A 53,988-nucleotide genomic window follows, 5' to 3' on the forward strand; every position below is an offset into this window, starting at 1 on the left:
GACGCTTTTGCCCCAGCGCCAGCCGAAGTACTGGGCGATGGTGTACCCGGCGGACAGGCCGGTTTCCAGCGCGGCGCCGAAGGTCGCGGCGAACACGCCGAGGATGACCACGGCCAGGCCGAGTTTCCCGAGCGCGAGGGCCACCGGCAGGGTGGTCTGCCCGATCGAGTCGACCTGCACGCCGAGCGGGGCGAAGACGGTGGCGGCGCAGGCCATGATCGCCAGCGACAGGATGCCGCCGAGCGGGAAGCCGATGAACACGTTGGTGCGCTCGGTGATCAGGTCCTTGCGGGTCCACTCCTCCTCGACGCCACCGGAGGAGAAGAAGAACACCTCGTACGGGGTCATGGCCGCGGCGAACAACGACACCGCGAAGAACCCGTAGCTGGCCCAGCCTTCCCCGGACGCGGATGCCTGCCCCAGCGCCTGGGACCCCAGTTCGCGCCAGGGCGGGTCGAGGGCGATGAGGGCGACGACGAACACCACGAGCGCGAGTCCGGCGAGGCCGAAGACGCGTTCCATGGTCTCGAACCGCATCCGCCACAGCACGACCCAGATCACGAACGCCGCGATCGGCACCCACAGCAGGTAGTGCACGCTGGTCGCCAACTCGATCGCCAACGCCACACCGCCGATCTCCGCCGCCAGGGTCAACAGCGTCACCAGGTAGGACCCGGCCAGGTTCGCCAACGCCACCTTCGGTCCGAGGCGTTCGCGCACCAGGTCGAACACCGGACGCCCGCTGACCGCCGCGACCCTGCCGGACATCTCGGCGTACACGCAGATGCCGATGACCCCGACCACGACCACCCAGGCCAGGCGCATCCCGAACCGGGCGCCGGTCTCGGAGTTGGCCACCAGGTCGCCGATGTCGACGAACCCGCCGATCGCGGTCAGGATGCCCAGCGTGACCGCCAACGCCCGCTTCACGCGACGGCCCCAACGAGCTCCCGCAGCCCGGCGGCGAGCCGATCGAGCCTGCTCGCGTTCGCGGTCAGCGCAGCCCTGTCGTCGTCCTCGGCGGCGCGGGCGGTGTCGGTGATCGCGACCACCGCCTCGGTCAGCAACGGCATCGCCCGATCCCTGAGCCGGGCGGCGCCGTCGGTCGGGACCTCCACCGCGAACAGTTCGTCCACCGCGTCGGCGGCCCGCTCCCGGGCGTCGTCGAACACCGCCGACCGGTACGGCGCGAGCACCCGCCCGTCCAGCAGCGCGGTCGCGGTCAACCGGGCCGTCCGCACCGCCGACCCGGCGTCCCGACCGCCGGAGGCGACCGCGGACCGCACATCGTCCTCGGTGGCGGGCAGCACCCCCGGCACCACGAACCCGGCCAGCGCCACCGCCACCACCAGCGAGGCCACGACCCCGCGCTTTCCCATGCCCGCGCACTACCCGGTCGGCGAAGACGCCAAACTCCGCCGACCCCCTTCTATGCTGCGGAAATCGACAGTTTGTCCGGTCCGCTCCGCTTGTCCGGGCAGCGAGCACGCCAGGAGGTAGGACCACCCTGCAAGCGGTCTGGTTCGCCTGACTGGGTGGAGGTGACACGATCACCCGATGACGTCCCGCCGGGCGTCGGCAGCGGCGCTCGGAGGAACACCCGTGTCCGAACCGATGACCTCGCGCGGATCGACCGGCCCCGCCGCGGAGATCGACGTGCTGCTGGTCGAGGACGACGAGGGTGACGTGATCATGATCCGCGAGGCGTTCGAGCAACGCCAACCGGGCGCCCGCCTGCACGTGGTCAACGACGGCATCGAGGCCGTCGCGTTCCTCAGACGCGCCGACGGCTACACCGACGCGCCCAGACCGGACCTGATCCTGCTCGACCTCAACATGCCCCGCATGGACGGCCGCGAAGTCCTCGCCGAGGTCGAGACCGACCCGGCGCTCACCGCGATCCCCATCGTCGTGCTCACCACCTCCGGCGCCCCGGAGGACATCGCGCGCAGCTACACCCTCTACGCCAACGCCTACATCACCAAACCCACCGACCTCGACGACTTCATGACCATCGTCGGCAAGATCGACGAGTTCTTCGGCACCACCGTCACCCTGCCCACCTGACCCGGAACCCGCCCCATCTGTGGGGCGGGATGCCGGTGGTGATCATCAGGTCCGGCGGGGGCGGGGGCGTTGATGTCGCCAACGGGGAGGACCACGTGCTCGACAAGTCAGACGAACGAGCGGCTGAACCACGCCAGACCGCGGCGCCACCAGTTTCACGACCGATCGCAGTGGCCACCGCTCGGGGTACCGACCCTCCCAGCGCGCGGTCTCCCCGCGCAATGACCGGCCCCGGGGCTACCGCCGAATAGGAACCGCGGCGTCACTCCGGGTTGCGCGGTCCGGTGACCATGGCGTGCTCGACCGACTCGGCGATCGCGAGAATCCGATCCAAGCGGCTCACCTGCAACGCGCGCCCGGCGACGTTCGAGGAGCCCACGACGAACACCAGGTCGATCCCCTGGTTGCGCGCCTGTTCGTGTGCGCGGGTGAACGCCGTCAACGCGACCGAACCCAGGAACCCGATCCCGTCCAAGTCGGCGATGACCAGCAGCACACCGTCGTCGGCGGCCTGGGCGAGTCCGCCGAACAAACCCGTCTCCAGCACCCCGGCAGTGCCCAAGTCGAACTCACCGCGCATCCGCAGCACCATGACGCCGCCCTGGTGCTCGCGCTCGACCGCTGTCTCCACCGACTGCACACACCCACTCAACCACCATGGCCAGCCGCCTGCCCGGTGACTCGAGAACTGTGCGTCACCGTGCTGCCGCGGGCGCGGTTCGCTGCCGGGTCACCCGGAGGAGTGGAAGTCGACGATGATCGTGATGCTGGGAGCACTCTCCGTACCTGGATCGAGGTCGAAACGAACAGCCAGTGCTCTCAGGATGCCCAGCCCCGGCCGCAGCGGGATGCGATCCGGCGCCCGCCGGATTTGGCGTGCGCCGCCGACCGCGATGCCCCACCCGGACTTGAACGCCTCGACTCCCTGGGCCCATATCGACTGCCTCGGCGGTGCGATCACCGGCCCCGGCTCGGAATCAGCCATCAACGGGTACCGATGGCCGAACAGCAGGACGTGCTCACCCGGAGTCCGGGCACCGTTCCCGCTCCCTGGCCCGCCGGTGCCTAGTACCAGCATCCGCCCTGTCCGCCACGCGAGCTGTCGTCCCGGACACCGCAGGAGTGATTAGGCTGCCCGTCGTGCCCGAGACCCCCGGCGCCACCGACCGCACGCGCGTGTTGGAGGCGATCACCAACGTCGATCTGCGCCACCTCGACCTGGAGGAGTCCCTACGGGTCCTGCTGGAGCGGGTCCGGGACGTCTTCGAGGTCGATACCGCCACCATCCTGCTCTACGACTCCCACACCGAACGCCTGACCGTGCACGCCGCGGCGGGCATCGCGGACGAGGACATCCTCGGCATCACCGTCGACCTCGGCGCCGGGTTCGCCGGCCGTGTCGCCGCCACCCGGGAAGCGGTGATCCTCGACCAGGTCGACCACACCACCGTCGTCAGCTCCATCCTCTGGCGCAAGGGCCTGCGCGAGCTGCTGGGCGTACCCATCCTCGCCCGCGGCACCCTCATCGGCGTCCTGCACATCGGCTCCCGCACACCCCGGCGCTTCACCGACGAGCACACCCAGCTCCTGCTGCTGGTCGCCGACCGCGTCGCGCTCGCCATCCAAGCCGAACTCACCACCGCCGAACGCGCCGCCACCACCGCCCTGCAGCGCAGCCTGCTGCCCACCCGCTTCCCCGCCGTCGACGGCCTGCGCTTCGCCGCCCGCTACGTCCCCGGCGCCACCACCGGCTTCGGCGGCGACTGGTACGACGTCTTCACCCTGCGCGACGGCCGAATCGGCATCGTCATCGGCGACGTCGCCGGGCACGGCCTCGCCGCGTCCATCGTCATGGGGCGCCTCCGCAGCGCCCTGCGCGCCTACGCCATCGAGAACGACTCACCCTCGGTCGTACTGTCCAAACTGCACGGCAAGGTCTCCCACTTCGAGGCCCGCAGCATGGCCACCGTGCTCTACGGCATCATCGACGTACCCCGGGAGAAGATCGTCCTGTCCTCCGCCGGGCACCTCCCATCGGTCCTGGTCGCACCCGGGCACCCAGGCGCGCTCATCCCGGTCCCACCGGACCCACCCGTGGGCCTGCACGTGCCCGAACGACGCCCCCGCCGCGACACCACCATCGACCTCCCCGACGGCGCCGTCCTCGCCTTCTACACCGACGGCCTCATCGAACGCCGCGACCAACCACTCGACCGCTACCTCGACCGCCTCACCACCGCGGTCACCCCCGACGACCCCGCCCTCGTCTGCACCCAAGTCATGGACGCCCTCATCGAACCCACACCCCAAGACGACGTCGCACTCCTGATCGCACAGGTGAGAACGCACCCGTCGCACCGATGACGACCACCGCGGGTCGCCCGGTGCGCGCGTAACGCGCGTCCGTGCGTCGTGGCGCCGAAGGCTGCGAGGCCACGCGGACGTCACGAAGCGGGCCGGTACTTGACCAGTGCGCGGAGGAACGCCCGGGAGAGCGGTTCCAGCGGAAAGTCGAGGTCGCCGGGCAGGGCGCTCTGCTGAACATGCGCGCCTAGGTCGGCGACGGGCGCCCGCCGGTGCGGATGCTGATCCCGGAGAGGCTGACGCCCTCGGTGGGGCCGGTCGCAGAGCCCGTCGCGCAGCACCCGTTCCACAGCCGACGAGGCCGCGTCGACTGCCGACACGCCTGGAGGACACGCCCCTTCCCCCGCCGGGGCGGCCATCAAGCTGGCCCTTGCCACCAGGTCGCCGAGGGCGTTCATCGAGCCGTACGGCGAGGAGATCCGCCAGTGCGCCACGACATTTCCGACCCCGTCGAGCATCCTCGCCCCCAACCGCCGTCCCACTCGCGTTCGCCCACGGTCTCAACCGTGGGCTGCTCCGCTCTGAGACGGAGGGCTGACCATGAACATTCTGGCCTGGTGAGATCGCTATCGCACGCGACGCTGCGCAGTCGATTTGCAACGGTTTACCTGAGTCTACCCGCTTGGGTGTCACCCGAAAGCGTAGACCGCCGCGCGAGAAAACCCGCCCGCGACTAGAACGGGAGTCACGGAAAGGCCAGACGTGAAGGAGAGGACTGAGTGATGCCTGGATTGCTCGACGTCGTGGTCGATCTCATTCAACAGATCGTGGGTGTGGTCGTCGGTTCCTGACCCACGCGGAGTCGGAGGCCCCTCCGGTGCGAGCGGGACGCGCCGCGGGGCCTCCGGCTCGGTGCACCCCGTCCCCGCGATCTGCTTCGCCTCGAGCGGTGGTCGCGTCGTGGTCGAGAACCGCTGTCGATCTCTCCCGCCCTGCCCCTGTCCCCTGACCCATTGAGATGTGCACACGGTGACCGCCGAGAACAACGAACCTGACTTCTCCTTCGATGGACTGAGGGACTTCACCTGGACCGCGGGCGAGGTGGCGCGACGACTGGGTGTCACGGAGTCGACATTGCGCTCCTGGCACCACCGCTACGGGATGGAGCCCTGTTCCGCGCGGGAGGGCGGACAACGGCGCTACGGCACCGAGGACGTCGTCCGGATGTCGCGGATGCGCGAGCTGGTCGAGAGTGGGATGCGCCCCTCGGCCGCCGCCGCGCTGTTGCAGCGGGCGCTCCCGCTCCGGGACGCGCACCAAGCCGTGGTCGCCGCGGGCAAACAGCTCGACACCGGGGCCTGCGCCGATCTGCTCACCCAGGTGATCCGCTCGTGGGGCGTCACCCGCACCTGGAACCGGGTGTGCAGGCCCGCGTTGCGATCGGTGGAACAGGCCCAGCGCGCCGACCCGGACTGCGTCGACCACGAGCACGCCCTGTCCTGGTCGGTGACCGCGGCGCTGCACCGCGTCCACCGGCCCGCGGGCGAGGCGTCGATCCTGCTGGCTTGCGGCCCCGGGGAACAACACAGCCTGCCCGTCGAGGCGCTGGCCGCGGCGTTGGCCGAACACGGCGTCCCCGCCCGCGTCCTGGGCGCGGCCACCCCCACCCCAGCCCTGGTGCGAGCGGTCACCACGACCACGCCGCGCGCCGTGCTGCTGTGGTCGCACCACCCCGACCCCGCTCACCACGCCGCCGCCTCAGCACTAGCCGACCTGCCACCCCGCCTCCTCGTCGCCGGTCCCGGTTGGCGCCACCCGATCCCCTGGGAACAGCCCACATCACTGGTCGACGCGGTATCGCTGCTGAGCGAGCACTGATCCCGCCCTCCAGCCCGTGACGCGATCACCGGCGACGCCATCGCCCTGCGCCTATCGCGGCGCTCGGCAGAAGCGGTCCGTGTCCGAACCGGTGTTCCCGGGGCGGTCCGCCGCCACCCGCGGCCCCTGGTAGCCGGTGATGGTGTTTCGGGCCTGTTGACCGTGGTCGCCACACCCAACCGCCGACTTGTCGTGGGGCTCGGCACGTCCTGTATCGGCCCACCGCCCGCAGGTGAGCGGCGGTGTCGGTGTGCTGAACGCTCTGCAACCGAAATGCAACGCCTTTCCCGTGTTGACGCGGTCGGATGTCACCGGTTGGTGTTGTCTGTCGCGCCACCTCGCCCGGTGTGGTCTAGAACTGGAGTTGGAGTTCCGAACGCGCAGGACACTCGGCGGGGAGCGGTGGGGCCGGGTTGCTGGGCCTCGCGGCCGGGTTCCTGGTTGTTCTCGGGGTTGGCGGTCGGGTCTGACTCCGGGGCGGAGGGGTGCCGCGGCGCGAGGGGCGATCGCGCCGCGGAACCTCCTGACCGCAGCGCCCTGTTGCCAAGTCCGAGTTGGCGCGGTGGTCGTTGGCGCGTCGTGTCGCTTCCGTCTGCGTGGCGCGGTTGACGCGCTGGTGACTGATCCACGGATATGGGCGGGTTCCGCAGGTGCGGAAATCCCGGGCGCCGCGTGCTGTCGGCGGACGTTTTCCTTGCGAAGGAAGTGGTTTCACAGAAGTTGCGGATCGATCTGCGTGTGTCGCTTGATGGTGTGGATTGCGCGGCTGATCGCTTGTTCTCCGCACCGCCGGGTAGCACGTCGCCGACCGGACACTACGAACAATGGAGTGGTGATGAGACGTCTTGCGATCCGCGTGGGTACCCGAGTCGCGGTAGCCGCCGTGGCGATGGCGACCTTGACACCGGTGGCCCATGCCGAACCGTTGCGGTGGGTCGCGTTGGGTGACGCCTACACCGCGGGTGGCATCGACGCCGCCGGTGAACAGATCCTCGTCGGCGGGGTGCGGGACGGGTGCGGCCGGACGAGGGGGTCGTACCCGGAGGTGTTGCGCGCGCGGTGGTCCGGTCGGTACGGGTTGGTCAACGTCAGCTGCGCTGGTGCCTCGGTCGTCAACGTGGCCGGGGAGCCGCAGCGGCCCCCGGGCTACCACATCCCGTTCTTCGAGGTGTACGACCCGGACTTCCCGTTCCCGCTGGTGCCCCCGCAGTTGGACGCGGTCACCGCCGACACCGACCTGGTGACGGTGGGCGTGGGCGGCAACACCCTCGGGTTCTCCGAACTGGTGCTGGCCTGCTTGCAACTGGGGGAGTGGTCCGACCCGGTCACCGACCACCCGTGCGCCGACTACTTCAGCTTCGGTTGGGACGGCGTCCCGACCATCGCCGAACGCCTGGCGCTGGTCGCCGACGAGTACGACGGCCTGCTCACCATGATCCGGCTGGCCGCGCCCGGCGCGACCGTGCTCGCCGTCGGCTACCCCACGATCTTCCCGGCCGACCCGGCCACCTGCGACCGCGGGTTCACCCCGCGGGGCATGCGCAACTTCGCCACGGTCACCTACCCGGACCTGCTCTGGTTGCGCACCGAGGTGGTGGAGCCGTTGAACCGGGTCATCGCCGAGCGGGCGGCCCGGCACGGCGCCCGGTACGTGGACCTCTACACCGCGAGCGAGGGCCACGACGCGTGCCGACCCGACGGCCTCAACTGGGTCGAGGGCGTTGTCGACCGTGTGGGCCGCTGGGCCGTGGTCCGCGCCAACAGCGCCGGGCACACCGCCGCCGCGGACGCGGTGCAAGCCGCCCTGGAGACAACTCCCGGTTCGTGAGCGCAGGCGGGGTTCGGTGGTCGAGGCGTCCATCGCTCCGAGCTGAACCAGTGCGCTGGACCCCACCGCTGATCGAGTCGGTGGGGTCCGTTCCGTTGGCGCCGTCAGGCAGCCGAGAACAGCGGGTACGTGCCAGGGTGAGTGGGTAGGGGCTTCGTAGAGGCTGCCTTCCGGGTCCAGGGCATGAGTCCGCGGCGCTGTCGCGTGATCACGGTGTCGCGGGTGGTCGCTGGTACTGCTGGGTCGCGGTGCGATCTCGTAGCGGGGTACTGCTTTGAGCCCGCGGACTGGGTGGCGCGAACCGGGTGTCGGTGTTCGGTGTGGCGGCGGGGAGGGTGAAGGTGAAGCGGGTGCCGCCGCCGGGGTTGTCGGTGGCGGTGATGGTGCCGCCGTGGCGCTCCGCGATGCGTTTGCAGATGGCCAGGCCGAGGCCGGTGCCGGTGTACGGGCCCCCGGTGTGGGCGCGGTAGAAGGTGTCGAAGATCTTCTCGTGCTGCCCGGCCGGGATGCCGATGCCGTTGTCGGCGATGGTCAGGGTCACGGTGCCGCCGCGGCGGGTGGTGGTGATGGTGATCTCCGGGGTCACGCCCGGGGCGGTGTACTTGACGGCGTTGCCGACGAGGTTGTCGAGGAGTTGGCGCAGCAGGACGTGGTCGGCCTCGACGGGGTCGAGTTCGCCGTGGGTGAACCGGGGGACCGGCGCGCTCGCGACGGTGGCGGTGTCGATGCGGGCGGCGGTGATGTCGGCGACGAGCGCGGTGAGGTCGACCCGTGCGGGTGCGATGCCCGCGTCCCGGGCGGTGGTGTAGGCGAGCAGGTCGTTGATCAACCCCCGCATCCGCCCCGCCGCCCGGGCGACGCGGACCATGGCCATCTCCGCGCGCGCCGCGTCGTTGTCGCGAAGCGCCTCGGTGGCGGCGTCGGTCCAGCCCTCGGCGGCCGCGAGGGGGTTGAGCAGGTCGTGGGCGACGACGCCCGCGAAGGCGGTGAGCTCGTCGTGGTGGCGGCGTTCGGCGGTGACGTCGTTGTAGACCATGACGGTGCTGCGGCCGCCGCCGGGTTCGGGCAGGGCACTGGCGCGCAGGTGCACGATCCGGCCGTCGGGGACGCCCTCGTTTCGGATCAGCACGTCCATGTCCTCGACGACCTCGCCCGCGGCGATGCGCACGTGTGGCATCTCGGCGTCGGTCATGGGCGTGCCGTCGAGGTGGTGCATGCCGTAGTGGGCACTGCTCGCGGCTTGGTCCTCCGGGCTGAGTCTGCCGCCGAGGATGTGCCCGGCGGCGACGTTGCGCAGGGTGATGTTCCCGGTGGAGTCGACAACGGAGACACCGTCGCTCATGGAGTCGATGATGGCGCGCTTGAGCGCGGCCCGGCGCGCGGTGTCCTCCCGACCGACGGCGAGTTCACGCACGAGGTCCGCGCGTTCGTCGCGGCCCAGCGCCAGGGTGAGGCCGACCACGGCGACGACGATGACGAACAACTGGACGACCAGGGCGCGGCCCGCGTGGGAGGACATGACGGCGAATGGCCCGCGATCGTGCAGGGTGAACAACACGGCGATGGCGGCGACCACGGCGGTGTGGGCGGTGACGTACGCCGTCGACAGCCGCACCGCGGACCACACGGTGAGCGCGATGAGGGTCGAGGTGATCGGCAGCCCTTCGGCGTCCGCGAAGCCGACGCCGTAGCAGATCGCCGAGAACACCGAGACGGCCGCGTGCTCGACGAGCCGCCCGCGGTCGACCGGTGGCGGGTTCGGGGCGGTGAGGCGGTTGCGCAGGCCGACGGCGGCGCGGGCGAGGCACAGGCTCGCGGTGCCCACGACGAGGATGCCCGCGAGGTTGCGCGCCAGCCACACCCCGGTGGCCAGCCACGAGTGGCGGCCGGTGACCAGCCAGATCCCGACCGGTCCGACGGCCGCGGCCGCGGCGGTGGCGGTCAAGGCGGCGAGCAGCAGCGCCCAGAGGTCCCGCAACCCGCGCAGACCACCGCTGTCGGCCAGGGACCACATCAACGGGCGCCTGCGCACGATCAGGGTCATGAACAGCCCAGCCTGGATGAGGTTGGCCAGCACGAACACCGCGGACTGGGCCGGGGTCGAGCCCGTGGCCAGGTTCACCACCGCGGTGATCAGTCCCAGTGCGGCCACATCCAGCCAGAGCAGCGGTGAGCGGCGCTGCGCGCACAACCACACCGCCGCGACCCCCGCGGCGGGCCAGACCAGACTCAGGTTCGTCGCGTCGAGCACCGTCAACCGCCCGGCCGCGGTGGCCGCGGCGAACAGCGCGGCGAAGACCGCGCAGCGGACGAGTGCGGTACCCCGGCCCATCACGGCACGCCGGGTTCGGCCGATCCGACCCCGGCCACCAGTCGTCGCACCGCGGCGCACAGTTCGGTGCTGCTGGAGGGCTTGGGTACGTAAACCGCGCTCGCGGCCCGGATCCGCGCCACGTCCGGGGCCGACCACAACACGGTGAACGCGACCGCGGGCAGCTCGCGGTCCCGCTCGCGCAGCCGGGTGAGGAGTTCGAGGCCGTCCATGTCGGGCATCAGGACGTCCACCACCGCGACCTGCGGCCACCCCGGCGCCACCGAGTCCAATGCGAGCGCGCCGCTACCGGTGTCCACCACGTGGTGGCCGTCGACTCGCAGCCATCCCGCCACAAGCTCGCGCAGATCAGTGTCGTCGTCGACCAGCAGTACCCGCACCACCACGTCCCTCCCGCCCCGCCGATTCCCGCTGCTCCCGCACGTGAGTGCACGGTCAGTGGTCCGGCCGCGGTCGACGTCGCCGGTGACTTGGTCGCGCCGCGACCCAATCCTGCTCACCGTTGTAGACCGGCGGGCACTCCCGCGCAGCGCGGCGCCCCGATCGGATGACGCCGCCGCGGGGTTCCCGCCTCGCGCTACCAGCGGACCCGGGTGACCAGCAGCGCCTTTGACGCGGGCGTGGTGTGGCGATGGTGTTCGGCGGGTTCAGCTGTGGTGCCCCATGGTCAGGCGGACGGTGAAGCCGGTGTCGGTGCGGGTCATGGTGACGTGGTGGCAGAGTTGGTGGGCGATCCACAGCCCGTAGCCGCCGCCCTCCGGGCCCGGGGTGGCGACGAGGCCGGCGAACGGGTCGGCAGGGCCGGGGCCCCTGTCGTGGATGGCGACGACCACCTGCCGAGCACCTGCCCACAGGCACAGGGTGGCGGGCGGGGATCCGTGCCTGATGGCGTTGGTGATGATCTCGCTGACGGACACCACGAGATCCCCGAGATCACCAGACGGGAGTGCCCCGGCGCACGCGGCGCTGACGACGTGGCGGGCTTCGCCAGGCGTGGGGTCGGTGAGTTCGACGGTCGGGGGTCGGCGCTGGAGCGGGTGCGGTACCAACGGCGCGGGACGGCCCAGGAAGGAGGGCGGCTCGACGTAGTCGGGGTTGGGCTTCTGGACGCCGCCCGCAGCCACGAGCGAGTGGGTCTGGGCGACGTCGCGCAGGACCGCGGTGGGGGTGGTGCGGGTGTCGTAGGCGCACATGCTCCGCACGGGGAAGTGGTCGTAGGCGTAGTTGACCGCGGCCTCGTACCTCGACCACACGTCCCAGTCGCGCGTCAGGGCGGAGTAGGGGATCTCACCGACGACGCGGATGGCGCTCGCACCACCCTCGACCAAGTTCGCGAACATGTCGCAATAGGACTTGATGGCGACCGCGGGTCGGATGTACTGCGCGTCGGTGCGCAGGATCGTGACGCGCTCCGGGTGCGGCAGTTCGGCGAGCACGAGGTCGGCGCGGTGCCCGTCCAAGGCGATCATCGTCGCCTCGTCGCGGTCGACTCCCTCGGTGAGGAAGGGGACCGAGGCATCCAGAAGTTCGTCGTCGTTCGCGTAATAGAGGGCGATGTGGTCGTAGCCCCGCTCGGCGGGGTGGGTGTGTGAGCTCATGCCACCTGTTCCACGCGCACTCGCCGGATCCCCAGCATGTCCACCAAGCGCGCCGGGCTCGATGCTCGGGTGCGCAGCACGGCGGTGAAACCGTGCCGTTCGGCTTGCTCGGCCAGCCGCAGCAGCCCGTGGTGGTCGGTGAAGGTCAGGCCGCGGGCGTCGACCACGACCTCGCCACGACCCCAGCCTCCCGCGGCGTGGTCGAGCGCCCACGGGAACAGCTCACGAGACCTGGAGTCGAGTTCGCCGTCGAGTGCCACCGCGCCGCTACCGCCCCAGCCGTGCAGGTGGAACGGCACCGTGTCGACATTGGTCCGCGGGTGCATGGCCGCGAGCCGGTCGACGGCGTCCGCCCCGAGGTCCGGCAGGCTGTAGGCGCACATCGCGTCGAAGGTGGAAGCCGCCATGTAGCGGTCCACGGCGTGCTCGTAGCGGGCGAACGCACCCAGTTGGGCGGGCGTGCGCACCAACTCGGTCGCCTCGGCGGCCACCCGGAGCCCGGTGAACCCGTCCGCCACGGCCCGCTCGGTTTCCGCGGTGTAGAAACCGACCTGCTCCTCGGGCTCGACCACGTCGCCATCGCCGTACACGGTGTCCAACGACCGCACCCGCACCGCGCCACGCTCGAGCAGGGCATCGATCCCCGCGATGGGGCGGAGCTCGTCGAGCAGGGACCGATCGGACCCGGGAGCGATGAGGCAGACCTGCTTGCCCGCTGCCAACCCCTCGCTGAGGAACTCCCGGGCGCGGGTGAAGAACTCGCCCGGCTCGGTGAAGGCCCAGCACAGGTGACCACGCCCCTGACGGGGTGCGGTCGCGGGCGGCGCCGAAGATTGGCTCACCACGTCAATGTACGCCCCCACCAGGACAAACGACACCAAGGGAGCGGACGCGGCAGCCCGCTCCGGTGCACCCACTGCCGCGTCGTCGCCGCCACCCCAACGCGAATCGCACATGACCACTGGCGTGCGCATGACGGCGCGATCGGCGGAAGTGGTCACTTTCCCGGTCTTCCCAGGTGGGATCCGGTCCAACCGCTGATTGACCTGGTTTTGTCGGGGCACAACGAGGACTGCGTAGTGAGTTGACCCGCACCGGGCGTACATGGACGTCACCGCAAGCGCGGCCTGGTCCAGACCACTCCGACAGCACGGCGCCAATCTTGGTGACCTGTGTCACGGACCATCGCGCCCGGCTGTTACGAAGACCGCTGGCCCGCTGCGACTGGCCTGGCTCGACTACCAGGGGCGACGTGGACCACATCCAACCGTCGGCCGCAAATCGAGAACACGCTGTTCAGGCGCATGATCATGGCCGGGGAGCAGGTCGTGAGGCGGGACGGGCTCGAAAATGCCGCTGTAGCAACGAAAACGGCCTGACCTCTTCGGTGTGAACCATGTCCGGCATACCGCGTTGACCTGCGAAATCCGGTGTCCGCAGGTCAACACGAGCATGTTCAGAGGTGTCGAATGGGGTTCGGGACCGTCCGAGGCGCATTTGCTGCTCCCGATTTGCTCCCTGCGGTGCTCCCCACCGCGGACGAGAGCGCACCTGTCGACTGGGCGACGGGCACAGTGTTGACCACGGTGCGCCGGGGAGCCGGCTTCTGGTGGCTCGCCGTGCGTGGCACATGCCCGCGGCGACCTGAGCGCAGGTCAGAGCCACCGGGCCGCGTCTTGGACCCAACAGGTGGCCCCGAGCACGTGGCCGACGGCGTTGTGGCGCAACCGCTGGGTCGTGATCGCGGCCGTGCGCTCACGGCAGGCGAGGTAGGACGCCGTGTTCGGTGAGCACCTGCTCGACATCGGTCACGGCTCCCGGCCTGGCCGCGGACCTCAGTATCGTTCGCGCGGTGGTCTCCGGCGTCCACGGTGGCACGACCAACAGGCAACGCCCGCGTTGGTGCGTGCCGGTGACCGACACGGTGTGCGGTTCGACGGCGTCGGAGCCGACGAGCTCGACCGGCCACCCGTCGACCACCGCCCCGCCCTCGGTCGCGTCCCAGTCGTCGACGTGGTAAGTCACCCGGCTCACCGGGCCGACCCACGAGCTCATGGCCAGGACGAGTTCCGGGACCTCCAGCAGGGGCTGGGGAGAACGGGGCCACCAGGCCCCGTCCACTCCCCGCGCGAGCTGCCGCGGCTTCAACCGCAGCCGCACCTCGCTGCGCACGGGCAAGTCGCCGCAGGGGGTGGGGGTGCTGCCCCAGCGGGCCACCCGGTGCCGTTGGTCGGCCGCCGGGAACCGGCGGTGCGGGTGCCCGGTGGCGCTGAGCGGATCATCGCTGAGCCGCGGTCCGGAGGTCATGTGCGCGTCCTGTCGTCAGTGGTCGTGGCCGTGTCTGCGATCGCGGCGGCGCCGCGGCCGTGCGAGAGCTACCGGGCGCGGCGAGTCAGGCGCCGCACCACCAGGAACGTCGCGATCGCGACGGCCAGGGTGGCCCCAGGGCGTTGCCGGACGGCTTTCCCGAACTGCTCGACACCGCGCGCCAAGCCGCGGGCGGGTGTGCCCGCGGCTTCGCCAGGGACTCCCGGCACGGCGGGTTCGACGGGGACTGGGGTGGTCATGGGCGGCCCTTCCTCGACGGGTTCGGCTCCTCGCTGCGGCGGCGGAGCCCTCAACCGGGTATCCGAGCGTTCTGCTCGTGACACCCGAGCGGGCCGGTCGACGCATCGGGCACGCGCACCGGCCGTGATCGTCCAGAGTGGACATTGTGACCGCGGCGGACGCGGTGCGGGACCGCACCGCGACGACCTCACCGGTGACCGAAGTCGAGGCCGCGGCCCCGGCGGTTCACACCAGGCGGACCGAGGTCGCCTGTGGACCCTTCCGGCCGTCGGCGACCACGAACTCCACCGTCTGGTTGTCCGCGAGCCCGTTGTGGTCGTAGCCCAGGATGTCGGTGTGGTGCAGGAACAGGTCGTGCCCGCCCGCGGAGGGGGTGATGAAGCCGAAGCCCTTGGCTCCGTTGAACCACTTGATGGTTCCCTGGGTCATGCGCGTGCTCCTTTGGTTGGTCGGGTGTAAGGCTTCGGTGTCCCGGTGCGCGCCCGAAGGCCCGTCACCGTCGACCACGGATCAGCGCGCACGCCGTGTCGGCGTGGTCTCCACTCCGGTCAGCCCGAGCATGGAGAGCAGTTCCCGGCAGTCGTCCGCGTCGAGCGAGTTGCCCGCCACCAACCGGGTGGCCCGGACCTGCTGGTCGGTTTCCGCCCTCGCGGCCACGGCTTTCATCTCGGCGAACCGGACACCGGTCCCCGGCCCGTGATCCGGGCCGTGCCGGATCGTTCGCGCCGCACTCGCGGTGGGGGCGGGCAACGGCGGGCTGAGCCGTCCGGTGAGGTCGGTCGGCCCCGTCGGCGGCTTGTGGCCGAGGATGTCCTGGGGGGTTGTGGCGAAAGGACTGTAGGGCAACCGTGCTCCCGTTCCCGTGCGGCAAGGCCGATCGGTGTGATCGGACAGGAATCCGCGCCGCTTGGACGCGGGCGGCGCGGTGTCTCGTCTTCGGTGACCGCTACCCCACCGCGAGCGGGCGGGGCGGGTTCGGGACGCGGCCCACCGCCGTTGTGGTCAACGCCGCGCCCCGGTGCCGTGGGGGACAGCGGACCGCGTGGGTGAGCGGCGTCCGCGGTGCGGTGCCGCGTGCGGGTGACCGGTTCCGGCGGCCTGCGCCGGTTCACGCGAGCCACCACCGTCCCCAGGGGCGCCGGGCTGGTGGCGTGCTGTCCACTGCCACCAGCCCGGGACGGAACGTCAGCCGCGTGGGGCCAGGTCGCTCGGCGTTCCCCGAGTGGGCGCCTGCGGCTTCGTCGTCGCGATGACGGTCAGCCGTGACGGCTCGGTGCCCGAAGGGGCACGGTGGGGAACATCCAAGCGGGCAATCCGACACAACGTCGACGCTCCAGTCCCCGACCGAACGACTCCGGCCGGGCCTTGTGCCGAGGACGCCACCAATATGGGAACCGGTGTGCGAGGAACTCTCGACCCGGTCACCATACCCCACATCCACCGTCGCGCGGTGGTAGACGAGTACCGTCGAGACATGACCGGTACGCCGGGCTGATCGCCCTGAGCCGCACAGGCGGCTCGTTCGCGCCCTCGCGGCGCGGACCGCCCGGACCGGGCGGACCACCCCGCGGTGCGGGCGGCCGACTTCCTGCGCTGTCCACAGTGGTTTGGACATCGATTCGGCGTGCGCCTGTACCCGGTCCGGGAGCGCCGAGCGCATCACGTGTGGCGGGCGCGCAGGTCCGGCCCCCCGGCGTCGGCGCGGTGGAGCGGCCGTTCGGGTGTTGCGTTCCCGTGGCAAGGCCCGCTCGGTTCTGCCGCGGGCCGCACCGAGTCGGCGACCACGCGCCGCGGCGGATGTGCCGCGCCGGGCAGGACGACCTTTCCACGTACGGAGAACTCCACGGCGGTGCGCCGCCTCACGACTGCTGGCGCGAACACCGGCCCGCCGGTCGCGCGCGATGCCTACCCGCGCCGAGACACCGATGTCCGGTTCGCCCGCCGCGGGTACCGGAGCGGGTCGTCGACACCGCTGACCTCGACCGGTCGCCCGCGCAGGTTTCGAACCACCGGCCACGGGGCACCTCCGGCACAGCCTCCGGGCTTCGGCTGAGGTCGGAACCGCCGCGACCGAGGCGGCCAGGGCGACCGGGTCCGGTCTCGCGCGACGCGCGGTATCACATCGTTTTTCGCACAGTGGAGGCGGAATGGTTGTCCTCGTAATCGTGTTGCTGGTGGCCTGGCTGATCGTGTCGGTCATCGGGTTCGCCCTCAAGGGGCTGGTGTGGCTGGGGATCATCGGCGTGGTCCTGTTCATCGGGACCGCCGCCATCGGAGCCGTTCGGCGCAAGGCGTCCCGGCGGTAGTCCGGGAGTCGTTCAGCGCGTCCCGGCGAGCCGGGACGCGCTGGTGGCTCACCCGGCGGGTGGTCGCCTGGAAAAGGACAGGACCGTGACCGGATCGATGCCCCTGGTGACGATCCGGTGGGCGACCTCGGAGAGCAGCGTGTTGTGGCTGCGGCCGTAGGCGCGCAGTGCCTGGAACGCGCTGTCCATGTCGATCTGCCCGGCTTGGGACAGCACACCCTTCGCCTGTTCGATGGTGACCCGGCTGTTCAGTGCGGTCTGCAGTTGCTCGGTGAGCACCTCGCCGCGCCGGATCGCGCGTTCCTGGAGGATGCCGATCGTGGCGATGTCGGCCAACGCGCGTGCGACGTCGGTGTCCGGCTCGCGCATGGCACCCGGGTGGCGGCCGAAGAGGTTGAGGGCGCCGATGGTGTCCTGGCGCAACCGCATCGGGACGGCGTGCACCGCGAAGAAGCCCTGGGCCAGCGCCTGGGGTGCGAATCGGGGCCAGCGCTCGATCCCGGTGCGCACGTCGGAGACGAAAACCGATTCCCCGGTGGTGACGCAGTCCAAGCAGGGGCCCTCGTTGACCTGGACCTGGAACAACTCCAGCAGCCTGCTCTCCTCGTTCGACGAGGCCAGTACGTGGAACCCGCCGCGCTGGTCGGTGAGCACGAGGCCCGCCTCGGCGGCGTTGAGCAGGCTGACGCAGTAGCCGACGAGTTCGTGCAGCAACTCGGCGATGTCGTAGTCGTCGACCAGCGTGTCCGCCATCCGCACGAACGCGCCCAGCAGCCGCGGCTCGCGGGCTGGTTCCGGTGTCTGCACCACAGGACCTCGTTCCTCTCTCTGCCGGTTCGGGGTGGGACTCGTGGCCCGGCCGGGCCGCGCGGACCGCAGGTCAGGGCAGTCCGAGGTCCTCGGGCCGGATCCGTTGCGACACCAGGTCGTCGGCGACGTCGTCGACGAGGCGGCCCGTGGCGAACGCGTATCCGCGCAGGCGAGCCAGGGCTTGCTCGGGCGGGAGGTCGAACGCCGCGATGAGCACCCCGGTCGCCTGGTGCACGTGGACGTGGCTCAGGGGCAGATCGCTCCACGCGCCGTCGACACCACCGTGGCGCAACCCCAGCAGGACCAGCGTCACCACGTCGACCAGCCGCAGTGCCAACCCCACCTCCTCGGCCGACATCCACCCCGGCGCGCGCCGGTACATGTCCATCGCGCCGATGCTGATCGCCCCCGCCACCAGCGGGAAGCCGAACAGCGCCCCGACCGGCTCCGCCGCGATCTCGGCCGCGAACACCGGCCAGGCCACGGTCCGCAGGTCCGGGGCGAGCACCGGCCGCCTGGTGTCGAACGCCTGGAAGCACGGCCCCTCCCCGAGGCTGAACTGCACGGCCTCGATCCGCGCGGCGACCTCGTCGGTGGCGTAGAGGCTCTCCCGGCCCGTGAAACCGGTCATCACCGAGACCGAGGCGCCGTCGATCGGCAGCAGCTCCACACACGCATGGCACACCCGCCCCAACGCCTCAAGCCCGGTCCCGCCGTCGCGCAGGCGATCCAACACGGTCTCGCGGATGCGCCTGACCGCGTCGTCGCCCGCGTCAACCACAGGCCGCCGACCACCGACGAGCCCGCACCGCACCTCCCCGCCTGCGTCAGAGCGAAGCCCTGGACGCGGCGGGGTCTTGGCCCACGCACAGAGTTGGCCGAAATCACGACGACTCTACGGCAACGCGCGGATTCCGGTACGGCCGGGTGCGGGGGCGAACCCGGCCCCGGCCCGGGCGACTGGGGGGCTGAGCGGGTTGCCCGTTGTTGTTCGGTCCGGACGGTGGACCTCGTCCGGTGCGCGCGGTGGCCAAGGGTTCCGTCGGCGGAGCGTGATCGCGTTGCCGGGCATCGCCGCGCCGCGCCCGAGGTGGGGGGATCGTGATCGGCTTGCCTCGCGGCCGTCCCGAGTGGACACCGCGATCGTCCGAACTCCTCTGCCCGACGGAGGAAATGTCACGATATGTGGTTGAGATCGCAAACGCGCCTGGCGGATCGCCGACTACCGCGTTCAACGCGTGGAGTCACCGCGCTTGGTCGGCAACCCACTCGCTTGGCGGTTTCCGCCATCCGCCACGAGACTAAGGTCGGGACGTGCGGCGGGTCCGATCGCCGCGCGCTCTGCCGAAGACGTTGGCCCTGACCCCGCCGACACGCCTCACGCGATCGACGGGAGTCCTCATGCTCGACGCGTCCTCTGATGCGCACTCCACCGGGGGAGCGGCCAACGGCCTGGACCGCCGCCACCTGGACGAGCTGCTCGCCAGGATTTCGCGGCGGTGCGGCACGCCGAGGTCCACGCGGGCGAAGGGCGGGGACGGGGCGGCCGATGGTGGCAACCCCCGCACCGAGACGCTGGTCCGCGAGATCCTGGAGGCGAGCGCCCGCGTGCTGGCCGCGTCGCCGGGCGGCCAGGGAAGTGCCACGGCGACCGAGGACCTGCTCGCCGAGGCGGTCGCGCTGATGGTGGGTATGGTCCGCGACGCCGCGGCGCACCTCGTGGACTCGACGCGACGCGAGCGCTGGGCTGTGGCGACGACCACCGCGAGCACCCGGTTGTTCCACGGGGGCGATCAGCGACCACTCGACGACCTCGCCCACCACGCCGCCGAGGCCGCCGAGGCCGACTTCGGTTCCCTGACGCTGCTGGCCGGCGCCGGGCAGTTGCGGGTGCACACCGCCACCGGCTCGCTGGCGACGAGCCTGGCGGCCGGGAGTTGCCCCGATCCGGCGACCAGCCTCGCGGGGCGGGTGGTCCGGACGGGCAGACCGACGCTGGCCGAGGAGTACCCGGAGGCGGACGCGACCGGGCCGGTCGTGATGGTGCCGCTGGGCTGGGGGGACAACCTGATCGGCACCCTGGCCGTCGGCAGGGCGCCGGGCGGGCGGCCGTTCACCGCGGTCGACGTGCGCCACCTGGTCGCTTTCGCCGCGCAGACCGCGGGCGCCATCGAGTACGCCCGTTCGGACGCCGGGCACAAGGAAGTCCGTCGGCGCGACGAGGTCAGCGCGCAGGCCACCGAACTGACCGACCAGGTGGTGGGAGACCTGTTCGCGGTGGGGCTGGGTCTGCAGCAGATGGTCGTCGCGGGCGCTCTGCCCGCGCACCGGGAACGCCTCACGGACTACGTCGAGTCGCTCACCTCCGCCACCGCGCGGATCCGCGCGTTCTTCGTCGCGGAGTTCCCCCGTCGCAGGCACCCGGTGCTCCTGTCCCTGCGACTGCTCGCGACGGTCGACGCGGCGGAACTGGCGATCGGCACGCCCATCCGCGTGTCGTTCACCGACTGCCTCAACCGGGCGCTCCCGCCCCGCTTGGCCGACGACATCATCGAGCTGGTGCAACACGCCCTGACCAGCGTCGCCCACGCCCGAGTCGTCGAACTGCGCATCGACTACCGCGACGACGCGTTCGTCGTCGCGGTGTCGGACGACGGCACGGCCACACTCACCCGATCGCGGTTGGTGGCGGTGCTGCGCGCCACCGCGGACCACACCCGTTCGGTGCGCCAGAGCCACACGGACGACGGCCGGAACCTGCTCGTCTGGACCGCCCGGACCCACTGATCGCCGCCGCGGCCCCGAGCACCCGGACCACAGGGGTGCCCATGACCGTTGTCGCCGGACCCACCTGGCTCGGGTCCGCCGCCGAGCCGTCCCCGTGCCACCGGTTCCGCCCGGCTGCCTACGCCGGGCTCTTGGCCATGTCGACCGCGAGGGTGCCCCGGTCGATCTTGGGAGACACTGGGTTGAGCCTGCCCCTGCTGTGCCCGTCGACGACATCGCTGACGAACCGGGCGACGAGGGCGGGCGCGGGCGCGATCTCCCCACCGAGGTGGCAGATCACCGGAGGTCGGTCGTTGCCGCGCGGTTCGACCGCGACGTACCAGCCGAGCGATTCGTCCCAGACGAGCATCAGGTCGCGCCGCGGGAGCGCCGCGGCGCGGTCGGTGAGTCCGATGTAGGCGGTGGCCGTGTCGGTGACCTCGTAGGTCACCGCGTCGGCGGGCACTCCGAGCTGCCCGGCCACTTGGCGGACGTAGACCGCGAGGGCAGTCTCCAAGGCCCGACTGTCTCTATCCATTGTGGACTTGGTGGTCGGCGTGGGCGCCGAGTCCGTGTCGTGCGGGTCGGCATCCGCCCGCCCCGCCGCGCGGGCGGCGAGGTGAGTCGCCGGTCTTTCGGCCTGCGGTACCGCGGTCATGGTCTGCACCTCGTCGAAGGTCGGAGAACCGGATGCGACAGGGGCGGGAGCGGCCGACCGCGTACCGCCCGGTGCCCTCGGGCACCGGGGCGGCGTGCTGGTGGTCAGAGAACCGAGACCGCCGTGGCCTGCGGGCCGCGGTTGCCCTGACCGACGTCGAACTGAACCCTGGCGTTCTCGGCGAGGCTGCGGAACCCGCCGCCGTTGATCTCCGAGTAGTGGACGAACAGGTCGGCGCCACCGTCGTCGGGGGAGATGAACCCGAACCCCTTCTCGGAGTTGAACCACTTCACGGTGCCCTGGGCCATGCGATCTCCTTGCCGCTTCGAACCTGTCGCCCCACCTCGGCTGAGGTGGCCGGGCTGCGAGTGAGGGATCAAGGAAACCCCGGGGGGCGCCGACGCGACGCTCGCCAAAAACCTCTGCGGGCGTCAAGGATCAACGAACACAAAAATCTTCAACCAATCCCCAGTGGAGCACACCCCCGGGTGGCCGTCAAGGAACGGACCGCCGTTCAGCTCCGCGCGGTGGTGGTTGTCCGTGACAACGCGTACCGTGGTGAAAGCGGGTTCGCGCCAGGCCCCCAACCACCGGGTGACGAGGACCTCGAGGACGCCCCCGCTCGCCGCTGGCCCTGCGGATCCCGGGCCACCAAAAGACACCCGGTGCCACCGACCACGCACTCGGCGCCACCGCCCGGTGTCGCGCCTTCCCGGTCCGCGCCATCCGCCCGCGGGCCAACCCTTGAGGAGTTTCCTTGTCACACCCGTATGCGGGCGACGTGTTCGCGCCGGTCTCGCCGGTCGTGTTCAGCCATCCCGCGGCCGAAGAAGCCCGCCGCACGCCGTCCGATATCGATCGACGCCGCTCGCGCGAGATCCGGTTCTTCACCGCCGCGGCGACCGACTCCGCGGTGCGGCACCCGTGAACGACAGCACGCCGCGCGGCTCCGGCACCTGCGGACGCCCGCGCGCCGTGCTGTTCACCCCGTTGGCGTTCGCCGGGCCCGACGCCGGGTACAAGCGGATCTTCAGGCGGGGTGGGAGGATCACCGACTTCGCCCTCGGCGGACTGAACCACCGGATCGAACACCGCCTGTTCCCGAACACGCCCCGCCCCACCGGCGCCACGCTCCACCGGTCGTGCCTGACCGACCCGCCACCCGGCCGGTACTGCCGGGACACGCGCACCGCGTTCACCCACGCGTGGTGCAATACTCGCCGTCCATGGACGTACGCAGGAGAAACCGCGTGACTGTCGGTGATGGCGGTCGGGACGGTGATGGGCGTCCGGTGTTGCTGTTCGCCCACGGGTTCGGGTGCGACCAGAACATGTGGCGCCTGGTCGCACCCGCGTTCGCCCAGGACCACCGCGTGGTGCTGTTCGACTACGTCGGCGCGGGCGGCTCCGACCTCACCGCCTGGGACCCGGGCCGGTACGCGACGCTGGAGGGCTACGCCACCGACGTGCTGGAGATCTGCGCCGAGCTGGGCCTGCGCGACGTGGTGTTCGTCGGGCACTCGGTCAGCGCCATGATCGGTGTCCTCGCGGCCGCTCGGGAACCGTCGCGGTTCGCCGCCCTGGTCATGGTCGGTCCCTCGCCGCGCTACATCGATGACGAGGGGTACGTGGGCGGGTTCGGCGCCGAGGACATCGATGAGCTGCTCGACTCGCTCGACAGCAACTACCTCGGGTGGTCCGCGGCGACGGCGCCCGCGATCATGGGCAACCCCGACCGGCCGGAGCTGGGTGCCGAGCTGACCAACAGCTTCTGCCGCACCGACCCCCGCATCGCCCGGCACTTCGCCCGGCTCACCTTCACCGCGGACAACCGCGACGACCTGCCGCGGGTCGGCCTGCCCACCCTGGTCCTGCAGTGCCGGGAGGACGTGATCGCCCCTGTGGCGGTGGGGGAGTACGTGCACCGCGCCGTGCCCGGCAGCGCGCTGGTGGTGCTGGACGCCACCGGTCACTGCCCGCACCTGAGCGCACCCGAGCCGACCACCGCCGCCATCCGCGATTTCCTCGCCGCGACGTTCGCGTCCCGCGCATGATGGGCCGCACCGACGACGACCGGACCGGCGGCGGCCACGACGGCGCGGCGGTGCCGGGCGGCAGCGACGCCACGTTCGCCGCGCTGCTGGAGGACGACGCCGCCGACCTGTACGACAACGCCCCTTGCGGCTACCTGTCCACCCTCCTGGACGGGCACATCGCGAAGGTCAACAAGACCCTGCTCACCTGGCTGGGGTACCAGCGCGACGACCTCGTCGGCAGGCTGCGCTTCACCGACCTGCTCACGGTCGGCGGAAAGCTCTACCACGAGACGCACTTCGCGCCGCTGCTGCGATTGCGGGGCCAGGCCGACGAGATAGCACTCGAGTTGCGGACCGCGGACGGCCACCGGTTGCCCGTCCTGGTGACCTCGACGGTCAAGACCGCCGCAGACGGGCAGCCGCTGCTGATCAGGACCTCGGTCTTCGACGCCCGCCAGCGCCGCGCCTACGAACGCGAACTCCTGCGCGCCCGGCGCGAGGCCGACGCCGAGCGCGAGCAGGTCGAACGGGAACGGGCGCGCCTGCAGCAGCTGAGCGAGACCCTGCAGCGCACCCTGCTGCCGCCGATCCTGCCCGTCGTGCCCGGCATCGACGCCGCCGCGCACTACCACGTCGCCACCCACGAACAGGTGGGCGGCGACTTCTACGACCTGTTCCCCCTCGGGCCCGACCGCTGGGGCTTCTTCCTCGGCGACGTGTGCGGCAAGGGACCCGACGCCGCCGCCATCACCTCGCTCACCCGCTACACCCTGCGCGCCGCGGCCGTCTACGACCCGGACCCCGCCGCGGTCCTGTCCAACCTGAACAACGTCCTGCTCCAACAGGACTACGCCCGCGACGCCCGCTACTGCACCGTCTTGTTCGGACTCATCAGCCCCGACGGCGACGGCTTCACCCTGACCCTCGCGGGCGGCGGGCACCTGCCCGCGCTGCTCACCCGAGCCGACGGTCGGGTCGAGGCGGTGAGCACGGCGGGCGGGCAGCTCATCGGGATCCTGCCCGACGCGCGCATCGCGGTCACCACCACGCGCCTCGAGCCCGGGGACAGCCTGCTGCTCTACACCGACGGCCTCACCGAGGCCCGCCACCCCGACGGCACCTTCCTCGGCGAGGAACACCTCATCGCGCTCGCCGCGGACTTCCGCGGCCACGACGCCCGCACCATCATCGACACCCTCGCCCGCGTCCTGCACGAGCTCGGCGACCGGCTCACCGACGACACCGCGCTGCTCGTCCTCACCGTCCCTACGACCAACGGGGACACCCGATGACCGACCTCACGATCACCACCAGCACCACCGCCCGCGCGCACATCATCACCATCAGCGGCGCACTGGACATGACCACGGCACCGAAGCTGCGGCAAGCCTGCGAGGCGCTGCCCCGCGGCGCGGCCCGCGAACTCGTCCTCGACCTCGCGGGCCTCGACTTCTGCGACTCCAGCGGCATCTCCACCTTCATCACCGCCCACCACCACGCCACGGCCCTCGGCGCCACCTTCGCCCTCACCGCCGTACCGCCCCACATCACCAGGATGCTCGCCATCACCGGCCTCGCCGACTACTTCACCCTCCACGACACCGCCGGACAAGCCGACCGCCCCTGACGAGCCGAGCGCCGGCCCGAACCAGCCACCGGAGCACGCGGACGTGTTGCTGCTCGCCGAGGCTCTTGGCCGACAGCGGCACGCACGTCCCAGAGGGGAGCACCGGCACCCCGTCGGTGGGTGACCGGACGCTGGATGTGGTTGGTGTGAAAGGGAACCGGGACGCCGTCACGCCGTGGTCCGCAGCGCCTTCGCCACCCGCCGCCCCGACGTCGCGGCCGTGGCCCGAGCCCGGTCCCCGCCGCCGCCGACCGCGGTTCGGGCGGTTCGTGCCTGCCGGGTCCGGCCGGTGGTGCCGGGGTTAGGCACGTCCCACGTTTCGGGCGAGGAGCAGCGGATGTCGGCTGGCAGGCAGCAACCCGCGCGAACGGGGTCGGCTGACGGGGGTCGGGTGGCGTCGCCGTGGGACCCGGGGTCGGCGGAGGCGTCCGACACCGGGATGGAGCGGTTCGCCCGGCTCGTGACCAGGGTCGTGGGGACCCCCGTCGCCTTCGTCGCGCTGGTCGAGCCCGATCTGCAGGTGTTCCCCGGCCCGATCGGGCCGTCGGATCCGTGGGCGGCGTGGCGGTCGGCCCCGCTGTCGCGTTCGCTGTGCGGCCGGGTTGTGCTCTCCGACGAGCCACTGGTGCTGCCCGACACCGGCGCCGACGAGCACTGGCGTGCCGATCCGGCCATCGTCGACCTGGGTCTCGCCGCCTGCGCGGCGATGCCGCTGACCGATCCCGACGGCCGCGTCCTGGGTGCGCTCTGCGCCCTCGACACCGCCCCCCGCTCGTGGATCGATGCGCGGCTGCGGGACCTGGCCGACACCACGGGCCTGGCCGAGGTCCGCGGCAGGGTCCGCGACCTCGTGACCAGCGACCTCAAACCCCGCTACGTCGGTCTGGTCCTGATCGAGGGCAGGCGGTTGCGGCGGCTGGTCGACCACACGGACGTGATCCCGGTCGAACACCGCTACGAGAGCTACGGGCTCGACGACGACTGGCCCACGGCCCGCGCGGCGCGGGACAACACCACCGTCGTCATCAACGGCACCGCCGACCTCATCGCGGGCGGCTACTGCGCCGAGGCGGTGGCGGCGTTCGAGGGGGTGGCGGCGTTCGAGGGGGTGGGGCTGCGGTCGGCGATCTGCGTCCCGCTACCCGGCGCCGGGGGACCGCTGGGCGCGCCGGCCATCTGCTGGGACACCGACCACCGCCTCGGCGTCCTCGAGCGCGCCGTGGTCACCGCGCTGGCCGACCGCACCGCCCGCGCCGTGGAGCGCGCCCGCTACCTCGACAACCGGATCAGCACCGCCCACCAGCTCCAGCAGGCCATGCTCACCGCGCTGCCCACCGTCGACGGGATCGAGATCGCCGCCCACTACCGACCGGCGGCCGCCGACGAGCTCGTCGGCGGTGACTGGTACGACGCCTACCCGCTCCCCGCCACCGCCGACCTCCCCGCCGGGCTCGCGGTCACCATCGGGGACATCACCGGCCACGACATCCGCGCCGCCACCCTCATGGGCCAGGTCCGCGGCATGCTCCGCCAGGCCGACCTCGACCACCCCCGGCACGGCCCGGCCACCACCGTCACCGCGGTCGAGTTCGCCAACCGGATCCTCGACCTGCGCGCCAGCGGTACCCTCGCGCACTGCCACCTGCGTCCCCGACCCGCCGGTGGCTGGGACCTCACCTGGGTCAACGCCGGACACCCCGACCCGCTGCTGCGCCACCCCGACGGCGCCGTCGAACCGCTGCGCGACCGCGCCGTGATGATCCACCCCAGCCTGGCCGACCCCGACCGGGCCGATCACCGCCGCACCCTGGCCCCGGGAACGCCCCTGCTCTTCTACACCGACGGCCTCACCGACCGCCGCGGCCACGACCCCGACGAGGCCACCGGCCTGCTCACCCACCTGCTCGCCACACCCACACCGGTCCGCGAGCGCGCGCACCGTGCGGGCAGCGGCAAGCACCACCAACCACCCCAGCATGTCCGAACAGGACACTTTCGCGCCCGCCCGCTCTCCTCCCGGTACGCCCGGGTGATCAACGGAGGTCACACCATGCCCACCCGCGAGCGCCTCCGCCCGGCCGCCCTGGCAGGCGTGCTCACCCTGGCCGCGACCGCGGCCCTGCCCTCGACCCCGGCCTCGGCGGGCGCGCTGGATGTCACCTGCCTCCCGCCCAGCGCCACCGCGGTCGCCTTCAGCCCGGCCCTGACCGCCACCCCGCGGAACACCACGGTCTCCGTGTCCACCCGGTACGGTCCCTGCGTCTCGGCCGGCACCCGCGCCCTGACCTCCGGCACCAGCGGCTTCCAGGCCCCGGCTCCCGGCTGGTCCTGCCAGACGCTGCTCCACCCCTTCCCCAGCACGTTCACCATCACCTGGAACACCGGCCAGACCAGCACCATCACCGGCAACGCGACCGCCACCATCACCGCGGGCACCCTCGTCTACACCCTGACCGGCACCGTCACCTCCGCCTGTTCCACGGCGACCACGCGGTGCAGACCAGCACCGCACCCGCCGCCGACATCCTGCTGTGCACCCTCGGCCTGGGCGACGTCCCCGGCATCAACTCACTCGTCACCCTGACGATCACCTCCCCCTGACCGCTCAGCCCTGGGCCCGCTCCGCCACAGCGCGGGGGACAGCCGACGCGCGTTCGCGCACTGGACGCGCCGAGAGGTGTCCGTCCTCACACAATGTAGCTAATCGAGTTAGTGACTTAATTGGTAAGCTAACTCGTATGACACCTTCTGCTCCCGACGCGCCCACCGGTGGACCGGACCAGGTCGCGGGCAGGTGGCGGGTCGAGTCCCCGGGCGTGGGGAACCCGGTCATGGAGCGCCTGCAAGAGGTGGGCGCGTTGACTCGGGTGATCGAGAAGCGGCTGAGCGGTGCTCTGGGGGTCAACGCCACGGGCTTGTCGGCGATGGAGCACCTCGCGGGCGAAGGCCCGCTGACCGCGAAGGACCTCGCCGACCGGCTGCGGGTCTCCACGGCGGCGAGCACCCACATCGTGGACCGGCTGGAACAGGCCGGGCACGTCGTCCGCCGCCCGCACGCCACCGATCGCCGCAAGGTGCTGGTCGAGCCGGTCCAGGGGTCGATGACCCGGCTCTTCGACCACCTCAACCCGCTGCTGCGCGGTGTGGAGAGCCTGGTCGAGGCACTGAGCCCCGACGACCGGGACGCGGTGGAGAACTTCCTGACCGAGGTCGTGCGGATCTACACCGACACCGCCGACTCCCTGCCCCAGGACTGACCCCGGTTCAGCGGGCGGGTGGCCCGGCTCGCCCCCGCGCCACCCGGAACACCGCGAGTTCCCCGACGTTCGTCCGCGGCGGCTCCGATGCCCGCCGCGCACCCCGCTCGTGCGTCGCGGACGCGGACGGCAGACCGTCCGCGTCCGCGCTGATCAACCCGGTTCGGAGTGGAAGTCATGGCTGTTCCTGAGAAGACCAGGTCGAGGTCGATGTGGTGGCTGCTGGCCACCGTGCTGGTCGTCGAGCTGATGGACCTGCTGGACTCGACGATCGTCAACGTGGCCGGTCCGGCGCTGGAGCGGTCCCTCGGGGCGAGCCCGGTGGGATTGCAGTGGGTGATCGGTGGCTACGCGCTGCCCTCGGCGCGGGCCTGGTGCTGGGCGGGCGCCTGGGCGACCGCTACGGGCGCCGTCCGATGTTCCTCTTCGGCCTGGTCGGCTTCACGGCCGCGTCGCTGCTGTGCGCGATCGCGCCGAACCTCGGCCTGCTGATCGCCTTCCGGTTGGTCCAGGGCGTGGCCGGGGCGATGATGCTGCCCCAGGGGTTGGGCGTCCTGCGCGACAACCTCACCCCGCGCGACCTGACCAAGGCCCTCACCGTGTTCGGTCCCGTCCTCGGGCTCGGCGGGGTGCTCGGCCCCGTGCTGGGTGGCGCGCTCGTGGACTGGGACCTGTTCGGGCTCGGCTGGCGGCTGGTGTTCCTGGTCAACGTGCCGGTCGGCCTCGCCGCGCTCGCGCTGTCGTGGCGGTTGGTGCCCCGCGGCGGGCGGACCGGGACGCCGCGGGTGGACGTCGTCGGCGCCGTCCTCGTCGCCGCCGCGTCCGCGCTGCTGGTCCTCCCGCTCAACGAGGGGCACACCGCGGGGTGGCCGCTGTGGACCTGGCTGTCGCTCACCGCGGCGGCGATCGGGTACGTGGCGTTCGCTCTGTGGCAGCGCCGCGTGGTGCGCCGGGACCGCGCCCCCCTGGTCACGCCGAGCCTGTTCGGCAAGCCGGCGTTCACCGTCGGGCTGGTCGCGGTCGCGTTGTTCTTCGGCGGCCTGATCGGCACCCAGTTGGTGCTGACGTTCTTCCTGCAGATCGGGCAGGGCTTCACCGCCGGGCAGGCCGGCCTGGGCAACCTCCCCGTCGCGCTGGGCACGGCCGTCGGCGGCGGCATCAGCGGCGGACTGCTCGCCGCGAAACTCGGTCGCGCGGTGCTGCGCACCGGTGCCGTGGTCCAGCTCGCCGGGATCGCGTGGCTGTGGCTCGCGCTGGCCGACACGTCCGGCTTCACGATCTGGCGGATCGTGCCCGGCAGCGTCGTCACCGGGATCGGCGCGGGCATCGTGATCGCCGCGGTGTTCAACACCGTCCTCGGTGCCGTCGCCGACGACGAGGTCGGCTCCGCCTCCGGGGTCCTGTCCGCGGTCCAGTCCATCGGCGGCTCGGTCGGCGTCGCGGTGTTCAGCACGGTGTTCTTCGCCGGTGCCCTCGCGGGCCGGGCCACCGCGAGCTTCCGCGACGCCCTGGTGGTCCAGGCGGTCATCATCGGGGTGTTCCTGCTCATCTCGCCGCTGTTCCCCCGCCGAGCCCGCCCCGACGACACCGACCTCACCGACACCGACCTCACCGACACCACCACCTCGGCCGCTGACGCGACCGCCGTCGGCGAGTTCCGCTGACCCGCGCACGGCCAACCACCTCGGGCAAAGGAGGACGTCCCATGTCCCGCAGCGTCTTGATCTCCGGAGCGGGCATCGCAGGACCCGCGCTGGCTCTCTGGCTCCACCGGTACGGCATGACCCCGACCGTGGTCGAACGCGCCGCCGAGCCGCGCCTCGGCGGGCAGACCGTCGACCTGCGCGGCGCGGGCCGCACCGTCATCGAACGCATGGGCTTGGCGCAGGCCGCGCGTGAGCGCGTGACCCGCGAAGAAGGCGTGCGCTTCGTCGACGGCGGCAACCGCGTCCGGGCCTCGTTCGGCAGCGACGCCCTCGGCGGCGACGGGTTCGTCACCGAACTGGAGCTGCTGCGCGGCGACTTGGCCGACCTGCTCCACCAGCGAACCCGGGACGACACCGAGTACCTGTTCGGCGACGAGGTCACCGGCCTGACCGAGACCGGCGACGGCGTGGACGTCACCTTCCGCACCGGCCCCGACCGCCGTTTCGACCTCGTCGTCCTGGCCGACGGGTTCCGCTCCCGCACCCGCGGTCTCGCGTTCGCCGACATCGCCCGCACCCGGTCCTTCGGCCTCTACACCGCCTACTTCACCATTCCCCGCGCCGAATCCGACGGTCGCTGGGCCCGCTGGTACAACGCCCCCGGCCGCCGCGTCGTCCTCCTGCGCCCGGACAACCAGGGCACCACCCGCGCGTCGCTGTCGTTCCTCACCCCGCGACCAGGTCTCGACCGGCTGGAGTCCCCGGCCCAGAAGCGGTTCCTGCGCCACCACTACGCCGACGCGGGCTGGGAAACCACCCGCGTGCTGGACCACATGGACGGCTCCGCGGACTTCCACTTCGAATCCGTCGGGCAGATGCGCCTCGAACAGTGGTCACGCGGCCGGATCGCCGTCGTCGGGGACGCGGGCTACTGCGCTTCCCCGCTCAGCGGGATGGGCACCAGCCTCGCCCTCGTCGGCGCCTATGTCCTCGCGGGCGAACTCGACCGCCACAGCAGCCACCGCGACGCGTTCCGCGCCTACGAGAACACCATGCGGCCCTACGTCACCCAGGCCCAGAAGGTGTCCTGGTTCGCGCCCAGGCTGGCGTCCCCGAAAACCCGCACCGGCATCCGGATCCTCCACGCCCTCGCCCACCTCGCCACCGACCCCCGGCTCAGCCGCTTCGTCACCCGGTTCACCAACCCGCCATCCGACGCCGTCGACCTCCCCGCGTACCGGACCCGGCACTGACAGCGGACCCGCGACGCGCCGCTCGCCACGGGTGCCCCCGCGGCGAGCGGCGGTGTCCACCGTCAGGCCCCTGCGGTGCGGGGGAGGGCCGCTCCGGCGATGATCTCGTCGGGCCGCTCGGTGTTGCCGGGCTGTGCCGCGGTGGCCATGGCGTGGCGGGCGTCGGACTCGGCGGTGCCGGGCGGGACCACCAGCAGGCTGATGCGCAGCCTGCCCGGACCGGTGGCGGTGATGGTGTTGCGGGGGTGGGAACGGAAGCCTTCCAGCCGGATCTGGATCTCTCCGGCGGTGAACCGGCGCGGCACCGGGTCCCAGGCGAACAACTCGTAGGACACCCGGCTGAGGTGCCCCAGCCGCTCGGCGAGGGCCCCGTTCAACGCGGCCAGTTCGGCGGTGAGGTCCGTCGACCGCGGCCACCAGGCGCCGTCGACGAAACCGGTGGCGGGGCCCGCGGGTTTGAGCCGCAACCGCAGCGGCGGAGGTGAGTTCCCGGCTGACGCTGGTGAGGTCATGTGGGTTTCCGTTCTGGTGTGGGGCGTGCGGGGCACGAGCGGTTGCGCGGTCGCGAGTCCGCGGTGACCGGCTCTCCCACGCGGGCGGCTGTGTCCGATGTGGCCACGGTCCTCGGTGGGCGCGAGTGGCTCATCCCGGGTGCGAAGCGAGCCGCGGGCGCCGCGGATCGCTCGTCATGGCGGACGCGGGAGCAGCCGCCGTGTGGCGCGCGATCCCGATCGCCGAGGCGACCGCCGCGGCGAAGCCGATGACGGCGACGGCCGTGAAGCCGGGGCGCACGTGGTCGTCGAGCACGAGCACGCCGATCAGCGCGGAGAGCGCGGTGTTGGTGGTGGACATGAGGGCGGTGACGGTCGTCGCGGCGCTGTGCTGGAGGGCGAGGGCGAACAGGGCGGCGCCCACGGCGCCGTTGAGCACGAGGGCCCACAGCGACGGTTGCAGCACGAGCAGCCACGCCGTGTCCGGGACCGCCAGGGTCCGGGCCGACACGCCGACCGCGCAGAACGCGACCCCGGCGCCGAAAGCGAGCACGTGAGGAGACCACGGCGCGGCGCGGCGCTTGGCGTGGCTGCCCGCCACCGCGACCAGGAACGGTGTGGCCAGCAAGCCGATGACGCCCGCGGTCGGCAGTGCCGCGGCCGTGCTCGGTGCCGCGGCGATGCCGAGCATGCCCAGACCGACCGCCCCGAGCCCGAGCAGCGCCCAGCCGGTCGCGGCGAGGCGGGCGCCCAGCACGGCGGAGATCGTCGCGGTCACGCCGACGCTGAACGCGAGCATGGCTTGGACGAGGAACAGCGGGAGGTGCCGCAGAGCGAGCGCGGCCAGTGCGAAACCGAGCAGGTCGACGCCGAGACCGAGCAGGTAGAGCGGTTGGCGGCGCAGCCCGGTCAGGGCGGAGGCCCCGCCCAGGAACGCCTTGGCGCGCCGGACCGCCGCCGATTCCAGGACCGATCCGCTGCCGGAGGACAAGGTGGCCAGCGCGGCGAGCAGGTACCCGATGATCATCGAGTGCTGCTGCCGGTGGCCACGCCCGCGTTGGCGAGCCGGGCGAGCCGCTCGGGATTGGGCCACCGGACGTTCGTGGCCCAGCCGAGCTTCTCGAACACCCAGATGACCCGGGCGGAGATGTCGAGCTGCCCGCGCCGGACGCCGTGGCGGGCACCGGTGGGGTCGGCGTGGTGGGAGTTGTGCCAGGACTCCCCGCAGGACAGGATGGCCAGCGGCCAGAAGTTGGCGGACTTGTCGCGGGCGGCGAACGGCCGGTCGCCGATCAGGTGGCAGATCGAGTTCACCGACCAGGTCACGTGGTGGAGCAGGGCGACGCGGACCAGACCGGCCCAGAAGAACGCGGTGGCCGCGCCCCACCACGACATCGTGATCAGGCCACCGAGCAGGGCGGGCCCGAGCAGGGTGACGACGGTCAGCACGGGGAAGAGCCGGTCGACGAGGGCGATGTCGCGGTCTGCCAGCAGGTCGGGGGCGAAGCGACGAGGGTTGGTCTTGTCGCGGTCGAACATCCACCCCATGTGGGCGTGCCAGAAGCCCTTGGCCAGCGCGGCGGGCGACGTGCCGAACCGCCACGGCGAGTGCGGGTCGCCCTCGCGGTCGGAGAAGGCGTGGTGGCGGCGGTGGTCGGCCACCCAGCCCACCACCGGACCCTGCATGGCCATGCTGCCCGCCACGGCCAGACCCACGCGCAGACCCCGGTTGGCCTTGAACGCGCCGTGGGTGAAGTAGCGGTGGAACCCGACGGTCACCCCGAGGCAGGTGAGGAAGTAGAAGCCGGCGGCCAGCCCGATGTCGACCCAGGACAACCCCCAGCCCCACGCCAGCGGCACGGCGGCGGCCACCGCGAGCAACGGGACCACGGCGAACAGCTTGACCAGAAAGTTCTCCGTGGCGCTCTTCTCCCCGGCCAGCATCGGTTCGGGGGAGCGGCGTTCAGCGGGCGGTCGAGGTGCGAGAGCGGTAGTCACAGAGTTTTGGCCAATCGTTTGCGCGAGTCATCGCGTCCGAAAAAAGGGCGTCCGAGTGGACGACGTGGCGAGCGCGGCTGCGCGCCTGGGAAGTCGAACGGTCGGAGTGCCGATACGAAGTCGGGAAGCGGGTTCGAGCTCGCGCTTGGCACTTAAGTGGAGAGTACCCGTTATTGCCGGTGTTCAAGCACCGGCGCCGCGGCGAGGGGCCCGGTGACCGCGAAACCTGGCCGCGCGCAGCAGGGCGGCGACCCGTCTGACCAGGGCGGACGCCGTGAGCACCCCGGTGGGAAGCGCGCGGACCAACACGTGCGCGGTTCCCGGTCGTGGACTGCGACCCGATCCACTGGAACGAGGCGTTCGCCCGCGTGGCCGCCGCGCCTGCGAACTAGTGGCCCGCGTCCTGGGCGCGCAGGGCGCGCCCAACCTCGTGGAGGTGGCGCAGGACGTGGCGGTAGGTACCCAGGAGACCGCACTGGGCGTATTCGATGCCGCGTTGTTCGCAGAACTCGCGTACGAGGGGTTGCGCGCGGCGGAGGTTGACGCGCGGCATGCTGGGGAGAAGGTGGTGTTCGATCTGATGGTTGAGCCCACCGAGTGCGACGTCGACCCACAGGCCGCCCCGAACGTTGCGGCTGCTGAGGACTTGCTTGCGGAGGAAGTCCAACGCGGTCGCGTCGGTGTAGGTGGGCATCCCCTTGTGCCCGGGCGCGAAGGAGCATCCCATATAGACACCGAACAGACCCTTGGTGCACGGCGATGAACGCGATCGCCACAGGTGGGGACAGCACGAGGAACACCGCTGCCAGGTAGCCCACGATGTGCGCCACCAGCATCACCGCCTCCGACCGCCGAGCCTTGATCCCGCCGTGCCAGACCGCCCGGATGCCTGACCAGTGCAGGCTCAACCCCTCCAACAGGAGCAGGGGGAAGAACAGCACGGCCTGGTGCTCCGCCGTCCAGCGCACGAACCCGCCGCGATCGAGGGACTGGCCGCGGGTGAAGGCCAGGATGGGGATATCGAGGTCCGGGTCCTGGTCCTCGTGGTTGGGGTTCGCGTGGTGGCGGGTGTGCTTGCCCATCCACCAGCCGTAGCTGATCCCGACGAGAACGGCCATGAACCGGCCGACCCGGTCGTCGGCGCTCCTGGAGCGCAGGATCTGCCCGTGCCCGGCATCGTGGCCGAGGAAGGCGAGCTGGGTGAACACGACAGACAAGAAGATCGCTGTACCCAGCTGCCACCACGAGTCGCCCAGTAGCACGAACCCGGTGCACCCGACCGCGAAGAGCAGCAGGGTGAGGCTGATCGTCACCGCGTAGTAGCCGCGGCGGCGGTCGAGCAGGCCGCGCGGCGCACCACGCCGATCAGGGCGGCGAAGTCGCTGTGCGGCGGAGTGTAGTGGGCAACAGCACCACTCGCGGTGGGTGGAGCGGACATGGTGAGCCCTCCCGAGTCCGGCGTCGCCGGGGACTCGGTCAACTTGTCGTTCACCGTGATGGTTTCCGCTGGGAGCGTGGCGCAAACAAGCCGGTCCGCCGGCGTGCGGGGGTCACGGTCGTCGTTCGCCCCGGCGTGGACCGGGGATGCGGATGGTGTCGAGGTCGGTCTCGCCCGCGATGACGGAGGTGGCCAGGGTGGCGAGGCGTTGGCTGTGTGAGCGGGCGTGGTCGCGCAGTGCGGTGAACGCCTCGTCCATGGTCAGGGAGCCGTGTTGGGCGAGGATCCCCTTGGCCTGCTCGATGACGACGCGGCTGTCGAGCGCGGTTTGCAGTTGGGTGGACAGTTGCTGCCCGTGCTCGATGGCGCGGTGCTGCAGGATGGCGATGGTGGCCACGTCGGCCAGCGCCTGCCCCAACGCGAGGCGCTCGTCGTCGAGCGCGCCCGGCTCGGTGCCCAGCAGGCTCAACACGCCGATGACTTCTTTGCGCAACCGCATCGGTATCGCGTGCGCGGAGCTGAACCCGCACTCCCGCGCGGCGGCGGTGAACCGGGGCCACCGCGGTCCGTCGGTCGCCAGGTCGGCACAGCTCACCGGCATGCCGGTGCGGACGCAGTCGATGCACGGGCCGCTGTCGACCTGCACCGCGAACTGCTCCAGCAGGTCCGCTTGCCTCGAGGTGCTGGACAGCACCTCGAGGTTGCCGTCTGGCGCGCGCAGGATGACCCCCGACGCCCCCACCGACAGAAGTTCCGCGGTCCTGGTGGTGAGCAGGTCGAGGAACTCGGCGATCTCGAAGTCGCCTACCAGGGAGTCGGCGAGCGTGACGAAGGTGCGGGAGACCCGCCGTTCTCGCGAAGTCGCGCTCAGGGCGCGGGACTTGTCCGTGATGAGCAGCCTCCTAGCGGGTGCTTTCAGTGGACCCCGACCCGGTGGACGGGGCGTCGAGCAGGGCGCTGGGGGCCAGGACGCCGGTGGCGACCTCGCTCGCGACCGCGGACAGCCTGCGCTGGTTCGCGCGGGCGTACTCCCGCAGTGCGGTGTAGGACTCGTGCATGCCGAGCCCGGCCACCTGGGCGAGTACGCCTTTGGCCTGTTCGACGACCGTGCGGTGGTGCAGGGCCGCTTGGAGCTGTTCGAACACGATCGCCTCGTGGCGGATCGCCCGCTGCTGCAGGATGCCGATGGTGGCGACGTCGGCCAGTGCCTGACCCAGCGTGACACTGGGCTCGTCGATGGCCCCCGGCGCGGTGCTCAGCAGCGTCAGCGCCCCGATGACGTCATCGCGCAGCCGCATGGGTACCGCGCACGCGGCCCGGAATCCCGCGGCTACCGCGGCCGGGGCGAACTCCGGCCAGCGTCCGCTGTCGTCGGTGAGGTCCGCGCTGGCCACCACGACACCGCCGCGCACGCAGTCCAGGCACGGTCCCTGCCTGGTCTGGGCGGAGAACACCTCGACCAGGTGCGCGTGTTCGGAGGAGCCGGCGGCCGGACGCCACCCCCCGCGCTGGTCGGACAGGATAACCCCGGCGGCGTCCACAGCGAGCAGGTCCACCGCGCGCTCGGTGAGCAGTCCGAGGAAGTCCAGCACGTCGAAGTCCGCGACCAGGGTGTCGGCCAGTGTCACGAAGGTGCTCGCGAGCTGCTGATCTCGGGCGATGCTCATCCAGTCGACCTTTCCTCACCACGCATTATGGCCCGTCCTCGCCCTCGGTGAACCGCAACGTGCGGGCCACGACCTGGCGCGCGACCTCGGCCAGCGGCACCCCGCTGGAGAACGCGTGCGCCCGCAACCGCAACAGCGCCACTTCGGTGGTCGACCCGAGTTGCACCTGGACCATCCCCGCGGCCTGGTGCAACTCCAGGTGCGGGTCGGCCAACCAGCTCAGGTCGTGCACGTCGTGGCCGTCCAGGTCGGCCACCACCCCCTGGGTCGCCAGGTCGGCCAGTACCAGCGCGTCGGCCATCTCCACCCTGCCCAGCGGACCCGTCTCGTCGCGGTAGAGGTCCAGGGAACCCAACCGGACCACGCCGACCTGCAACGGGAAGGAGAACACCGCCGCCGCGCCCAGCTCGCACGCCGCCGGGGTGAACGCGGGCCACCGCGCGCCCTCGGCCGCCAGGTCCGCCACCAGCACCGGACCACCCGAGGCGAACGCGTCCAGGCACGGCCCCTCGTTGACGGTCAGTTGGAGGTCCTCCAACCCGGCACTGACCGGGTTCGTCGCGTAGACCAAGCCGCGTTCCATGCCGGCACTCTCGTCACCCGGTAGGTGGCTCACCACGGTCGCACCCGCCCCCGAGATCGACAGCTCCGCCACGCACAACTCGCAGACCAGGCTCACCACCGACGCGGACTGGTCCGCTCGGCGCGCGGTCAGCAAGGTCCGCAACCGCCGGAACCGGTCTTCCACCATGAGCCCTCCGCTCGACCCGCTCCAACCTTACGCGGCGCGCGTGCCGCGGGCGCCGCGCAGGGCGGTGAACCGGGGACGCCCGTGCTCTGCGGCCGGAGCGTCGTGCGCGATCGCCGCCATGGGGCTACCCTCGGGGCCTCTCGTCGGTATGTGCCCAGATCCCGCACTGACGGCGATCTCTTCACACCTCCGGCCGCCCACACGGCGTTCGGAAGGTCAGGAGCTGATCGTGGAATCGAATCTCCTCCCCTTTCTGCTCCCCGATGAGATCGAGGCCCGTCGCGGCAGCGGTACGCTTCCCAGGCGGAAGCGGTCGAAGACCGTCTCGCAGGTAGCGCCCCGCGAAGGGGCGTTCGGCGGCAGCGCCCTGCTCCGCCTCACGATCACCTGGCAAACCGGTGCGAGCGGCGCGGAAATGCACATCCAGATCTCCGGTGCGTTGGACACCACCGCCGCACCGACCCTGGCCGAAGCACTCGCACGCGCGCAGATCGACCTGCGTGCGGTGCCGAGCGCGACCGGGCTCGTCCTCGACCTGCGCACCGTGTCATCCCTCGACGGGGCAGGCGCGAACGTCATCGCCCGCGCTTACGCCACCTTCGCCGCCTGCGGGACCAGCCTGCGGTTGGTCGCCGACAGCGCCGCGGTGACCAGACCACTGGCGCTGACAGGCTTGGACCGCATATTCGACCTGTACCGCGCACCGCATCCCGAACCCGGTGATTCCCCGGCGCATGCGGCGAGTCCTGGGACACAGCGGCCGTAGGGCGAACTCGACGGGCCACTTGTCACGGGGCAGTGCGACGCCATGGCCACATCGAGGTCACCCTCCAACCTCGGAGGGCGTCCAGTGTGGACTGTCCACGCCGCGACCGATCCGTCCCGCGATGCCCGCGGGGCGGGTTCGGGTGTCGCGTGGATCAGGTTCGAGCGGGCGGGTTGTGCGTCCTTGTGGGCGGTGCGGTCGAGGTCAGCCGGGCGCAGGCGGTACACCTGTAGTTCCGGGTCGACGTACTTGCGGGTCTCGCCGACCCGGTGCGTGCCGTTGCGCCGCGGGAGCACCAGTGGGCGGGGTGTCCCGACCCGGTCCCGCCCGATCATGGTGATACGACGAGCCTGTGCTCGGTCCGGTTCCAGGTGTCGGGGTTGACGGAGACGTGCCGCACCGGTATCCCGGACGCGGCCATGTCGGCGACCAGGGGGACTCGATCGCCGAGTCGCTGGAGGGCGGCCACCCCAGGCCCTGTCGACAGAGCCCCGCGCGCCGTCAGCGGGTTTCACCGTCCACCGGCATCCGGTTCGCGTTGTCGGGTCGTCCCTGGCGCTGGTCCGGTTCGGTGTCATCTCGGTCGTACCGCTTCCGGGTCCGCTGTGGAATGGTTCTCCGTGAGCGGCGCGACCTGGTCGGTCCGCACTCCCGGCCCCCCGGTGGCGTGCGCGCGGAGGTCGTCGCCCGAGTCGGCCGGGGATGCGGCGAATCGCGCAGCGGGTTCGTCGGTGAAGCGGAACTCGACGGTCGTGGGCAGGTCGCCGAGGTCGAGAACCCGGCACAGGCGGGGCACCCCCCGGGTGGCCAGCGCGCGCCGGATCGCGGCGGGCTCGGCGTCCTGCTCGGTGCTGATCACCAGCACGAGGGTCGGGTTGTCGCGGGTCCCGGCGAGGGTGCCGCGTGCGGTGTGCACCCCGGGATAGGTCTCGGCCTCGGCGAGCAGCGGTCCGACGGCCGTGCTCGCGGACAGGTCGGTGCGACCGGTGTCGGTGTCGAACCGCCAGGTGTGGGTCTTCGGCTTGCGGATCACCTGGGCGACGAGCCAGCGGATGGCGAGCAGACCGAGGACGACTCCGCAGGCCGCGGTGGTGTACCAGACCCACGTCGGCGCAGTCGCGGAACCGGGGACGAGGTGGCCCTCCGGCGGCAGCACGTCCAGCACCGCGAACCGGGTGGCCAGGGCGAACCCGCCCGCGGCGAGCAGCAGCAGGCCGGTGGCCGCCAGCAGGGCGCGGTTGAGCCTCGACGGCCGCTCGTGGCCGCTCACCGCCCCCGCCTCCGGATCCGGACGCCCACCGCGGGGCGGCCTGCCTGCCCGATCCGGTCGAGCCGGTCCTCGATGGCCGCGCGCACGGCGTCGGCGAGCCCGTCGGTGATGGCGCGGTGGGTCGTGGCGGTCGCGGTGACCGCGCGGCCGGTGAGCAGGAGCCGGACGGAGGCCACGCCGTCCACCGACGACGCGGCGGAGCGCAGGACGCGTCGCACGCTCTTGCGCGTCGCGCCGGAACGCACCGCGCGGTCGATGCGCGGGTCGTCGTCGCGCAGCGGTAGGACGGTGGGGGTGCCGGGCAGCAGCGCGCAGAGCAGGAGACCCGCGCCCACCAGCACGCACACCGAGGCGGCGGCGACGACGGCGGGATCGGTCCACCGCGCGGCGCGCAACGCGCCGAGCACGGCGCCGGGGTCGACCAACGGGGTCCACCCGACGACCCGCTGCACCGCCACTGTCGTGACCAGCGCACAAGCGGAGAGGACGACCAAGGCCACGAGGACCGCGGGTGCGCCGCGCCGGGGGAACCTCGTCATCGGACTCTCCCGGTCGTGGCTGCTTGGGGGTGCAGGGCGGTGACGGTGATCTCGACCCTGGACACGATCAGTCCGGTGAGCGCGCGGACCCGCCCGCTCAAGTGGTGGCGCACATCCTCGGCGACGCGGCGCACCGGCATCGGATAGGTCATCGACAACCGCACGTCGAGCGCGACGGTCGCGCCGTTGACAGTCGCCTCGACCTGGACGTCCCGCCCGGCGCGCTCCGCACCGACGGGTACACCGAACAGGCGGTGGGCCGACCCGCCGACGCCGCGGGCCTCGGTGGCCGCTCGTGCGGCGATCCGCGCCACGACGCCGTTGGCGATGGTGAGGCTCCCCCGCTCGCTCGCGGTGGTCGACGATCCTGGTGCCCGCGGTTGGACCGGGGGAGCGGTGCCCACGGCGCTCACGACCGACCACGGCCGGTCAGCGCGGACACGTCGAGCTTGCCGTCGAGCACCCTGCCGACGACGAACCCCGCCGCGCCGAGCACCAGGACGAGGATGAAGGCGCCGAATCCGCCGAACGCGGCGGCGAAGCCGAGCGCGATGCCTGCGAGCACGCCGGTGGTGGTCGAGTTCACGTTGTCGTCCTCGCTGTGGTGGCCCTCGTATCCCGCTGCGGAGTGCCGGGCTCGGGTTGCCGCGGCGGCCCGAGTGCCGCGGCCCGCCAAGAGGTGGCACGGGGTCGGGGAAGCGCCACGTCACCGATCCACACGTGCAGCGCGGGGAGGGCCGGGCCGACCGCTGCGCGGACGGCCGCCCGGACCGCCGAGTCGACCTCGGCGACGGTGGCCGGGTACCGCGCGACCACGCCCACGGTGATCTCGGCGGTCCGCACCCGGACCCCGGCGATCCGATGCCCGGGGAGGTAGGTGGCGATCTCGCCGTACCGCCCGCGGTGCGGGCCCGCCACCTGCGGCAGGGCGCGCACCGCGGCGGCGATGACGGTCGCCTCGATCTCCGGGCTCACTGCACCCGGACGACGGTGGCGCCCGCACCCTCGTCGTCGTCCGGGATGTGCACGTCGGTGACGGCGACGTTGACCTCCACGACCTCCAACCCGGTCATCTGCTCCACCGCGCCGATGACGTTGCGGCGGACCGACCTGGCCAGGTCCGCGATGGACACCCCGTACTCGACGAGGATGTTCAGGTCGACAGCGGCCTGCCGCTCACCGACCTCGACCGAGACGCCCTGACCCGCCGAGGCCGTCGCGCCGGGGATGCGCTCCCGCAGCGCGCTCAGCGCTCGAGCCGCGCCGCCGCCGAGCGCGTGCACACCGGCGACCTCACGCGTGGCCAGTCCCGCGATCTTCTGGACCACGGTGTCGGCGATGGTGGTTGTTCCCCTGTCCGGTGCGCGCGTGTCCGCTTGGCGGGGGACGACCTCGGCGTTGGTGTTCTGGGTTTGTGGCTTCGACGCGGGGGTGACGGGATTCGTCACGGTGGTCTCCTCGATCGTGCGCTAGGTGTGCGATGGCGCCAGGCAAAAGCAATCGGGAGCGGCCGCTGCGACAGCGGAAGCGCTTGGAGCGGACCCCCGAGGGGAACGGGCGGATCCGCGTGGCGGACGCGAAGCGCCGACTCCCCGGAACCCGGTGTCGCCTGGGTCCTGGGCGGCTGCTGTGGTCTTCGGATGCCCTGCCACGCCTTCCCTAAACCACAACCACCGGTGCCGGTCGTGGTCGAGGGGAGGCGAGGGCACCCTGGGTGGGCCCAGCCGATGAGAAGTCCGATGTGGACGATCGCCGGGGTCGGCGAACCGCGCCGGCGGGTCCTCCGGTATGGATGGGCCGTCGGTCGCGGAAGCGGGCTCGATGACGGCGGGCGGTGCGACGGCGAGCCGCGACACCGGGCGCCGCGGCCTTTCCGGAGAAGCGGAGCAGGTCGACCGGGAAGGGCGGCACCAGGGCGCTGTTCTTCCCGGCGGACACGTCGACCACGGTCTGGAGGAGGCGGGGTTGCGGAGCGCCCGGGGGCGTCCATGGCTCGAACCCCGCCTTTCGTCAGCCCCAGTACAGGGGGCTGGCACCGTGGCGGTGCCGCGCGTGCTGTGGCGCGGTGCGCGCTTTCAGGTCGTCGAGCTGACGGCGCAGGTTGTCGCGGACCTCGATCAACGCGGCTGTGCGTGTCCGCTGCGAACTGGTGGCCACCAGCCGTGGCCGTCCGGCGAGCCTGCACTGCAGAGTGGTGGCCTGCCCCGGGAGGTCTCGATCCTTGGTCGACAGCTCCAGTTCGACCGTCGAGACGTCGTACGCGCCCAGGGCGTGGTCCAGCGAGGACAGGCGCTTGACGATGCCGGGGCGTTCAGCGGCGGTGAACCCGTTGCCGAGGCGGAGCCGCGCGCTGATGGTGGCGGGGACGTGTGCGCCGAGCACGGTGTGTCCGCTGTGGACGATGTCCGGGGAGCGGGGGTGGGTCATCGGGTTCCCTTCGTCGGTCGTCGAGCGGTGCTGACCGGCAGGTGTTCGCGCGCAACCGCGGGGGAGCGCGGACATCCGGCGCCCGGGGCCGTCCGGGTGATCCGGCAGGCGGTGGTTTGTCCCCGGTGTTTGACTTGACCCCATAGTGGGCTTCGTGACGTGCGCGGTCACGGCCCAACCAGGCCGAGTTGACCGCTGATCGGTTTCCGCAACCGGGCAACGTCGCCGCCGCACCTGGGGCTCGACGAAGGAGATGATCGCAGTGCCGATCGATCCGAGGGCAGGTGGTGCGCGTGGTCCCGGTTCGGTGTCCGAGGTCGACGTGGCGGGGCTGACCGGCGCGGCCGTGGCGCAGTCAGGCGGCCTGGACGCCGCCCTGCTCGGCGACTACGTCTCGGCGTTGACCCGCGTCAGCGCCACCCGAACGGCGTTGAACCGGACGGAACTGGAGGGCTACCGCCGCCTCGGCGGCGAGGCGGCGGACGCCGGGGTGCCCCTGCCTGCCCTGATCGACCTCTACCTGTCGGTCACCTGGCGGCTGTGGCGGTACCTGCCCGCCGTCACCGCGGCGGTGCCCACCCTCGCCCTGGTGCAGGCGGTGGGTGAAACGGTGATGCGCGCCGCGGGCGAGGCGGTCACCGCGGTGAGCGACGGCCACCAGATGGCTAGGCAGGCGGTGATCCGCAGGCAGGAGGCCGCCCGGCGGGAGTTCATCGACGACCTGCTGACCGGCAGCTCCGACGTCTCCGGGCTGCTCGCCCGCGCCGCCGGGTTCGGGCTCGACCTCACCGGACCGCACACGGTCGTCCTCGCCCGCGCGAGCACGGCGTTCACCGAAGGCAGCGCCCAGCTCAACCGGGTCGAGAGTGCCTTGAGCGGGCGCGGCTCGCCACCGGCGCTCGTGGCGAGCAAAGACGGACTGCTCGTCGTCGTCGGGACCGTCAACGCCGCGGACGCCGTCGGCCGGATCGTCGCGGCCATGCGCGGTGTGCTCGGTCCTCGTGCCACGACGATGAAAGGCGGGGCGTGGCAGATCGGCGTCGGTCGCGTCCGCCCCGGCCCGGTGGGGGTGCTGCTCGCCTACGAGGAAGCCCGCGACGCGCTCACCCTGGCCGGGCTCCTGCGGATGGACACCCCGGTCGTCGCGGCCGTCGACCTGCTCGTCTACCGGGTCCTGCTCCGTGACCGGACCGCCATCGCCGATCTCATCCTCACCACTCTCGGCCCGCTCGCGGATGCCCGGGGCGGCGCGGCGATACTGCTCGGCACCTTGGACGCCTACCTCGACGCGGGCGGCAACACCGCCGAGACCGCACGCAGACTGCACCTGTCGGTGCGGGCGGTCACCTACCGGCTGGCCCGCATCCGCGAGTTCACCGGACTGGAGCCTGCCGACACCGGTGTCCGCATCACCCTGCATGTCGCCGTCCTCGGCGCCCGGCTGCTCGACTGGCCCGCAACCGCGCTGCCCACACCATCCTGATTCCGCGGCACTCGCACGCCGAGGGAGACCGCGGGGGGCAGGCGGGCCATCGGTCAGGCCGGGTCGTGCCGGTACCCGTCGGGCACGCCGTCGCCGGCGCGAGCGGCGTTGCCCACGCATCGCCGCCTCGCGTTCAGCCGGTCGGGGACTTCAGACTTCCGCGACTCCGATCGGGTCCCGGTCCACGTGCCGCAGGTACGCGGCGAGCGGGGCCGCGATCAGTGCCGCCGCGACGGCGAACACCGGTGTCAGCGCGGCCGACGTGATCGGGGAGGCGGGATCGGCGTGCGCGCCGAACCACTGGTCGACGGCGATGCTCAGGCATTCCAGCACGTACATCGCCAGCATCGACCCGGTGACCAGCAGACCCCATGGCCCGCGGCGCAGCGCGACGACGGCGGCGGTCACCACCTCGACGGCCGGTTGCCCGCGCAGCGTGCCCACCAGCGCGCCGAGTCCGGCGAGGGCGAGGACCACGATGGTGAGCGCGCCGCTGAAGCGGGCCAGTTTCCGGGTCAGCGGCGTGTCCACCGGCCGGTCACGGCGACCAGGTGGTGCACCCGGCCGATCTCGGTGTCCGCGGCGGTCGCGACGACCACGCCGCGTCCGCCGCCGGAGGTCACCAGGGTGCCCGCGTGGGCCATGTTCGTCCGGTCGGCCGGTTCGGTCGCCGCGGGCAGGTCGAGCGGGTCCTTCGCCGCCGGTCGGGACTCGCCGGTGAGGGCGGATTCGTCGATCCGCAGCTCGCGGGTGTACACCAGCCGCAGGTCGGCGGGCACGCGGTCGCCCTCGTCGAGCAGCACCAGGTCACCGATCACCAGGTTGGTCGAGGCGACCTCGGTGGCGACTCCGTCGCGGATCGCGGTGGCCTTGGTCCGCGTCGCCGCGGCCAGCGCGTCGAGAGCCCGCTCGGCGCGGCCCTCCTGCAGGAAGCCGATCAGGGCGTTGACCACCACGACGCCCAGGATCACGCTCGCGTCCACGATGCCGCCGAGCAGGCCGGTCGCCAGGGCGGAGCCGAGCAGGACGTAGATCAGGGGGTGGTGCACCTGACCCGCCACCCGGACCAGCGCACCGCGTCGGCGGGGTGGCGGCAGCTCGTTGGGGCCGGAGTGGTCGAGCCGGGCCCGCGCCTCCTGGACCGACAGCCCGCGGTCGAGGTCCGCGCCGGTCGCCTTGCGGCTGTCGTCGACTGACCTGGCGTGGGCGACGGTCACCGGCGTCGGCCGGTCATCGCGCGGCGGTGACGTGGACCACGACCAGCGGGCAGGACGCGTGGTGGATAAGGGCCTGGCTGGTGGAGCCGTGCAGCATGCCGGTGAACCCGCCGTGGTCGCGGCAGCCGACCACCAGCAGTTGGGCGTTCTCGGCGTTGTCCAGCAGACTGCGCACCGGTCGGTCGCGGCTGACGACCTGGCGCGCGGTCACCGCCGGGTACTTCTCCCGCCACGCCGCCAGTTGCTGGGCCAGTACCTCGCCTTCGCGGTTCTCCATGGCGTCCCAGTCCACAGCGGACTGGTGGGCGTAGGTGTGGGCGGTGATCGAGGCGAAGTCGGTCCAGGCGTGCACGGCGACCAGGTCCGCGCCGCGGGAGGCCGCCTGCTCGAAGGCCACCGCCAGCGCGGGCTCGCTGGTGGGCGTGCCGTCGACCCCGACCACCACGGGACCGGTCGAGGGAGGCGCCCCGTCCTCGGTCCGGCCGCGGATCACCGCGACCGGGCACTTCCCGCGCGCGGTGAGCGCGACGGCGGTCGACCCGATCAAGATGCCGCTGAACCCGCCCAACCCCCGGGAGCCGAGCACGACCAGGCACGCCTTGGCGGACTCTTCCACCAGTGCGGGCACCGCGTCGGAGGTCCTGCGCGGCGTGGGCGGCAGAAACCGAACCGTCGACACCGGCGACCACCGGCAGGCGGGACATGAGGTCGTTCATCGGGGAACTCCTGTTCGTCGTGGTACGGGGCCAACGGTGCTGAAGGGCCGCGCGCGCCGCCGCAGCCCGCGACCGCGCGGGGGGACGACCCGCGGTGCGACGGGCCCGGCTGCGCGGTAGAAGGACCGCTTGCCGATCTCGATCAGGACGAGGTAGCCCACCACCATGGCCGCCAGGGCGGCGTAGAAGGCCAGGGGCAACGGACGGAAGCCCAGGGCACCGGCCAGGGGTGTCGCGGGCAGCAGCGCACCGATGACGACCACGCCGAGCGCGGCCAGGGTCAGCGGCAGGCTGGGGTGGCTGCGGAAGAACGGGACGGTCCTGGTCCGGATCGCGAAGATCACCAGCGCCTGCGTGGCCAGCGACTCGACGAACCAGCCGGTGTGGAACTGCTCGGGCCCGGCGTGCAGGACCCAGAGCATCAGGCCGAAGGTGGCGAAGTCGAACACCGAGCTGAGCGGGCCGAAGCGCAGCATGAACCGGCGGATGAACGCGATGTCCCAGTGCGCCGGTCTGCGCAGCTGTTCGGCGTCGACGTTGTCGGTGGGGATGGCGAGCTGGCTGGTGTCGTAGAGCAGGTTGTTGAGCAGGATCTGCGACGGGAGCATCGGCAGGAACGGCAGGAACAACGATGCCCCGGCGGCGGAAGCCATGTTGCCGAAGTTGCTGGAGGTGCCCATCAGGACGTACTTGATGGTGTTGGCGAAGATGCGCCTGCCCTCCACGACGCCGTCGGCGAGCACGCCGAGGTCCTTGTCGAGCAGGATGACGTCGGCGGCGTCCTTGGCGACGTCGGTGGCCGAGTCGACCGAGATGCCCACGTCGGCGGCGTGCAGGGCGAGCGCGTCGTTGACCCCGTCGCCGAGGAACGCCACAGCGCCCGCGCCGTGGCGCTGGACCCGCACGATCCTGGCCTTGTGCTCCGGGCCGACGCGGGCGAACACCGTGGTGTCGGGGATGGCGGCGGCGAGGGCTTCGTCGTCGAGGGCATCGATGTCGGTACCGGTGAGCGCGCCCCCCGTGGCCAGTCGGAGGTCGCGGCAGACCTTGACGGCCACCGCGGCGTTGTCGCCGGTGACGACCTTCACCGCGACGCCGAGATCGGCCAGGCGGCGCAGTGCGGTCTCGGCGTCGGGCTTGGGCGGGTCGAGGAAGACCAGGAAGCCGCTCAGGCGCAGGTCCCGTTCGTCCGCGGCGGTGACTGTCGACAGGTCATCGGCGGGCCGTGTGGCTACGGCGACAACCCGGTTGCCCGCGGCGAACTCGGCGGCCAGCGCGGTCCGCGCCCCGGACGGCACGTCCACGCAGCGGTCCAGGACGGCTTCGGGAGCGCCCTTGGTGATCAGGGTTGACGAACCCGACGGAGCGCGGGTGAGCACGGACACCATGCGGCGGTCGTGGTCGAAGGGCAACACCGCCGTCGGCTCCCGCACCGCCGAGACCGCACCCAGCCCCGTCGCGGCGGGCGAGGACCACATGGCCTGGTCCAACGGGCTGCCGCCACTGGCTCGCGCGGACGCCTCGGTGCACCGCAGGCCCCACCGCAGGACCTCGTCCGGGGTGTCGACGGCCGCGGGGACGGCGCGCATGTACTGGACCCGGCCCTGGGTGAGGGTTCCGGTCTTGTCGGTGAACAGCACGTCGACGTTGCCCAGGTCCTCGATGCAGACCAGCCGCTTCACCAGGACCCGGCGGCGGCTCATCCGGCGCGACCCGGCGGCGAGGCTGGTGGAGACCACGGCAGGCAACAGTTGCGGGGTGATGCCGACCGCGATCGCCAGGGAGAACAGCAGCGCGTCCAGGAACGGCTTGTCCAGCAGGAGGTTCGCCGCGAAGATCGCCGCGGTGAGCGACCCGGCGACGTAGACCAGCAGCATGGAGAACTCGCGCAGGCCGATCTGGAACTCGGTGTCGAGCGGGTGGGTGTCGAGTCCCGCCGCGATCGAGCCGAACCGGGTGCGGGCGCCGGTGGCGACCACGACGCCGACACCCGAGCCCGCCCTGACCACCGTGCCCATCAACGCCGCGCTGGACAGCTCCGCCAATGGGGTGTTTGGCGGCACCGGGCCGGTGGACTTGTCCACGGCCAGTGCTTCGCCGGTCAGAACGGACTCGTCGCACTCCAGACCGGTGGCCGACAGCAGCCGCAGGTCCGCCGGGACGATGTCGCCGAGGCGCAGCTCCAGCACATCGCCGGGCACGAGCACGGTGACGTCCACCCGCGACCGGGTGCCCTCGCGGATCACGGTGGTCTCGTGGCGGATTCGGGAGTGCAGGGCCTCGGCGGCCTTCTCGGCGCGGTACTCGTTGGCGAAGCCCAGCCCCACCGACACGACCACGATCGCGGCGATGATGACCGCGTCACCGCGCTGCCCGAACAGGGCGGACGCCAAGGCCGCCGCCAGCAACAGCCCGAGCAGCGGGGAGCGGAGTTGGTGCCAGAGCACCGGCAACAGCCTGGCGCGGTGCGAGGACACCGCGTTGAGCCCCCACCGGGCCTGCTCTTGGACAACGTCGGCCCGGGTGCGGCCCTGATCGGCGGTGACGCCGAGATCCCGCAGGACCTCCGCCGTGGAGCGGGCCGCCGCGGTCACCACCTCGGTCGCCGATCCGCTCCGCCGGTCCACCTCGTCGGTCTTCGCCGCGGTCATCGGAGTGTCTCGTTCGGCACCGGGACCGGACGCGGAGCGCGTGTCTCCTGGGCGCTCAGGAGGTCTTCCCCGGCGGTGATCACGAAGGTTCGCATCACCGATCCAGATGGAGTGCCACGGGTGTCGGCGCGCGCGGACCGGTTGTGCTCCAGGCCGAGGGCGCCGCCTGGGAAGCGAGGCCATTCGACCAGTTCGTCGTCGAGCAGGCGCGGCTTCAGGCTCGCCGACTCGGCATCGGTGACCAGGACCCGCACGTCAGTTCCCGGACCGCAGGGTCCACCCGGCGATCGCCGGGTCGTCCTCGCCGTGCTCCCGGGTGTGCCTGCGGGCCGCGACCCGGTTGTCGACCATCGCCTGGCGCAGCCCGGCGGCGCTCTCACCCAATCCGGGGACGCGATCGATGACGTCCATGACCAGGTGGAACCGGTCGAGGTCGTTGAGCATGACGTTGTCGAACGGGGTGGTCGTGGCGCCCTCCTCCTGGTAGCCGCGCACGTGCAGGTTGCGGTGGTTGGTGCGGCGGTAGGTGAGCAGGTGGATCAGCGACGGGTAGCCGTGGAAGGCGAAGACCACCGGCTTGTCGGTGGTGAAGATCGCGTCGAAGTCCACATCGGACAGCCCGCGCGGGTGCTCGGTCTCCGACTGCAGTCGCATCAGGTCGACCACGTTGACCACCCGCACCCGCAGGGCGGGCAGGTGGGTGCGCAGCAGGTCCGCGGCCGCCACGGCCTCCAGCGTGGGTACGTCCCCCGCGCACGCGAGCACGACGTCCGGTTCGCCGTGGCCGGTGCCCGCCCACGGCCAGATGCCCAGCCCTCGCGCGCAGTGCGCGATGGCGGCGTCGATGTCCAGGTAGGTCAGCGCGGGTTGCTTGCCCGCGACGATGACGTTGACGTAGTCCTTGCTGCGCAGGCAGTGGTCGGTCACCGACAGCAGCGTGTTGGCGTCCGGCGGCAGGTAGACGCGGACGATCTCCGCCTTCTTGTTCACCACGTGGTCGATGAACCCCGGGTCCTGGTGGGAGAATCCGTTGTGGTCTTGGCGCCACACGTGCGAGGACAACAGGTAGTTCAACGAGGCGATCGGCGCCCGCCAGGGGATGCCGCGGCTGGTCTTGAGCCATTTGGCGTGCTGGTTGAGCATCGAGTCGACGATGTGGATGAACGCCTCGTAGCAGTTGAACAACCCGTGCCTGCCGGTGAGCAGGTAGCCCTCCAGCCAGCCCTGGCACAGGTGCTCGGAGAGCACCTCCATGACCCGCCCGTCCGGCGCGAGGTGGTCGTCACCGGCCACCGTGATCGCGTTCCACGCGCGGTTGGTCGTCTCGAGCACCGCGTCGAGGCGGTTGGACGCCGTCTCGTCCGGACCCATGATCCGGAACCGGTCGGTGTTGGCGGCGACGACCTCGCGCAGGAACCCGCCCAGCACGCGGGTCGCCTCGCTGGATTCGACCGCGGGACGACCGACCGGCACGGCGTGGTCGCGGAAGTCCGGCATCGACAGCTCGCGCAACAGCCTGCCCCCGTTGGCGTGCGGGTTGGCGCTCATCCGCCTGGTGCCGGTCGGCGCCAGGGCGCGCAGGTGCGGCAGCAACCGCCCAGTGTCGTCGAACAGCTCCTCGGGGCGGTAGCCGCGCAGCCACTCCTCCAGCAGTGCGCGGTGCGCCGGATTCGCCCTTGTCCGCGACAGCGGAACCTGGTGGGCCCGGAACGTGCCCTCCACCTGGACGCCGTCGACCTTCTTCGGGCCGGTCCAGCCCTTCGGGGTGCGCAACACGATCATCGGCCACACCGGCCGGTCCGCGACCGCCCCGCCGCGGGCGGCGTGCTGGATGGCGGCGATGTCGCCGAGCACCTCCTCCAGCGTCGCGGCCAGCAGGCGGTGGACCTCGGCCGGGTCGTCGCCGGTGACGAAGTGCGGCTCGTAGCCGTAGCCGCGCATCAGCGCGGCGAGCTCGGCCGCGGGGACGCGGGCCAGCACCGCGGGATTGGCGATCTTGTAGCCGTTGAGGTGCAGCACCGGTAGCACCGCGCCGTCGGTCACCGGGTTGAGGAACTTGTTCGAGTGCCAGCTCGCCGCGAGCGGGCCGGTTTCCGCCTCCCCGTCTCCCACCACGCACAACGCGATGAGATCCGGGTTGTCGAACACCGCGCCGAACGCGTGCACCAGCGCGTAGCCGAGTTCCCCGCCTTCGTGGATCGAGCCCGGTGTGTCCGGCGCCACGTGGCTGGGGATGCCCCCGGGGAAGGAGAACTGGCGGAACAGCGCGCGCAAGCCATCCTCGTCCTCGCCGATGTCCGGGTACACCTCGCTGTAGGTGCCCTCCAGGTACGCGTTGGCCACCAGCGCCGGGCCACCGTGCCCCGGGCCGGTCACGTACAGGACGTTGAGGTCACGAGCGCGGATGAGCCGGTTCATGTGCGCGTACAACAGGTTCAGCCCTGGGGTGGTCCCCCAGTGCCCCAGCAACCGAGGTTTCACGTGTTCGGCCAGCAGCGGTTCCCGAAGCAGTGGATTGGCCAGCAGGTAGATCTGCCCGACCGAGAGGTAGTTGGCCGCGCGCCAATAAGCGTCGACCAGCGCCAAGTCCTGGTTCGTGGGATCGGCGACCGGCTCGCGGGCGGTGGTCAGCATGGCGGTGACTCCTCGGACTGGTGTGCTTGTGGCACCGTCCGGGGTCCTGGGGCGGTGGTGACGTAGAAGGTCAGAAGGTGTCGCGAGCAGCGGCTCGACCGCCCTCGTCCGCCCAGCGGTCGAGTTCCCCGTCCCGGAGCGGGGAACGCACCGGGACGGCGCCGAGCAGCCTGCCCGGGACGGCCGTCAGGACCGGGGGAGAGGTGTTGCCGGATCCGGCACGCACCACTCTGCCGACGAACGATGACCTCGACGAGGCGACGCGTGAGCCCGACATCGGGCAGGCTCCCGTCCCCGGTCGACGCGCGACCGGCAGTCAGAACGCCGAGGACGGCGCCCGCTTGACCGCGGTCGCACGAGGTGAACTCGACACAGCGGAGCCTACGCCCTCCAGGCCCGTGTGACGCCATGAGCCGGGGACGGTTCTCGCACGTGACGCGCACCGCGGGTGATGACGACAGCCCGCCAACGGCGGTCTCCAAGGCCATGTCCTTGGCCGCCTACCGTGCGTTGACCGCCATTCGAACATCCGACGAACGCGGGCTTCCGGCTCAAGCGAACGTGATCCACCAGCGCGGGCGCGGCAACGCTTGCCCGAGCGCCGGTCGCCTGCCCGCGGCGAAGTGGGGCGAAGATTCTCGGCGGAGGGGTGTAGTGTCGTGAGCACGTGCCCTGGACCCCGGTGTCACCTCGACCCGAGGACCGGTGAACGGCGCGTTTCGACGAGAAGCCCGTTGCCGTGCCCGGCGAGGGACTCGCGTTCTCCCGTCGGCAGGATTCGAACCGGTGATCGGCGGGGCTCCGCCACGTCTCGATCTGTCCGCGAAGGACTGTTGCGGCGATCGGGCCCGACCCTGCCTGACGAGGCCACCGGATCAGGCAACCGCGGCCCGTCGTGGCGGCACCGCCCACAGAGGACAGGACACACGTGGATCAGCTCAGCCTCGGCGTCATCGCCCGGTCCCGGAAGGAGGACGAACTCCGACTTCCCCTCCACCCGCGACACCTGGACAGGATCGATGCGGACCTGCGGGACCGTGTCTACCTCGAGCGCGGCTACGGGGAACGCTTCGGCGTCTTCGACGATCAACTCGCGGCGTCCGTCGCGGGGTTGCGCTCACGCGCGGAACTCATCGCGGAATGCGATGTCATCCTGCTGCCGAAGCCACTCGCCGCCGACGTCGCGCAGCTGCGGGAAGGACAGGTGCTGTGGGGCTGGCCGCACTGCGTCCAGGACGAGGAGCTCACCCAGCACGCCGTCGAACGACGGCTGACGCTCATCGCCTTCGAGGCGATGAACCACTGGAACTCCGACGGCTCGTTCGGCCTGCACGTCTTCCACAAGAACAACGAGCTCGCGGGCTACTGCTCGGTGTTGCACGCCATGCGGCTGCTCGGCTCGACCGGTGACTACGGGCGGCGGTTGCGCGCCGTCGTGTTGGGGTTCGGGGCCACCGCACGAGGCGCCGTGACGGCCCTCAACGCGCTCGGGGTGCACGACGTCGACATCCTCACCAACCGCGGTGTCGCGGCCGTCAGCTCGCCGATCCACTCCGCGCGGATCATCCACTTCGACCACGGCGACACCGATTCCCGACGCGGGCACCACGCCGTCACCGCAGCGGGCCGCGTACCGCTGGCGGCATTCCTCGCCGAACACGACATCATCGTCAACTGCGTGCTCCAGGACACCGACACGCCATTGATGTTCCTCACCAACGACGACCTGCCCGTCCTGGCCCCCGGCACCCTGGTCGTCGACGTCTCCTGCGACACGGGTATGGGCTTCGAGTGGGCGCGCCCCACCTCGTTCGCACAACCGGACTTCCTTCTGGGAGACCACGTGCGCCACTACGGTGTGGACCACAGCCCGTCCTACCTGTGGAACTCCGCGACCTGGGAGATCAGCGAAGCGCTCCTCCCGCACCTGCGCCCGGTGCTCACCGGCGCCTGGGACTCCAACGAGACCATCCGACGTGCCATCGAGATCCGCGGGGGAACCATCCTGAACCCCCGCGTCCTCTCGTTCCAACACCGATCATCGGAGTACCCCCATGCCCGCCTCTGAACCGAGGACCGCCCTGCTGGAGGCCGCTGTCGACAGCTGTGCCGTGTGCCCCCACCCGTGGCGCGACCACGACCCCATCGGCGTTCGCTACTGCACCGCCACCGAGGCTTCCGCGCTGTCCCGGGACTGCGTCTGCCGGTGACGCGCGACACCGGTCGCCTGTCCTGGTCGAACGTGTTGCCACGGGAGGTGAGCCGGATTCCAGGCGGTGGTTCGGTGATCGAGGGAGGTCTTGCCCGCGCTGCGCCCGCTCCTCAGGGACGACGAGACGATACCGGCACGTGTCACCGACTCGGGGCCCTGTGCGGTGCCAAACCGGGGCAGGGTGCCCTGCCCCAAGATCGTCGTGTCCCGCATGGCGGCCTCGATCGGGCGTTTGCGGCACGCTGAGGTCATCACGCCGGCGTTCGGATCCCTGCGCTGGTCGAGAACTCGGGTCGTTGATCGGTGGTCTTTGGCTGTCGACTGTCGTGCGGGCTCCTGGCCGGGAAGTGGCGGCTACCGAAACCGCCAGGTCGTCCTCCGATCAGCGAGGAGATCGCTGCCCACCTGATCCGTGACCGCGACGCCAGTTCACCCACCGGCCACTCATCACCAGCGGCCACCAACAGCCAGGGCCGGTCGTGACCGTGGCCACGTCAGAGATCGTGCTGTGGTGGCTTGTCCTGTTCGGACGGCGCGAGCGCCTCGTTGAGAGCGCGTGCTTCTTGGAGCTGGTCCTCCAGGCTGACGATGCGACACGCGGCTTCCACGCCGGCGCCTTGGTCGACGAGTTCGCGGGCGCGCCCCGCGATGCGCAGTTGGTGACGGGAGTAGCGGCGGTGTCCGCCGGCAGAGCGCTGCGGCTCGATCAGCCCCGCCTCGTCCAGGCTGCGCAGGAACCCCGGTGTGGTTCCCAGCATCTCCGCGGCTCTGCCCATCGTGTAGGCCGGGTAGTG

Annotated in this window: 57 protein-coding genes and 1 pseudogene (1 of these 58 cut by a window edge); 19 read left to right on the top strand and 39 right to left on the bottom strand. The window is 71.7% G+C overall.

Annotated elements, in window-relative coordinates; translation table 11 throughout:
• Together CLV40_RS25335 and CLV40_RS25340 are read right to left on the bottom strand one after the other, a co-directional pair.
• Positions 1-930, bottom strand: partial view of an NRAMP family divalent metal transporter gene (locus tag CLV40_RS25335; RefSeq protein ID WP_104481486.1) — the 5' portion only. It extends 303 nt beyond the left edge of the window; 930 of the gene's 1,233 nt are visible here — the first part of the coding sequence; the start codon lies at positions 928-930; the stop codon falls past the left edge of the window.
• Positions 927-1,379 (bottom strand): hypothetical protein, encoded by a 453-nt coding sequence (locus tag CLV40_RS25340; protein WP_104481487.1) that lies wholly within the window; start codon positions 1,377-1,379, stop codon positions 927-929. Before CLV40_RS25340 ends, CLV40_RS25335 begins: the two co-directional genes overlap by 4 nt.
• A gap of 235 nt (positions 1,380-1,614) precedes the next feature.
• Between CLV40_RS25340 and CLV40_RS25345 the strand changes: the two genes are divergently transcribed.
• Entirely contained in the window at positions 1,615-2,067 is a 453-nt protein-coding gene (locus CLV40_RS25345) for a response regulator (RefSeq protein WP_104481534.1), read from the top strand.
• A 262-nt stretch (positions 2,068-2,329) separates the two neighbouring features.
• Here the strand turns inward: CLV40_RS25345 and CLV40_RS25350 are convergent, their stop codons facing one another.
• Positions 2,330-2,698: an STAS domain-containing protein gene (locus tag CLV40_RS25350; RefSeq protein ID WP_146108239.1), complete on the bottom strand. Its 369-nt coding sequence runs from the start codon at positions 2,696-2,698 to the stop codon at positions 2,330-2,332.
• Positions 2,699-2,797: 99 nt separating this feature from the next.
• On the bottom strand, positions 2,798-3,052 hold the full coding sequence (locus tag CLV40_RS25355) for a hypothetical protein (RefSeq protein WP_146108240.1): 255 nt from the start codon (positions 3,050-3,052) through the stop codon (positions 2,798-2,800).
• Between the two features lie 155 nt (positions 3,053-3,207).
• Here CLV40_RS25355 and CLV40_RS25360 point away from each other — a divergent pair, with 155 nt between their 5' ends.
• On the top strand, positions 3,208-4,431 hold the full coding sequence (locus CLV40_RS25360; RefSeq protein WP_104481490.1) for a PP2C family protein-serine/threonine phosphatase: 1,224 nt from the start codon (positions 3,208-3,210) through the stop codon (positions 4,429-4,431).
• Between the two features lie 80 nt (positions 4,432-4,511).
• Here CLV40_RS25360 and CLV40_RS25365 read toward each other — a convergent pair whose 3' ends face one another.
• A complete protein-coding gene (locus tag CLV40_RS25365; RefSeq protein ID WP_146108241.1) occupies positions 4,512-4,889 on the bottom strand; it encodes a hypothetical protein in 378 nt (125 codons plus the stop codon).
• A 511-nt stretch (positions 4,890-5,400) separates the two neighbouring features.
• On the opposite strand from CLV40_RS25365, the gene CLV40_RS25370 reads away from it, so the two are divergent.
• Both CLV40_RS25370 and CLV40_RS25375 read left to right on the top strand, forming a co-directional pair.
• The gene (locus CLV40_RS25370) at positions 5,401-6,249 is read left to right on the top strand and encodes a MerR family transcriptional regulator (RefSeq protein WP_181043726.1); all 849 of its coding nucleotides are present in this window, start codon (positions 5,401-5,403) and stop codon (positions 6,247-6,249) included.
• 835 nt (positions 6,250-7,084) lie between these two features.
• Positions 7,085-8,077 (top strand): SGNH/GDSL hydrolase family protein, encoded by a 993-nt coding sequence (locus CLV40_RS25375; RefSeq protein ID WP_181043727.1) that lies wholly within the window; start codon positions 7,085-7,087, stop codon positions 8,075-8,077.
• 208 nt (positions 8,078-8,285) lie between these two features.
• Here the strand turns inward: CLV40_RS25375 and CLV40_RS25380 are convergent, their stop codons facing one another.
• The 8 genes from CLV40_RS25380 to CLV40_RS25415 form a co-directional block, all read right to left on the bottom strand.
• Positions 8,286-10,409 carry an ATP-binding protein gene (locus CLV40_RS25380; RefSeq protein ID WP_104481494.1) on the bottom strand — a complete coding sequence of 708 codons (2,124 nt, stop codon included), beginning with the start codon at positions 10,407-10,409 and terminating at the stop codon, positions 8,286-8,288.
• Entirely contained in the window at positions 10,409-10,789 is a 381-nt protein-coding gene (locus CLV40_RS25385; RefSeq protein ID WP_181043728.1) for a response regulator, read from the bottom strand. The genes CLV40_RS25380 and CLV40_RS25385 overlap by 1 nt, the downstream gene beginning before the upstream one ends.
• 267 nt (positions 10,790-11,056) lie before the next feature.
• Positions 11,057-12,007: a sensor histidine kinase gene (locus CLV40_RS25390; protein WP_104481496.1), complete on the bottom strand. Its 951-nt coding sequence runs from the start codon at positions 12,005-12,007 to the stop codon at positions 11,057-11,059.
• The gene (locus tag CLV40_RS25395) at positions 12,004-12,849 is read right to left on the bottom strand and encodes an MEDS domain-containing protein (protein ID WP_245931556.1); all 846 of its coding nucleotides are present in this window, start codon (positions 12,847-12,849) and stop codon (positions 12,004-12,006) included. The genes CLV40_RS25390 and CLV40_RS25395 overlap by 4 nt, the downstream gene beginning before the upstream one ends.
• A gap of 913 nt (positions 12,850-13,762) precedes the next feature.
• Entirely contained in the window at positions 13,763-14,314 is a 552-nt protein-coding gene (locus CLV40_RS38325; RefSeq protein ID WP_181043729.1) for a DUF5994 family protein, read from the bottom strand.
• Positions 14,315-14,382: 68 nt separating this feature from the next.
• On the bottom strand, positions 14,383-14,574 hold the full coding sequence (locus CLV40_RS25405; RefSeq protein WP_104481497.1) for a hypothetical protein: 192 nt from the start codon (positions 14,572-14,574) through the stop codon (positions 14,383-14,385).
• A gap of 226 nt (positions 14,575-14,800) precedes the next feature.
• Positions 14,801-15,004 (bottom strand): cold-shock protein, encoded by a 204-nt coding sequence (locus tag CLV40_RS25410; RefSeq protein WP_104481498.1) that lies wholly within the window; start codon positions 15,002-15,004, stop codon positions 14,801-14,803.
• Positions 15,005-15,085: 81 nt separating this feature from the next.
• A complete protein-coding gene (locus CLV40_RS25415; protein ID WP_104481499.1) occupies positions 15,086-15,421 on the bottom strand; it encodes a hypothetical protein in 336 nt (111 codons plus the stop codon).
• A gap of 1,301 nt (positions 15,422-16,722) precedes the next feature.
• Here CLV40_RS25415 and CLV40_RS38330 point away from each other — a divergent pair.
• Complete coding sequence (locus CLV40_RS38330) at positions 16,723-16,881, top strand: hypothetical protein (RefSeq protein ID WP_181043730.1); 159 nt, start codon at positions 16,723-16,725, stop codon at positions 16,879-16,881.
• Between the two features lie 48 nt (positions 16,882-16,929).
• On the opposite strand, the gene CLV40_RS25420 is transcribed toward CLV40_RS38330, so the two are convergent.
• Complete coding sequence (locus CLV40_RS25420) at positions 16,930-17,688, bottom strand: GAF and ANTAR domain-containing protein (protein ID WP_245931558.1); 759 nt, start codon at positions 17,686-17,688, stop codon at positions 16,930-16,932.
• A gap of 73 nt (positions 17,689-17,761) precedes the next feature.
• Positions 17,762-18,472 (bottom strand): GAF and ANTAR domain-containing protein, encoded by a 711-nt coding sequence (locus CLV40_RS25425; protein WP_245931559.1) that lies wholly within the window; start codon positions 18,470-18,472, stop codon positions 17,762-17,764.
• Between the two features lie 620 nt (positions 18,473-19,092).
• Between CLV40_RS25425 and CLV40_RS25430 the strand changes: the two genes are divergently transcribed.
• A complete protein-coding gene (locus tag CLV40_RS25430; protein ID WP_104481500.1) occupies positions 19,093-20,478 on the top strand; it encodes a GAF domain-containing protein in 1,386 nt (461 codons plus the stop codon).
• A 118-nt stretch (positions 20,479-20,596) separates the two neighbouring features.
• Here the strand turns inward: CLV40_RS25430 and CLV40_RS25435 are convergent, their stop codons facing one another.
• Both CLV40_RS25435 and CLV40_RS25440 read right to left on the bottom strand, forming a co-directional pair.
• Complete coding sequence (locus tag CLV40_RS25435) at positions 20,597-20,974, bottom strand: DUF6292 family protein (RefSeq protein ID WP_245931560.1); 378 nt, start codon at positions 20,972-20,974, stop codon at positions 20,597-20,599.
• 245 nt (positions 20,975-21,219) lie between these two features.
• On the bottom strand, positions 21,220-21,423 hold the full coding sequence (locus CLV40_RS25440; RefSeq protein ID WP_104481501.1) for a cold-shock protein: 204 nt from the start codon (positions 21,421-21,423) through the stop codon (positions 21,220-21,222).
• 449 nt (positions 21,424-21,872) lie between these two features.
• Between CLV40_RS25440 and CLV40_RS38335 the strand changes: the two genes are divergently transcribed.
• The 9 genes from CLV40_RS38335 (at position 21,873) to CLV40_RS25480 (ending at position 30,934) form a co-directional block, all read left to right on the top strand.
• Positions 21,873-22,043: a hypothetical protein gene (locus tag CLV40_RS38335; protein WP_181043731.1), complete on the top strand. Its 171-nt coding sequence runs from the start codon at positions 21,873-21,875 to the stop codon at positions 22,041-22,043.
• The gene (locus CLV40_RS40900; protein WP_374065054.1) at positions 22,040-22,369 is read left to right on the top strand and encodes a hypothetical protein; all 330 of its coding nucleotides are present in this window, start codon (positions 22,040-22,042) and stop codon (positions 22,367-22,369) included. The genes CLV40_RS38335 and CLV40_RS40900 overlap by 4 nt, the downstream gene beginning before the upstream one ends.
• A complete protein-coding gene (locus CLV40_RS25450) occupies positions 22,366-23,169 on the top strand; it encodes an alpha/beta fold hydrolase (protein WP_281261690.1) in 804 nt (267 codons plus the stop codon). The genes CLV40_RS40900 and CLV40_RS25450 overlap by 4 nt, the downstream gene beginning before the upstream one ends.
• Positions 23,166-24,443, top strand: coding sequence for a SpoIIE family protein phosphatase (locus CLV40_RS25455; protein ID WP_245931561.1), 1,278 nt, complete (start codon positions 23,166-23,168; stop codon positions 24,441-24,443). Before CLV40_RS25450 ends, CLV40_RS25455 begins: the two co-directional genes overlap by 4 nt.
• Positions 24,440-24,778 (top strand): STAS domain-containing protein, encoded by a 339-nt coding sequence (locus CLV40_RS25460; RefSeq protein WP_104481504.1) that lies wholly within the window; start codon positions 24,440-24,442, stop codon positions 24,776-24,778. Before CLV40_RS25455 ends, CLV40_RS25460 begins: the two co-directional genes overlap by 4 nt.
• 337 nt (positions 24,779-25,115) lie before the next feature.
• Complete coding sequence (locus CLV40_RS25465) at positions 25,116-27,362, top strand: SpoIIE family protein phosphatase (RefSeq protein ID WP_104481505.1); 2,247 nt, start codon at positions 25,116-25,118, stop codon at positions 27,360-27,362.
• Between the two features lie 154 nt (positions 27,363-27,516).
• Positions 27,517-28,035 carry a MarR family winged helix-turn-helix transcriptional regulator gene (locus CLV40_RS25470; protein ID WP_245931562.1) on the top strand — a complete coding sequence of 173 codons (519 nt, stop codon included), beginning with the start codon at positions 27,517-27,519 and terminating at the stop codon, positions 28,033-28,035.
• 332 nt (positions 28,036-28,367) lie between these two features.
• Complete coding sequence (locus tag CLV40_RS25475; RefSeq protein ID WP_245931564.1) at positions 28,368-29,699, top strand: MFS transporter; 1,332 nt, start codon at positions 28,368-28,370, stop codon at positions 29,697-29,699.
• 41 nt (positions 29,700-29,740) lie between these two features.
• On the top strand, positions 29,741-30,934 hold the full coding sequence (locus tag CLV40_RS25480) for an FAD-dependent monooxygenase (protein ID WP_104481507.1): 1,194 nt from the start codon (positions 29,741-29,743) through the stop codon (positions 30,932-30,934).
• Between the two features lie 62 nt (positions 30,935-30,996).
• Here the strand turns inward: CLV40_RS25480 and CLV40_RS25485 are convergent, their stop codons facing one another.
• The 7 genes and pseudogenes from CLV40_RS25485 to CLV40_RS25515 form a co-directional block, all read right to left on the bottom strand.
• Positions 30,997-31,446, bottom strand: a complete 450-nt coding sequence (locus CLV40_RS25485; protein WP_181043732.1) for a DUF5994 family protein — start codon at positions 31,444-31,446, stop codon at positions 30,997-30,999.
• 130 nt (positions 31,447-31,576) lie between these two features.
• Positions 31,577-32,452, bottom strand: a complete 876-nt coding sequence (locus tag CLV40_RS25490) for a hypothetical protein (RefSeq protein ID WP_181043733.1) — start codon at positions 32,450-32,452, stop codon at positions 31,577-31,579.
• Positions 32,449-33,369 carry an acyl-CoA desaturase gene (locus CLV40_RS25495; RefSeq protein WP_104481509.1) on the bottom strand — a complete coding sequence of 307 codons (921 nt, stop codon included), beginning with the start codon at positions 33,367-33,369 and terminating at the stop codon, positions 32,449-32,451. The genes CLV40_RS25490 and CLV40_RS25495 overlap by 4 nt, the downstream gene beginning before the upstream one ends.
• Before the next feature lie 442 nt (positions 33,370-33,811).
• Positions 33,812-34,861 (bottom strand): annotated as a pseudogene (locus CLV40_RS25500) (fatty acid desaturase family protein).
• A 112-nt stretch (positions 34,862-34,973) separates the two neighbouring features.
• Complete coding sequence (locus tag CLV40_RS25505; RefSeq protein WP_342752305.1) at positions 34,974-35,780, bottom strand: ANTAR domain-containing protein; 807 nt, start codon at positions 35,778-35,780, stop codon at positions 34,974-34,976.
• On the bottom strand, positions 35,764-36,528 hold the full coding sequence (locus CLV40_RS25510) for a GAF and ANTAR domain-containing protein (RefSeq protein WP_104481510.1): 765 nt from the start codon (positions 36,526-36,528) through the stop codon (positions 35,764-35,766). The genes CLV40_RS25505 and CLV40_RS25510 overlap by 17 nt, the downstream gene beginning before the upstream one ends.
• 25 nt (positions 36,529-36,553) lie before the next feature.
• On the bottom strand, positions 36,554-37,279 hold the full coding sequence (locus CLV40_RS25515; protein ID WP_104481511.1) for a GAF and ANTAR domain-containing protein: 726 nt from the start codon (positions 37,277-37,279) through the stop codon (positions 36,554-36,556).
• 229 nt (positions 37,280-37,508) lie between these two features.
• Between CLV40_RS25515 and CLV40_RS37455 the strand changes: the two genes are divergently transcribed.
• On the top strand, positions 37,509-38,045 hold the full coding sequence (locus tag CLV40_RS37455) for an STAS domain-containing protein (protein ID WP_181043734.1): 537 nt from the start codon (positions 37,509-37,511) through the stop codon (positions 38,043-38,045).
• A 574-nt stretch (positions 38,046-38,619) separates the two neighbouring features.
• Here CLV40_RS37455 and CLV40_RS25525 read toward each other — a convergent pair.
• From CLV40_RS25525 to CLV40_RS25555, 7 genes are all read right to left on the bottom strand, one after another.
• Complete coding sequence (locus tag CLV40_RS25525; RefSeq protein WP_342752303.1) at positions 38,620-39,315, bottom strand: Asp23/Gls24 family envelope stress response protein; 696 nt, start codon at positions 39,313-39,315, stop codon at positions 38,620-38,622.
• On the bottom strand, positions 39,312-39,854 hold the full coding sequence (locus CLV40_RS25530; protein ID WP_104481512.1) for a DUF6286 domain-containing protein: 543 nt from the start codon (positions 39,852-39,854) through the stop codon (positions 39,312-39,314). Before CLV40_RS25530 ends, CLV40_RS25525 begins: the two co-directional genes overlap by 4 nt.
• Entirely contained in the window at positions 39,851-40,267 is a 417-nt protein-coding gene (locus CLV40_RS25535) for an Asp23/Gls24 family envelope stress response protein (RefSeq protein WP_342752304.1), read from the bottom strand. The genes CLV40_RS25530 and CLV40_RS25535 overlap by 4 nt, the downstream gene beginning before the upstream one ends.
• Positions 40,264-40,440 carry a hypothetical protein gene (locus CLV40_RS38340; protein WP_181043735.1) on the bottom strand — a complete coding sequence of 59 codons (177 nt, stop codon included), beginning with the start codon at positions 40,438-40,440 and terminating at the stop codon, positions 40,264-40,266. The genes CLV40_RS25535 and CLV40_RS38340 overlap by 4 nt, the downstream gene beginning before the upstream one ends.
• Complete coding sequence (locus CLV40_RS25540; RefSeq protein WP_219824108.1) at positions 40,437-40,829, bottom strand: hypothetical protein; 393 nt, start codon at positions 40,827-40,829, stop codon at positions 40,437-40,439. Before CLV40_RS25540 ends, CLV40_RS38340 begins: the two co-directional genes overlap by 4 nt.
• Positions 40,826-41,302 (bottom strand): Asp23/Gls24 family envelope stress response protein, encoded by a 477-nt coding sequence (locus CLV40_RS25545; RefSeq protein WP_104481513.1) that lies wholly within the window; start codon positions 41,300-41,302, stop codon positions 40,826-40,828. The genes CLV40_RS25540 and CLV40_RS25545 overlap by 4 nt, the downstream gene beginning before the upstream one ends.
• A 562-nt stretch (positions 41,303-41,864) precedes the next feature.
• Positions 41,865-42,281, bottom strand: a complete 417-nt coding sequence (locus CLV40_RS25555; RefSeq protein ID WP_104481514.1) for a hypothetical protein — start codon at positions 42,279-42,281, stop codon at positions 41,865-41,867.
• A 307-nt stretch (positions 42,282-42,588) separates the two neighbouring features.
• On the opposite strand from CLV40_RS25555, the gene CLV40_RS25560 reads away from it, so the two are divergent.
• Complete coding sequence (locus CLV40_RS25560) at positions 42,589-43,764, top strand: PucR family transcriptional regulator (protein WP_219824109.1); 1,176 nt, start codon at positions 42,589-42,591, stop codon at positions 43,762-43,764.
• Between the two features lie 150 nt (positions 43,765-43,914).
• Here the strand turns inward: CLV40_RS25560 and CLV40_RS25565 are convergent, their stop codons facing one another.
• From CLV40_RS25565 to CLV40_RS37460, 7 genes are all read right to left on the bottom strand, one after another.
• Positions 43,915-44,295, bottom strand: a complete 381-nt coding sequence (locus CLV40_RS25565) for a hypothetical protein (protein WP_104481516.1) — start codon at positions 44,293-44,295, stop codon at positions 43,915-43,917.
• Positions 44,280-44,981 carry an HAD-IC family P-type ATPase gene (locus CLV40_RS25570; protein WP_104481517.1) on the bottom strand — a complete coding sequence of 234 codons (702 nt, stop codon included), beginning with the start codon at positions 44,979-44,981 and terminating at the stop codon, positions 44,280-44,282. Before CLV40_RS25570 ends, CLV40_RS25565 begins: the two co-directional genes overlap by 16 nt.
• 13 nt (positions 44,982-44,994) lie before the next feature.
• Entirely contained in the window at positions 44,995-45,609 is a 615-nt protein-coding gene (locus tag CLV40_RS25575; RefSeq protein WP_245931567.1) for a universal stress protein, read from the bottom strand.
• Positions 45,610-45,693: 84 nt separating this feature from the next.
• The gene (mgtA, locus tag CLV40_RS25580) at positions 45,694-48,348 is read right to left on the bottom strand and encodes a magnesium-translocating P-type ATPase (protein WP_104481519.1); all 2,655 of its coding nucleotides are present in this window, start codon (positions 48,346-48,348) and stop codon (positions 45,694-45,696) included.
• Positions 48,345-48,602 carry a hypothetical protein gene (locus CLV40_RS25585; RefSeq protein WP_104481520.1) on the bottom strand — a complete coding sequence of 86 codons (258 nt, stop codon included), beginning with the start codon at positions 48,600-48,602 and terminating at the stop codon, positions 48,345-48,347. The genes mgtA and CLV40_RS25585 overlap by 4 nt, the downstream gene beginning before the upstream one ends.
• A 1-nt stretch (position 48,603) precedes the next feature.
• Complete coding sequence (locus tag CLV40_RS25590) at positions 48,604-50,982, bottom strand: phosphoketolase family protein (RefSeq protein ID WP_104481521.1); 2,379 nt, start codon at positions 50,980-50,982, stop codon at positions 48,604-48,606.
• 70 nt (positions 50,983-51,052) lie between these two features.
• A complete protein-coding gene (locus CLV40_RS37460; protein WP_146108244.1) occupies positions 51,053-51,259 on the bottom strand; it encodes a hypothetical protein in 207 nt (68 codons plus the stop codon).
• 651 nt (positions 51,260-51,910) lie between these two features.
• Here CLV40_RS37460 and CLV40_RS25595 point away from each other — a divergent pair.
• Entirely contained in the window at positions 51,911-53,050 is a 1,140-nt protein-coding gene (locus tag CLV40_RS25595) for a N(5)-(carboxyethyl)ornithine synthase (protein ID WP_104481522.1), read from the top strand.
• Positions 53,037-53,192 carry an RGCVC family protein gene (locus tag CLV40_RS38345; RefSeq protein WP_181043736.1) on the top strand — a complete coding sequence of 52 codons (156 nt, stop codon included), beginning with the start codon at positions 53,037-53,039 and terminating at the stop codon, positions 53,190-53,192. The genes CLV40_RS25595 and CLV40_RS38345 overlap by 14 nt, the downstream gene beginning before the upstream one ends.
• A gap of 496 nt (positions 53,193-53,688) precedes the next feature.
• Here the strand turns inward: CLV40_RS38345 and CLV40_RS25600 are convergent.
• On the bottom strand, positions 53,689-53,988 hold a 300-nt coding region (locus CLV40_RS25600), incomplete at its 5' end, for a MerR family transcriptional regulator (protein ID WP_104481542.1).

The sequence above is a fragment of the Actinokineospora auranticolor genome, assembly GCF_002934265.1.
Taxonomy (GTDB): domain Bacteria; phylum Actinomycetota; class Actinomycetes; order Mycobacteriales; family Pseudonocardiaceae; genus Actinokineospora; species Actinokineospora auranticolor.

Bases quoted from the DNA above. Each gene is read 5' to 3' on its own strand.
- CLV40_RS25515 (WP_104481511.1), bottom strand. From the start codon at position 37,279: ATGGTGGAAGACCGGTTCCGGCGGTTGCGGACCTTGCTGACCGCGCGC.
- CLV40_RS38325 (WP_181043729.1), bottom strand. From the start codon at position 14,314: ATGACCTCCGGACCGCGGCTCAGCGATGATCCGCTCAGCGCCACCGGG.
- CLV40_RS25390 (WP_104481496.1), bottom strand. From the start codon at position 12,007: ATGAGCTCACACACCCACCCCGCCGAGCGGGGCTACGACCACATCGCC.
- mgtA (WP_104481519.1), bottom strand. From the start codon at position 48,348: ATGACCGCGGCGAAGACCGACGAGGTGGACCGGCGGAGCGGATCGGCG.
- CLV40_RS25530 (WP_104481512.1), bottom strand. From the start codon at position 39,854: ATGACGAGGTTCCCCCGGCGCGGCGCACCCGCGGTCCTCGTGGCCTTG.
- CLV40_RS25555 (WP_104481514.1), bottom strand. From the start codon at position 42,281: ATGACCCACCCCCGCTCCCCGGACATCGTCCACAGCGGACACACCGTG.
- CLV40_RS25510 (WP_104481510.1), bottom strand. From the start codon at position 36,528: ATGAGCATCGCCCGAGATCAGCAGCTCGCGAGCACCTTCGTGACACTG.
- CLV40_RS25430 (WP_104481500.1), top strand. From the start codon at position 19,093: ATGCTCGACGCGTCCTCTGATGCGCACTCCACCGGGGGAGCGGCCAAC.
- CLV40_RS37460 (WP_146108244.1), bottom strand. From the start codon at position 51,259: ATGTCGGGCTCACGCGTCGCCTCGTCGAGGTCATCGTTCGTCGGCAGA.
- CLV40_RS25590 (WP_104481521.1), bottom strand. From the start codon at position 50,982: ATGCTGACCACCGCCCGCGAGCCGGTCGCCGATCCCACGAACCAGGAC.
- CLV40_RS25490 (WP_181043733.1), bottom strand. From the start codon at position 32,452: ATGATCATCGGGTACCTGCTCGCCGCGCTGGCCACCTTGTCCTCCGGC.
- CLV40_RS25340 (WP_104481487.1), bottom strand. From the start codon at position 1,379: ATGGGAAAGCGCGGGGTCGTGGCCTCGCTGGTGGTGGCGGTGGCGCTG.
- CLV40_RS25495 (WP_104481509.1), bottom strand. From the start codon at position 33,369: ATGCTGGCCGGGGAGAAGAGCGCCACGGAGAACTTTCTGGTCAAGCTG.
- CLV40_RS25455 (WP_245931561.1), top strand. From the start codon at position 23,166: ATGATGGGCCGCACCGACGACGACCGGACCGGCGGCGGCCACGACGGC.
- CLV40_RS25480 (WP_104481507.1), top strand. From the start codon at position 29,741: ATGTCCCGCAGCGTCTTGATCTCCGGAGCGGGCATCGCAGGACCCGCG.
- CLV40_RS25485 (WP_181043732.1), bottom strand. From the start codon at position 31,446: ATGACCTCACCAGCGTCAGCCGGGAACTCACCTCCGCCGCTGCGGTTG.
- CLV40_RS25460 (WP_104481504.1), top strand. From the start codon at position 24,440: ATGACCGACCTCACGATCACCACCAGCACCACCGCCCGCGCGCACATC.
- CLV40_RS25345 (WP_104481534.1), top strand. From the start codon at position 1,615: ATGACCTCGCGCGGATCGACCGGCCCCGCCGCGGAGATCGACGTGCTG.
- CLV40_RS25365 (WP_146108241.1), bottom strand. From the start codon at position 4,889: ATGCTCGACGGGGTCGGAAATGTCGTGGCGCACTGGCGGATCTCCTCG.
- CLV40_RS38345 (WP_181043736.1), top strand. From the start codon at position 53,037: ATGCCCGCCTCTGAACCGAGGACCGCCCTGCTGGAGGCCGCTGTCGAC.
- CLV40_RS25375 (WP_181043727.1), top strand. From the start codon at position 7,085: ATGAGACGTCTTGCGATCCGCGTGGGTACCCGAGTCGCGGTAGCCGCC.
- CLV40_RS25405 (WP_104481497.1), bottom strand. From the start codon at position 14,574: ATGACCACCCCAGTCCCCGTCGAACCCGCCGTGCCGGGAGTCCCTGGC.
- CLV40_RS38330 (WP_181043730.1), top strand. From the start codon at position 16,723: ATGGTTGTCCTCGTAATCGTGTTGCTGGTGGCCTGGCTGATCGTGTCG.
- CLV40_RS25355 (WP_146108240.1), bottom strand. From the start codon at position 3,052: ATGGCTGATTCCGAGCCGGGGCCGGTGATCGCACCGCCGAGGCAGTCG.
- CLV40_RS25440 (WP_104481501.1), bottom strand. From the start codon at position 21,423: ATGGCCCAGGGCACCGTGAAGTGGTTCAACTCCGAGAAGGGGTTCGGG.
- CLV40_RS25380 (WP_104481494.1), bottom strand. From the start codon at position 10,409: ATGGGCCGGGGTACCGCACTCGTCCGCTGCGCGGTCTTCGCCGCGCTG.
- CLV40_RS25470 (WP_245931562.1), top strand. From the start codon at position 27,517: ATGACACCTTCTGCTCCCGACGCGCCCACCGGTGGACCGGACCAGGTC.
- CLV40_RS25465 (WP_104481505.1), top strand. From the start codon at position 25,116: ATGTCGGCTGGCAGGCAGCAACCCGCGCGAACGGGGTCGGCTGACGGG.
- CLV40_RS25410 (WP_104481498.1), bottom strand. From the start codon at position 15,004: ATGACCCAGGGAACCATCAAGTGGTTCAACGGAGCCAAGGGCTTCGGC.